The organism is Variovorax sp. PvP013 (genome assembly GCF_050435945.1).
GTDB lineage: Bacteria > Pseudomonadota > Gammaproteobacteria > Burkholderiales > Burkholderiaceae_C > Variovorax.
This window is the reverse complement of record NZ_JBNDLF010000011.1, coordinates 55,557-111,099: the sequence shown is the minus strand read 5'-3', so window position 1 is coordinate 111,099 and position 55,543 is coordinate 55,557. Positions and strand designations below refer to the sequence as shown.

Annotated in this window: 52 protein-coding genes (2 of these 52 only partly in view); 22 read left to right on the top strand and 30 right to left on the bottom strand. The window is 71.4% G+C overall.

Annotated features, from left to right (window positions below; translation table 11 throughout):
• From ABID77_RS20495 to ABID77_RS20485, 3 genes are all read left to right on the top strand, one after another.
• Positions 1-512, top strand: partial view of a Gfo/Idh/MocA family protein gene (locus tag ABID77_RS20495; protein ID WP_429599871.1) — the 3' end only. 541 nt of this gene lie to the left of the window's left edge; the window shows 512 of its 1,053 coding nt (coding positions 542-1,053); its start codon lies off the left edge, out of view; it ends in the stop codon at positions 510-512.
• A 76-nt stretch (positions 513-588) separates the two neighbouring features.
• Positions 589-2,058, top strand: a complete 1,470-nt coding sequence (gene trkA / locus ABID77_RS20490; RefSeq protein ID WP_429599868.1) for a Trk system potassium transporter TrkA — start codon at positions 589-591, stop codon at positions 2,056-2,058.
• Between the two features lie 4 nt (positions 2,059-2,062).
• Positions 2,063-3,529, top strand: a complete 1,467-nt coding sequence (locus ABID77_RS20485; protein ID WP_429599865.1) for a TrkH family potassium uptake protein — start codon at positions 2,063-2,065, stop codon at positions 3,527-3,529.
• A gap of 13 nt (positions 3,530-3,542) precedes the next feature.
• Here ABID77_RS20485 and ABID77_RS20480 read toward each other — a convergent pair whose 3' ends face one another.
• The 5 genes from ABID77_RS20480 to ABID77_RS20460 form a co-directional block, all read right to left on the bottom strand.
• Positions 3,543-4,286: an ABC transporter substrate-binding protein gene (locus ABID77_RS20480; protein WP_429599863.1), complete on the bottom strand. Its 744-nt coding sequence runs from the start codon at positions 4,284-4,286 to the stop codon at positions 3,543-3,545.
• Complete coding sequence (locus ABID77_RS20475; RefSeq protein ID WP_429599861.1) at positions 4,283-5,089, bottom strand: MBL fold metallo-hydrolase; 807 nt, start codon at positions 5,087-5,089, stop codon at positions 4,283-4,285. Before ABID77_RS20475 ends, ABID77_RS20480 begins: the two co-directional genes overlap by 4 nt.
• 3 nt (positions 5,090-5,092) lie before the next feature.
• Complete coding sequence (locus ABID77_RS20470) at positions 5,093-6,064, bottom strand: Bug family tripartite tricarboxylate transporter substrate binding protein (RefSeq protein WP_429599858.1); 972 nt, start codon at positions 6,062-6,064, stop codon at positions 5,093-5,095.
• 35 nt (positions 6,065-6,099) lie between these two features.
• Entirely contained in the window at positions 6,100-7,161 is a 1,062-nt protein-coding gene (locus ABID77_RS20465; RefSeq protein ID WP_429599855.1) for an Ldh family oxidoreductase, read from the bottom strand.
• Positions 7,162-7,236: 75 nt separating this feature from the next.
• Positions 7,237-8,193, bottom strand: coding sequence for a Bug family tripartite tricarboxylate transporter substrate binding protein (locus tag ABID77_RS20460; RefSeq protein ID WP_429599931.1), 957 nt, complete (start codon positions 8,191-8,193; stop codon positions 7,237-7,239).
• A gap of 172 nt (positions 8,194-8,365) precedes the next feature.
• Here ABID77_RS20460 and ABID77_RS20455 point away from each other — a divergent pair, with 172 nt between their 5' ends.
• The gene (locus tag ABID77_RS20455) at positions 8,366-9,271 is read left to right on the top strand and encodes a LysR family transcriptional regulator (RefSeq protein ID WP_429599853.1); all 906 of its coding nucleotides are present in this window, start codon (positions 8,366-8,368) and stop codon (positions 9,269-9,271) included.
• Between the two features lie 30 nt (positions 9,272-9,301).
• Here the strand turns inward: ABID77_RS20455 and ABID77_RS20450 are convergent, their stop codons facing one another.
• The gene (locus ABID77_RS20450; RefSeq protein ID WP_429599851.1) at positions 9,302-11,317 is read right to left on the bottom strand and encodes an acyl CoA:acetate/3-ketoacid CoA transferase; all 2,016 of its coding nucleotides are present in this window, start codon (positions 11,315-11,317) and stop codon (positions 9,302-9,304) included.
• A gap of 180 nt (positions 11,318-11,497) precedes the next feature.
• On the opposite strand from ABID77_RS20450, the gene ilvB reads away from it, so the two are divergent.
• The 8 genes from ilvB to ABID77_RS20410 all read left to right on the top strand — a co-directional run bounded on the left by ilvB (position 11,498) and on the right by ABID77_RS20410 (position 20,897).
• Complete coding sequence (gene ilvB, locus ABID77_RS20445; protein WP_429599848.1) at positions 11,498-13,315, top strand: biosynthetic-type acetolactate synthase large subunit; 1,818 nt, start codon at positions 11,498-11,500, stop codon at positions 13,313-13,315.
• A 146-nt stretch (positions 13,316-13,461) separates the two neighbouring features.
• A complete protein-coding gene (locus ABID77_RS20440; RefSeq protein ID WP_429599846.1) occupies positions 13,462-14,334 on the top strand; it encodes an amidohydrolase family protein in 873 nt (290 codons plus the stop codon).
• 164 nt (positions 14,335-14,498) lie between these two features.
• A complete protein-coding gene (locus ABID77_RS20435; protein WP_429599843.1) occupies positions 14,499-15,419 on the top strand; it encodes a dihydrodipicolinate synthase family protein in 921 nt (306 codons plus the stop codon).
• Between the two features lie 114 nt (positions 15,420-15,533).
• On the top strand, positions 15,534-16,862 hold the full coding sequence (locus ABID77_RS20430; RefSeq protein ID WP_429599840.1) for an ABC transporter substrate-binding protein: 1,329 nt from the start codon (positions 15,534-15,536) through the stop codon (positions 16,860-16,862).
• Positions 16,863-16,884: 22 nt separating this feature from the next.
• Positions 16,885-17,856, top strand: a complete 972-nt coding sequence (locus ABID77_RS20425) for a carbohydrate ABC transporter permease (RefSeq protein ID WP_429599838.1) — start codon at positions 16,885-16,887, stop codon at positions 17,854-17,856.
• 4 nt (positions 17,857-17,860) lie between these two features.
• Complete coding sequence (locus ABID77_RS20420; protein ID WP_429599837.1) at positions 17,861-18,751, top strand: carbohydrate ABC transporter permease; 891 nt, start codon at positions 17,861-17,863, stop codon at positions 18,749-18,751.
• A 23-nt stretch (positions 18,752-18,774) separates the two neighbouring features.
• Positions 18,775-19,893, top strand: a complete 1,119-nt coding sequence (locus ABID77_RS20415) for an ABC transporter ATP-binding protein (RefSeq protein ID WP_429599835.1) — start codon at positions 18,775-18,777, stop codon at positions 19,891-19,893.
• Positions 19,890-20,897: a Gfo/Idh/MocA family protein gene (locus ABID77_RS20410; protein WP_429599832.1), complete on the top strand. Its 1,008-nt coding sequence runs from the start codon at positions 19,890-19,892 to the stop codon at positions 20,895-20,897. The genes ABID77_RS20415 and ABID77_RS20410 overlap by 4 nt, the downstream gene beginning before the upstream one ends.
• A gap of 31 nt (positions 20,898-20,928) precedes the next feature.
• Here the strand turns inward: ABID77_RS20410 and ABID77_RS20405 are convergent, their stop codons facing one another.
• The 3 genes from ABID77_RS20405 to ABID77_RS20395 all read right to left on the bottom strand — a co-directional run bounded on the left by ABID77_RS20405 (position 20,929) and on the right by ABID77_RS20395 (position 24,352).
• Complete coding sequence (locus ABID77_RS20405; protein ID WP_429599829.1) at positions 20,929-22,125, bottom strand: acyl-CoA dehydrogenase family protein; 1,197 nt, start codon at positions 22,123-22,125, stop codon at positions 20,929-20,931.
• A gap of 319 nt (positions 22,126-22,444) precedes the next feature.
• Positions 22,445-22,666 (bottom strand): hypothetical protein, encoded by a 222-nt coding sequence (locus ABID77_RS20400; RefSeq protein WP_429599827.1) that lies wholly within the window; start codon positions 22,664-22,666, stop codon positions 22,445-22,447.
• A 120-nt stretch (positions 22,667-22,786) separates the two neighbouring features.
• Positions 22,787-24,352 carry an NYN domain-containing protein gene (locus ABID77_RS20395; RefSeq protein ID WP_429599824.1) on the bottom strand — a complete coding sequence of 522 codons (1,566 nt, stop codon included), beginning with the start codon at positions 24,350-24,352 and terminating at the stop codon, positions 22,787-22,789.
• Between the two features lie 165 nt (positions 24,353-24,517).
• Between ABID77_RS20395 and ABID77_RS20390 the strand changes: the two genes are divergently transcribed.
• Positions 24,518-24,859, top strand: a complete 342-nt coding sequence (locus ABID77_RS20390) for a hypothetical protein (protein ID WP_429599821.1) — start codon at positions 24,518-24,520, stop codon at positions 24,857-24,859.
• A gap of 735 nt (positions 24,860-25,594) precedes the next feature.
• On the opposite strand, the gene ABID77_RS20385 is transcribed toward ABID77_RS20390, so the two are convergent.
• The 5 genes from ABID77_RS20385 to ABID77_RS20365 all read right to left on the bottom strand — a co-directional run bounded on the left by ABID77_RS20385 (position 25,595) and on the right by ABID77_RS20365 (position 31,684).
• Entirely contained in the window at positions 25,595-26,389 is a 795-nt protein-coding gene (locus tag ABID77_RS20385) for an SDR family oxidoreductase (protein WP_429599819.1), read from the bottom strand.
• 90 nt (positions 26,390-26,479) lie between these two features.
• The gene (locus ABID77_RS20380) at positions 26,480-27,682 is read right to left on the bottom strand and encodes an SMP-30/gluconolactonase/LRE family protein (RefSeq protein ID WP_429599817.1); all 1,203 of its coding nucleotides are present in this window, start codon (positions 27,680-27,682) and stop codon (positions 26,480-26,482) included.
• Positions 27,683-27,757: 75 nt separating this feature from the next.
• Positions 27,758-28,789: an SMP-30/gluconolactonase/LRE family protein gene (locus ABID77_RS20375; protein ID WP_429599814.1), complete on the bottom strand. Its 1,032-nt coding sequence runs from the start codon at positions 28,787-28,789 to the stop codon at positions 27,758-27,760.
• A gap of 4 nt (positions 28,790-28,793) precedes the next feature.
• On the bottom strand, positions 28,794-30,338 hold the full coding sequence (locus tag ABID77_RS20370) for a GMC family oxidoreductase (protein WP_429599811.1): 1,545 nt from the start codon (positions 30,336-30,338) through the stop codon (positions 28,794-28,796).
• A complete protein-coding gene (locus ABID77_RS20365; protein ID WP_429599808.1) occupies positions 30,335-31,684 on the bottom strand; it encodes an alpha/beta fold hydrolase in 1,350 nt (449 codons plus the stop codon). The genes ABID77_RS20370 and ABID77_RS20365 overlap by 4 nt, the downstream gene beginning before the upstream one ends.
• 192 nt (positions 31,685-31,876) lie before the next feature.
• Here ABID77_RS20365 and ABID77_RS20360 point away from each other — a divergent pair, with 192 nt between their 5' ends.
• The gene (locus ABID77_RS20360) at positions 31,877-32,437 is read left to right on the top strand and encodes an ATP-dependent Clp protease proteolytic subunit (protein ID WP_429599806.1); all 561 of its coding nucleotides are present in this window, start codon (positions 31,877-31,879) and stop codon (positions 32,435-32,437) included.
• A 54-nt stretch (positions 32,438-32,491) separates the two neighbouring features.
• Here ABID77_RS20360 and ABID77_RS20355 read toward each other — a convergent pair whose 3' ends face one another.
• Entirely contained in the window at positions 32,492-33,574 is a 1,083-nt protein-coding gene (locus tag ABID77_RS20355; protein WP_429599804.1) for a catalase family protein, read from the bottom strand.
• A 10-nt stretch (positions 33,575-33,584) separates the two neighbouring features.
• Positions 33,585-34,694, bottom strand: coding sequence for a catalase family protein (locus ABID77_RS20350; RefSeq protein WP_429599802.1), 1,110 nt, complete (start codon positions 34,692-34,694; stop codon positions 33,585-33,587).
• Positions 34,695-34,851: 157 nt separating this feature from the next.
• On the opposite strand from ABID77_RS20350, the gene ABID77_RS20345 reads away from it, so the two are divergent.
• Entirely contained in the window at positions 34,852-35,445 is a 594-nt protein-coding gene (locus tag ABID77_RS20345; RefSeq protein WP_429599799.1) for a TetR/AcrR family transcriptional regulator, read from the top strand.
• A 36-nt stretch (positions 35,446-35,481) separates the two neighbouring features.
• Here the strand turns inward: ABID77_RS20345 and ABID77_RS20340 are convergent, their stop codons facing one another.
• The 8 genes from ABID77_RS20340 to ABID77_RS20305 all read right to left on the bottom strand — a co-directional run bounded on the left by ABID77_RS20340 (position 35,482) and on the right by ABID77_RS20305 (position 43,848).
• Positions 35,482-36,777: a M16 family metallopeptidase gene (locus tag ABID77_RS20340; RefSeq protein ID WP_429599797.1), complete on the bottom strand. Its 1,296-nt coding sequence runs from the start codon at positions 36,775-36,777 to the stop codon at positions 35,482-35,484.
• A 3-nt stretch (positions 36,778-36,780) separates the two neighbouring features.
• Positions 36,781-37,044, bottom strand: a complete 264-nt coding sequence (locus tag ABID77_RS20335) for a helix-turn-helix domain-containing protein (protein ID WP_429599795.1) — start codon at positions 37,042-37,044, stop codon at positions 36,781-36,783.
• Between the two features lie 31 nt (positions 37,045-37,075).
• A complete protein-coding gene (locus tag ABID77_RS20330; RefSeq protein WP_429599793.1) occupies positions 37,076-39,313 on the bottom strand; it encodes an S-layer homology domain-containing protein in 2,238 nt (745 codons plus the stop codon).
• A 68-nt stretch (positions 39,314-39,381) separates the two neighbouring features.
• Complete coding sequence (locus ABID77_RS20325) at positions 39,382-40,386, bottom strand: TRAP transporter substrate-binding protein (protein ID WP_429599791.1); 1,005 nt, start codon at positions 40,384-40,386, stop codon at positions 39,382-39,384.
• Between the two features lie 48 nt (positions 40,387-40,434).
• Positions 40,435-41,715: a TRAP transporter large permease gene (locus tag ABID77_RS20320; RefSeq protein ID WP_429599788.1), complete on the bottom strand. Its 1,281-nt coding sequence runs from the start codon at positions 41,713-41,715 to the stop codon at positions 40,435-40,437.
• Positions 41,712-42,317 carry a TRAP transporter small permease gene (locus ABID77_RS20315; RefSeq protein ID WP_429599928.1) on the bottom strand — a complete coding sequence of 202 codons (606 nt, stop codon included), beginning with the start codon at positions 42,315-42,317 and terminating at the stop codon, positions 41,712-41,714. The genes ABID77_RS20320 and ABID77_RS20315 overlap by 4 nt, the downstream gene beginning before the upstream one ends.
• 26 nt (positions 42,318-42,343) lie before the next feature.
• Positions 42,344-42,790, bottom strand: coding sequence for a type II 3-dehydroquinate dehydratase (locus tag ABID77_RS20310; RefSeq protein ID WP_429599925.1), 447 nt, complete (start codon positions 42,788-42,790; stop codon positions 42,344-42,346).
• A 41-nt stretch (positions 42,791-42,831) separates the two neighbouring features.
• Positions 42,832-43,848, bottom strand: a complete 1,017-nt coding sequence (locus ABID77_RS20305) for a TRAP transporter substrate-binding protein (protein ID WP_429599785.1) — start codon at positions 43,846-43,848, stop codon at positions 42,832-42,834.
• Between the two features lie 169 nt (positions 43,849-44,017).
• On the opposite strand from ABID77_RS20305, the gene ABID77_RS20300 reads away from it, so the two are divergent.
• Positions 44,018-44,806 (top strand): IclR family transcriptional regulator, encoded by a 789-nt coding sequence (locus ABID77_RS20300; protein ID WP_429599783.1) that lies wholly within the window; start codon positions 44,018-44,020, stop codon positions 44,804-44,806.
• Between the two features lie 128 nt (positions 44,807-44,934).
• Positions 44,935-45,555, top strand: coding sequence for a DUF4142 domain-containing protein (locus tag ABID77_RS20295; RefSeq protein ID WP_429599781.1), 621 nt, complete (start codon positions 44,935-44,937; stop codon positions 45,553-45,555).
• An 18-nt stretch (positions 45,556-45,573) separates the two neighbouring features.
• Here the strand turns inward: ABID77_RS20295 and ABID77_RS20290 are convergent, their stop codons facing one another.
• The 5 genes from ABID77_RS20290 to ABID77_RS20270 form a co-directional block, all read right to left on the bottom strand.
• The gene (locus ABID77_RS20290; RefSeq protein WP_429599778.1) at positions 45,574-46,530 is read right to left on the bottom strand and encodes a Bug family tripartite tricarboxylate transporter substrate binding protein; all 957 of its coding nucleotides are present in this window, start codon (positions 46,528-46,530) and stop codon (positions 45,574-45,576) included.
• Entirely contained in the window at positions 46,527-47,465 is a 939-nt protein-coding gene (locus ABID77_RS20285; RefSeq protein ID WP_429599775.1) for an amidohydrolase family protein, read from the bottom strand. The genes ABID77_RS20290 and ABID77_RS20285 overlap by 4 nt, the downstream gene beginning before the upstream one ends.
• A complete protein-coding gene (locus ABID77_RS20280; protein ID WP_429599773.1) occupies positions 47,462-48,691 on the bottom strand; it encodes a CoA transferase in 1,230 nt (409 codons plus the stop codon). The genes ABID77_RS20285 and ABID77_RS20280 overlap by 4 nt, the downstream gene beginning before the upstream one ends.
• Positions 48,692-48,712: 21 nt before the next feature.
• Positions 48,713-49,657: a tripartite tricarboxylate transporter substrate binding protein gene (locus ABID77_RS20275; protein ID WP_429599923.1), complete on the bottom strand. Its 945-nt coding sequence runs from the start codon at positions 49,655-49,657 to the stop codon at positions 48,713-48,715.
• Between the two features lie 108 nt (positions 49,658-49,765).
• Entirely contained in the window at positions 49,766-50,635 is an 870-nt protein-coding gene (locus ABID77_RS20270; RefSeq protein WP_429599771.1) for an HpcH/HpaI aldolase/citrate lyase family protein, read from the bottom strand.
• An 83-nt stretch (positions 50,636-50,718) separates the two neighbouring features.
• On the opposite strand from ABID77_RS20270, the gene ABID77_RS20265 reads away from it, so the two are divergent.
• The gene (locus ABID77_RS20265; RefSeq protein ID WP_429599768.1) at positions 50,719-51,612 is read left to right on the top strand and encodes a LysR family transcriptional regulator; all 894 of its coding nucleotides are present in this window, start codon (positions 50,719-50,721) and stop codon (positions 51,610-51,612) included.
• 36 nt (positions 51,613-51,648) lie between these two features.
• Here ABID77_RS20265 and ABID77_RS20260 read toward each other — a convergent pair whose 3' ends face one another.
• A complete protein-coding gene (locus tag ABID77_RS20260) occupies positions 51,649-52,584 on the bottom strand; it encodes a LysR family transcriptional regulator (protein ID WP_429599920.1) in 936 nt (311 codons plus the stop codon).
• A 123-nt stretch (positions 52,585-52,707) separates the two neighbouring features.
• Between ABID77_RS20260 and ABID77_RS20255 the strand changes: the two genes are divergently transcribed.
• The 4 genes in view from ABID77_RS20255 to ABID77_RS20240 are tightly spaced (at most 48 nt apart) and all read left to right on the top strand, a layout consistent with a single transcriptional unit that may run on beyond the window.
• Positions 52,708-53,649: a ketopantoate reductase family protein gene (locus ABID77_RS20255; protein ID WP_429599765.1), complete on the top strand. Its 942-nt coding sequence runs from the start codon at positions 52,708-52,710 to the stop codon at positions 53,647-53,649.
• Positions 53,646-54,038: a VOC family protein gene (locus ABID77_RS20250; protein ID WP_429599763.1), complete on the top strand. Its 393-nt coding sequence runs from the start codon at positions 53,646-53,648 to the stop codon at positions 54,036-54,038. The genes ABID77_RS20255 and ABID77_RS20250 overlap by 4 nt, the downstream gene beginning before the upstream one ends.
• A 48-nt stretch (positions 54,039-54,086) precedes the next feature.
• A complete protein-coding gene (locus ABID77_RS20245) occupies positions 54,087-54,539 on the top strand; it encodes a MaoC family dehydratase (protein WP_429599760.1) in 453 nt (150 codons plus the stop codon).
• A protein-coding gene (locus tag ABID77_RS20240) for a CaiB/BaiF CoA transferase family protein (protein WP_429599757.1) crosses the window boundary here: on the top strand, positions 54,536-55,543 show its 5' portion. Its footprint extends 237 nt past the window's final position; the window shows 1,008 of its 1,245 coding nt (coding positions 1-1,008); the start codon lies at positions 54,536-54,538; its stop codon lies off the right edge, out of view. The genes ABID77_RS20245 and ABID77_RS20240 overlap by 4 nt, the downstream gene beginning before the upstream one ends.

Here is a 55,543-nt window from a genome sequence, read left to right as displayed (position 1 = left end):
AGGTGCACAACCTGCGCATGCTGTGCGGCGAGATCGCCGGCGTCCAGGCCATCGCCTCGCACGCGGTGCGCGGCTTCCCGGTGGAGGACACGGTGGCGATCGGCCTGCGCTTCGCCAGCGGCGCGCTGGGCACCTTCATGCTCTCGGACACGGCGGCGAGCGCCCGCAGCTGGGAGCAGACCTCGCGCGAGAACGAAAGCTACGCGAGCTATCCGGACGAGGACTGCTACGTGCTCGCGGGCACGCACGGCTCGCTGTCCATCCCCACGATGCGCCTGAAGACCTACGCCCGCGACGCGGACCGCTCGTGGTGGAAGCCCTTCGAGACCGGCGTGGCCGACCTCGATCGCGGCGATCCGCTGGCGTTCCAGATCGAGCATTTCGGCCAGGTCGTACGCGGCGAGGCGCGGCCGGTCGTCGGCGCCCGCGACGGCCTGGAGAACCTGCGCGTCACCGAGGCCATCGCCGAGGCGGCGCGCACCGGCGGCACGGTCGACCTGGCGTCGGTCTGAGCGGGCCGGCGAACGCGGACCGTTTCGCGGCGGTCCGCGTTCCCGGGGCGTATAAGACCTGCCGGAGACCCGCCCCATGAAAATCATCATCCTCGGCGCCGGCCGCATCGGCGAGAGCGTGGCCGACACGCTCGTGTCCGAACGCAACGACATCACCGTCATCGACACCGACGCGGCGCGCCTGCAGCAGCTGGAGGAGCGGCTCGAACTGCGCGGCGTCGTGGGCAGCGGCATCGAACCCGACGTGCTGGCCGAAGCCGGCGCGCGCGACGCCGACATGCTCATCGCCTGCGCCGCGCAGGACGAGACCAACCTGGTGTGCTGCAAGGTCGCCCACCAGGTCTTCGGCATCCCGACGCGCATCGCGCGCGTGCGCTCCGGCGCCTACAAGGAGGACAGCCCGCTGCTGGGCCGGGACGGCTTCGCGGTCGACCGCGTGATCTGCCCGGAGGAATCGCTCACGCGCTATATCGGCAAGCTGGTCGAGTACCCCGAGGCGCTGCAGGTGCGCGAGTTCGCCGGCGGACTGGCCTGCCTGGTGTCGGTGCGCGCGGTGGCCGGGGCGCCGCTGGTGCGCCACAGCATCGCCGAGTTGCGCGAATGCGTGCCCGACGCCGACATGCGCATCGTCGCGATCTACCGCCGGCTGGACAACGAGCCCGACCGCTTCATCGTCTGCGACGGCGCCACGCTCATCGAGCCCGGCGACGAGGTCTTCGTGCTGTCGGCGCGCGAGTACCTGCCCTCGGTGCTGTCGGCCCTGCACCGCGACGACCGGGCCGAGCGGCGCGACGTCACCCGCATCATGATCGCGGGCGGCGGCCGGGTGGGGCAGCGGCTCGCGCGGCAGCTCGTCGAGACCGGGCGCAGGTACCAGATCAAGGTGCTGGAGCGCGACCACGCGCGCTGCGTGCGGCTGGCCTCCGAGCTGCCGGCCGGCGTGCTGGTGCTGCACGGCGACGGCACCGACGAGGACCTGCTGGAGGACGAGGACATCGAGCACGTCGACCTGTTTCTCTCCCTGACCAGCGACGACGAGGACAACATCATGGCCAGCCTGCTGGCCAAGCGCCTGGGCGCGACCCGCGTGCTGGCGCTGATCAACCGGCGCAGCTACGCGGAGCTGATGCACGGCACGCAGATCGACATCGCGCTGTCGCCGGCGCAGACCATGCTCGGCGAACTGCTGGCCTACGTGCGCCAGGGCGACGTGCAGGCCGTGCACAGCCTGCGCCGCGGCGTGGCCGAGGCGCTGGAGATCGTGGCGCGGGGCGACCGCCGCACCTCCCGCGTGGTCGGCCGGCGCATCTGCGACATCCCGCTGCCCAAGGGCGCGCAGTTCGGCCTGGTGATGCGCGGCCTGCCGGCGATCGGGGAGGGCACGCCGCCGGCGGGCGTGGCGCCGCCGCCGGCGCCGGCCCGGGTGCTCATCGCCCGGGGCGACACCGTCATCGAGAGCGACGACCACGTCGTCATCTTCGTGCCGCGCCGCGCCCAGGTGCGCGACGTGGAGAAGCTGTTCCGCGTCGGCGTCACCTTCTTCTGAGCCGATGGTCGATTTCCTGCCCGTCCTGCGCGTGCTCGGCGCGCTGCTGACCTTCTTCTCGCTGGGCCTGGCCGTGCCGTGGATCGTCTCCTGGGCGCACGCCGACGGCCTGCGCCACGTGTGGGCGGCCGCCGCCGCGATCACCCTCGCCTGCGGCGGCGCGCTGTGGCTGGGTCTGCGCGGCCACCGGCGCGAGCTGCAGCCGCGCCACGGCATCGTGCTGGCGTCCTTCGCCTGGGTGGCGATGCCGCTGTTCGCCGCGCTGCCGTTGATGGGGGCGCTCGAGGCCGCCGGCCGGCCGATCGGCTTCACCGACGCGTACTTCGAGGCGGTCTCCGGCCTCACCACCACGGGCGCGACGGTGCTCGTCGGGCTCGACACCCTGCCGGTGTCGATCAACGTCTGGCGCACCTTCCTGCAGTGGATCGGCGGCATGGGGATCCTGGTGCTGGCGGTGGCCATCCTGCCGCTGCTGGGCGTGGGCGGCAGCCAGCTCTTCAAGGCCGAGGTCGCCGGCCCGATCAAGGACAGCCGCCTCACGCCGCGCGTCAAGGAGACCGCCAAGGGACTCTGGGCCATCTACGCGACGTTCTCGATCGTCTGCTTCGCGGCCTACTGGGCCGGCGGCATGACGGCCATGGACGCGCTGATGCACATGTTCGCCACCGTCAGCCTGGGTGGCCTGTCCTCGCACGACACGAGCTTCGCGCACTTCGCCTCGCCCGTGCTCGAGGGCGTGGCGGTGCTGTTCATGCTGGCGGCGAGCTGCAACTTCGCGCTCTACTTCGTCGCCCTGCGCCGGGGCCACTGGCGCGGCTTCTGGCGCGACCCGGAACTGCGCGCCACGCTGGTCGCCCTGATCGGCGGCGGCCTGGTGGTGGCGGCGGTGCTGTGGGCCAAGGGCGTCTACGGCCCGCTCGACGCGCTGCGCTACGGCGTGTTCCACGCCATCTCGGTGGGCAGCACGACCGGGTTCGCCACGGTCGACTACCTCGCCTGGCCGGTGTTCGCGCCGCTGTTCATGCTGCTGCTCTCGGGCGTGGCGACCAGCGCCGGCTCGGCCGGCTGCGGCATCAAGATGGTGCGGGTGCTCATCCTCATGAAGCAGGCCGGGCGCGAGATGACGCGCCTGGTGCATCCGCGCGCGGTGCAGCCGGTGACGCTGGGCGCGGTGGTGGTCGACCACCGCGTGATCTTCTCGGTGCTGGCCTTCATGCTGGTCTACGGCGTGACGACGATCTCGCTGAGCATGCTGCTGGTGCTCAGCGACCTCGACCCGGTCACGGCCTTCAGCGCCGTGATCGCCAGCGTCAACTGCACCGGACCGGGACTCGGCACCGTCGGGCCGGCGGGCAACTTCAGCGGACTGACCGGCTTCCAGGTCTGGGTCTGCACCTTCGCGATGATCCTCGGACGGCTGGAGATGCTGAGCTTCATCGCGCTGCTGACGCCGTCGTTCTGGCGCAAGTGAGACGGCGGCGTGCTCAGGATGCGTCGGCGGCCGGCGCCACCGAGGCGCCTTCGATGCCGTGCCGGCGCAACGCGTCGGCGACGAAGCCGGAGGCCTTCATCGCCTCGACGAAATCGCCCAGCACCCGGGCAGCGGCCTCGCCGCGCGACTTCGGGCAACCCATGGCCTGGCGGATCACCATGAAGCGCCCTGGCAGCAGGCGCAGGCCGGGGTGGCGGGCGGCGTCGGCCTCCAGCTGCTGCTTCACGCCCGCGGCGACGTCGAGCGCCTGCTCCAGGAAGGTCGCGACCACCGTCGGCGAGGTCGGCGCGCGCACGATCTCGGCCTGCTTGAGCTCGCGCGTCAGGTACAGGTCGTAGGCGCTGCCCTTGCCGACCGTGACGCGCGTGCCGGCGCGGTCGACCTCGTCGTTGGCGCGCAGCGGCGAGGCCTCGCGCACGAGGTAGGCGCCCTCGATGTGGACGTAGCCGTCGGTGAAGGCGATCTGCGCGCCGCGCACCGGGTCGATGGCGAAGAAGCCGATGTCGGCGCGCTCGTCGGCCACCGCCTCGACGGACTTGCCGGCGGCGTCGAACACCACCAGCTCGAGCGCGACGCCCAGGCGCTCGGCGAAGGCGCGCGCCAGGTCGATCGACACGCCCACGGGCTGGCCGTCCGGCCCGCGGTTCGCGAGGATCGGATTGCCCAGGTTGATGGAGGCGCGCAAGGCGCCGGTGGGGGTGAGGGCGGCGGCGACGTCGCGCGGAAGTTCGCTCATGGCTGGGTGGTTCCCGATGGGGTGGAGAGGAGGTGGGTGAAGAGGCCGGACGCCGCCGGCGCGCAAAGGTCGATGTGCGTCTCGTCGCTCAGGTTCTCGCTGAACCAGGCGGCGATGGCGGCGCGGCGCTCGCCGACGTACTCGGGCCGGCCGGCGACGTCCAGCCGCATGCACAGGTCGTGGCCGGGTACCAGGATCGTGCCGGGCGTTGCGCGCCAGTGGCGCCAGATGAGGTCGAGCGAGGCCTCGCTCTGCCGGTGGTCGGCGCTGGCGTCGACGCGGCGACCGAGGAGTTCGGCGCGGTTCTTCGCGGCGTCGCCGGAGAACAGCAGGTGGATCGGGTTCGCCGTCATCAGGAAGATCAGGTGCCCTGGCGTGTGGCCTGGCGCGGCGACGGCGCGCAGCCCGGGCAGGAAGTCCTGCTCGGGGCCCAGGCGCTCGACCCGGGGATGGACGGCGAGTTCGCGCACATAGAGCTCGGGCAGCGGGTCGAAGCCCGGCGCCTGTGCCAGCGCCCAGTCCAGCTCCGTCGCGCCGATCCAGACCGTCGCGGCCGGGAACAGCGTGAAGTTCACCGCGTGGTCGTAGTGCGCGTGGGTCAGCACCACGTCGGTCACGTCCTGCGGCGCCACGCCGGCCGCGCGAAGTTGCTTGGCCAGCTCGCGCCGCACGCCGAAGGCGCCGACGTCGATCAGGATCACGCGGCCGAAGCCGCGCAGCAGCGTCACCGTGCTCCAGCCGAGGCCACCGTGGCACACGGCCTTGCCGGGAAAGCCCTGCACCAGCACGTCGATCCGGTACACGGCTCAGTCCACCTGGATGTGGGAGGCCTTAATCAGCCGGCCATAGGAGGCGGTCTCGGCCTGGATCAGCCGGCGGAATTCCGCCGGCGTCCCGCCGATCAGGTCGTAGCCGCCCTCGGTCGCCAGGCGGCGGATCACGTCGGGCGCCTGCAGCGCCTTGACGGCCTCGGCGCGCAGCCGCTCGACGATGGCCGCATCGGTCTTCGCCGGCACCAGGATGCCTTGGAACTGCGTGACGTTGAAATCGCGGTAGCCCAGCTCCGCCATGGTCGGCAGCTGCGGCAGCGACGCGGCGCGGCGCGGTCCGGTGACCGCGTAGCCGCGCAGCTTGCCGCTGGCGATCCGCGGCGCCGCCGTGACCACCGTGTCGAAGGTGAACGACAGTTGCCCGCCCAGCAGGTCGGCCAGCGCCAGCGAGGCGCCCTTGTACGGGACGTGCGTGAGCTTCGTGCCGGTCAGCCCGGCGAACAGTTCGCCCGCGAGGTGGCCGCCGCCGCCGACGCCGGTCGAGCCGTAGCTGATCCTGCCGGGGTCGGCCTTGGCGGCCGCGACGAGCTCGGGCACGCCGGTGATCGGCGAGTTCGCCGGCACCACCAGCGCGTACTGGTAGCTGGTGAGCTGCGTGACCGGGGCCAGGTCCTTCAACGGGTCGTAGGGCAGCTTGGCGTAGAGGGAGGGGTTGACCACGATCGGCCCGCTCGCCACCAGCAGCACGGTGTAGCCGTCCGGTGCCGCCTTGGCGACGGCGTCGGTGCCGATGTTGCCGTTGGCGCCGCCCCGGTTGTCGACGACGACCGGCACGCCCAGCCCCTCGGCCATCTTCTGGCCGACGATGCGCGCCGTGATGTCGGCCGCGCCGCCGGCCGCGTACGGCACGATCATGCGGATCGGCTTGTCGGGGTAGCCCGGCTGCGCCCGCGCCGGAGCGTGCAGGGTGGCGGCCGCGAGGATCAGGGCGAGCGCGAGTCTGTGCATGGTGCTGGTCTCCTTGGATTCGGCGTCCGCATCGCTCAGGCGGCGGCTTCGGCGCGTCGGCGCAGCAGCGCCAGGACGTCGGGCGTCACCTCGATGCCCTCGGCGCGCTGACGGCGCATGCGGCGAAGCTCGATCTCGCCCGGCACGATCACCGGCTTGCCTTCCTCGGCCGCCGGGCTGCCGTGCAGGATCCCGGCGAAGTCGCGCATGCGCCCGGCCAGCCAGGCGCCCGAGCCCAGGCGCTTCGCATCGATCAGGATGAAGAAGTGGCCCAGGTTCTGCGGCTCGTCCGGCGCATCGACCCACGACTTGACGTGGGTCAGGTAGGCGGCGTCGGACAGCACGCCGGCGAACAGGTCCACCAGCAGCGCCAGCCCGTAGCCCTTGTGGCCGCCGATGGGCTGCAGGAAGCCGTCGAGCGCGGCCTTGGGGTCGGTCGTCGCGCGGCCCTGCTTGTCGGTGCCCCAGGTGTCGGGGATCGATTCGCCGGCCTTGAGCGCGTTGCGGATCTTGGCGCGCGCCACCACGCTCATCGCCATGTCGAGCATGAAGTGCTCGCCGTCCGCGCCCGGCACGCCGAAGCCCAGCGGGCTGTTGCCCAGGCGCGCGTCGCTGCCGCCCCAGGGCGCGATGGTGGTGGTCGCGTTGCTGCCGATCATGCTGGCGAAGCCCTGCTCGGCCGCCAGGTAGCTGTAGGGCGAGATCGGCCCGAAGTGGTTGCTGCCGCGCACGAAGGCCGCGCCGATGCCGCATTCGCGCGCCACGTCCATCGCCGCGCGCAACCCATGCATGCCCACCAGCGGGCCGACGCCGTTGGCGCCGTCGACGGTGACCAGGGCCGGCGCCACGCGCTCGACGGCGATGGCGGGAGTCCTCGCGATGCCACTTACGTCGAGCCGCTCGCCGTAGGACTCGACGCGGCTCAGGCCGTGGGTGGAGAGGCCGAACAGGTCGGCCAGCACCAGGACGTCGACGACGTCCTTGGCATCGGCGGCGTTCAGGCCCAGGCCTTCGAAGGCGCTCTGGCCGAGGTCGCGGAGTTCGGCTTCGGAGAGGCGGGTGCGGGGGTCGGTGGCGTTGGCGGTGGCGGTGTTCATGGGGGTCCTGGAGGGCGGTCGGGTGGGAAAGAAGAGGAGGCGGAGGAGGTGGAGAGGGGCGGGCCGGGGGCGGGCTCAGTCGGCCGTCAGCCGGGCGGCGCGCACGACCGTGGCCCAGCGCGTCTGTTCGCCGGCGATGAAGGCCGCGAAGTCCTTCGGCCCCATGGGAGAGGCGGCGCTGGAGTCCTCCTCCAGCCGGCGCTGCACGGCGGGCGACGCCAGGGCCTTGCGCGCTTCCTCGTCGAGGCGCCGGACGACGGCCTCGGGCGTCTTCGCCGGCGCGAGCAGGCCGAACCACTGCGAACTCTCGAAGTCCGGATGGCCCAGCTCGGCGACCGTGGGCACGTCCGGGACGGCGGCCAGGCGCTGCGCCGAGCCGACCGCCAGGATCCTCACCTTGTTGGCCTTCACGTGCGGCAGGAAGCCCGGCAGCCCGGCCGACGCGGCGTCGATGTTGCCGGCCAGCAGGTCGGTCATCTGCGCGCCGGTGCCCTTGTAGGGCACGTGGGTCACGTCGATGCCCGCGGTGACCTTGAGCATCTCGAAGGCCAGGTGCCCGGCGCTGCCGTTGCCCGCCGAGCCATAGTTCAGCCGTCCGGGCTCGGCCTTCGCCAGCGCGACGAACTGGGGCAGGGTGGTCGCCTTCACCTTCGCGCCGACGGCGAAAACCATCGGCACGCGCGCCAGCAGCGTCACCGGCTGGAAGTCCTTGCGGACGTCGTAGGGCAGCCGGGCCATCATGGCCGGATTGACCGCCAGCGTCCCGACATGGCCGAGCACGATGGTGTAGCCGTCGGGCGCCGCGCGGGCGGCCTCCTGCATCGCGATCACGCCCTGGCCGCCGGCCTTGTTGTCGACGATGACGGCCTGTCCCAGGTCCTTGCCCATCTCGGCGGCGATCGCCCGCGCGATGACGTCGGAACTGCCGCCGGGACCGTAGGGGACGACGAGCCGGATGGGGCGCACGGGCTGCCATGCCTGGGCGGCGGCGAGGTGCGGTGCGGCCAGCGCGACACAAGTTGCGAACGCCATGAAGGCGCGGCGACGGGCGCGCTCCGGCTGGCGGAAAAGGGGTGTGTTCAATGGAAAGTCTCCGAGCGTTGTCTGACCCGAGGAATGATCGGCAGGCGCTTTGACGGTGTAAAGTGCAAAGATCCGTTCAATTCTTGCGCTAGACGCTGCAATAGACAGGCGCCGATTTCCCATGAATTTCGACCTCGCCGACCTGCGCGCCTTCCTTTCCGTCGCCGACCTCGGCAGCTTCCGCGCCGCCTCGGATGTGCTGCATCTGTCGCAGTCGGCGCTATCCCGCCGCGTCGACAAGCTGGAGGACGCGCTCGGGGTGCAGCTCTTCACGCGCACCACGCGCAAGGTGGAACTCACGACCGTCGGCCGCGCCTTCGTGCATCGGGCGCGCAACGTCTTCGACGAACTCGACAGCGCCCTGCTGGGCATCGCCGACGTGGCCGAGCGCCTCTCGGGCGAGGTCACGCTGGCCTGCGTACCCTCGGCGGTCGGGTACTTCCTGCCGTCGGTGTTCGAGGAGTACCACCGGCTCTACCCCGGGATCCGGGTACGGTTGCACGACGAGTCGTCCAGCGACGTGCTGCTGGCGGTCACGCGTGGCGAGGCGGATTTCGGCGTCACCTACATCGGCACGCAGGAGGCGGACATCGACTTCCTGCCGCTCATCGAGGAGGCGTTCGTGCTGGCGTGTCCGTCGGGCCATCCACTGGCCCGGCGCGAGACCGTGCGCTGGGCCGACCTCGGCGAGCACTCCTACATCGCGCTCGCGCAGGGCAGCGGCAACCGCTTCCTCATCGATCAGGCGCTGGCGCGCTCGACCTCCCGGCCGCGCTGGTTCTGCGAGGTCAACCACGTCCCGGCGCTGGTCAGCCTCGTGACGGCCGGACTCGGCGTGGGCGTGGTCCCGCGCATGGCGCTGCCGCCGGACGGCCACGCCGGGATGACGGCCGTCGCGCTGGTCGAGCCCACGGTGAGCCGGACGCTGGGCCTGATCGTGCGTCGCGGCAAGCCCCTGGCCACCGCCGCACGGCTCCTCCACGACATGCTGGTCGTACGCAAAGGGGAGATCGCGAAGCCCGGCTAGGACCGATCGGACCGAAACCGCCGTGGACCGCTACGGCAGACGGCCGTCCCGCGCCGCCGGCTCCAGCACCTCCGGCGACAGCCCGTGCCGCCCCAGCACGGCGCCGAGCCGGGCGCGCAGGAAGGCCTGGGTGGCATAGCGCGTGGTGGAGGAGTGGCAGCGATCGGCCACGTCCTTGACCATGCGCCAGTAGGCGTCCTCCAGGTCGGGCAGCACCCGGAAGTCGCTGTAGTCGACCACCGCCGGCACCTTGTGGCCGACCGCCTCGACCTGCTGCACGATGCGCTCGGCGATCGCCGCCACGTCATCCGGCGTGCGCACGCTGAACCCCGCGAGGTTGACGAACAGCGTGCCCTGGGCGGGGTCGTAGCGGATGCGCTCGCGCAGCGGCAGGCTCAGCATGCGCTCGCGCAGGCCCATCGGCGCGTCCTCGAAGATGCGCGCGTCCATGAGGCGTGGCGGGCGCGGCATGAGCGGGCGGAAGCCCATCAGGGCCAGCACGTCGCGCTCCAGGTCGATGCCCGGCGCGATCTCGACCAGTTCCAGGCCCTGCGCGCCGAGCCGGAAGACGCAGCGCTCGGTCACGTAGAGCACGGGCTGCCGCCGCTCCCGCGCATAGCCGCCGCCGAAGGTGCGGTGCTCGACGGCGGCGACGAACTTCGGCGTGCCGGGCAGCGCGGCGTCGACGACCAGCCGGGCGTGGCGCACCACGGCCTCGACGCCGCCGGCGCCGAAGGTGCCCACGAACACCACCTGCTTGGCGTTCTGGCTGATGTTGATGAAGCCGCCCGCGCCGGCGAGCCGGTTGCCGAACCGGCTGACGTTCACGTTGCCCTCGGCGTCGGCCTGCGCCATGCCCAGGAAGGCGATGTCGAGGCCGCCGCCGTCGTAGAAGTCGAACTGGTAGGGCTGGTCGATCACGGCCTGGGTGTTGACCGCCGCGCCGAAGTCCAGGCCCGAGGCCGGCACGCCGCCGATGACGCCGGGCTCGGCCGTCATCGTCAGCAGGTCGACGAAGCCCTCCTCGTCGACGACGTGGGCGATCCCCTCGGGCATGCCGATCCCGAGGTTGACGACGCTGCGCGCCCGCAGCTCGAGCGCGGCGCGCCGCGCGATCACCTTGCGCGCGGTCAATGCCAGGGGCTCGGCCGCCCCGGCGCGCACGCGGATCTCGCCGCTGTAGGCCGGGCTGTAGGGCGTGGCGAAGGTCTGCCAGTGGTGCTCCGGGCGGGCCTGCACGACGCAGTCCACCAGCAGGCCGGGCACCTTGACCTGGCGCGGCGCGAGCGAGCCGCGCTCGGCGATGCGCTCGACCTGGGCGATGACGATGCCGCCGCTGTTGTGCGCCGCCATGGCGATCGACAGCGCCTCCAGCGTCAGCGCCTCGCGCTCCATCGTGAGGTTGCCGTCGGGGTCGGCCGTGGTGGCGCGGACGACGGCCACGTGGACCGGGAAGGTGCGGTAGAGCAGCACCTCCTCGCCGGCGACGGTGATCAGCTCGACCAGGTCCTCGGTCGTGCGCGCGTTCATCTTGCCGCCGCCCAGGCGCGGGTCGACGAAGGTGCCCAGGCCGACCCGGCTGAGGTGCCCCGGCCGGTGGCCGGCGATGTCGCGGAACAGGCAGGAGATCACGCCCTGGGGCAGGTTGTAGGCCTCGATCTCGCCGGCGATGGCCATGCGCCCGAGCTTGGGCACCAGGCCCCAGTGGCCGCCGATCACCCGGCGCACCAGGCCCGCGTGGGCCAGATGGTTGAGGCCCTTGTCGCGGCCGTCGCCCTGGCCGCCGGCGTAGACCAGCGTCAGATCGCCCAGGCGTGGCGCGCCGTCGTCCACCGCGCCGGCCAGGAAGCGCCGCTCGATGGCGATGGCGATCTCCTCGGCGAAGCCGATGCCCACGAAGCCCGAGGTCGCCACGGTGTCGCCGGGACGGATCAGCCGCACCGCCTGCTCGGCGGTGACGATCTTGCCGTCGACGTCGGGGATGAAGGGCTTGGTGCGGGAGGAAGGGGGCTGGAAGGAGGAGGGAGAAGAGGAGGCGGAGGTCATGGGAGTCGGTCTCGTCGATGCGCGGTCCGGCCGCCGTTCATGCTAGCCGAGCGGAATCGGGTCGACCGGCCGACGATCCTTCGGGACTTTCTCAATCTTGTCGAATGATATTCGTCGAAGAAGCGATAGAGGATGAAAAAAAGAAGCCTGTTCGGCGCGAACCCCGGAAGAATCGAGGGCATGGAACTGCTTTCGACCGAACATCCCTCGCCGGCCACGGGCCATCCCGCCGCCGTGCCGCCGCACGGGCCGCACCGCCTCGCCAACGGCGCCGTCGCCCTGCTCGACACGCTGATCGAATGCGGCGTCGACACGATCTTCGGCTATCCAGGCGGCGCGGCACTGCCGCTCTACGACGCGCTGCACGGCGAGCCGAGGCTGCGCCACGTGCTGGTGCGCCACGAGCAGGCGGCGGTGCACGCGGCCGAGGGCTACGCGCGCACCACCGGCCGGGTCGGCGTCGTGCTGGTCACCTCGGGGCCGGGAGTGGGCAACACCATCAGCGGGCTGCTCGACGCGATCAGCGACTCGATCCCCGTGCTGTGCATCAGCGGGCAGGTCGCCACCGGCGTGATCGGCACCCAGGCGTTCCAGGAGAGCGATGCGCTGGGCATGTCGCGCCCGGTCACCAAGTGGAACCACCAGGCCCGGGTGGCCGACGAGATCCCGTCGGTGGTGCGCCGCGCGCTGGAGATCGCCGCGAGCGGGCGCCCGGGGCCGGTGCTGATCGACGTGCCCAAGGACGTGCAGCTCATGACGCTGGGCACGGCGGCCCCGGTCCCGGCCCGGCCGCAGCGGCGGTCGCGCGCCGGCGGCGGCGCCCTGCCGACCGGCAGCCTGCAGCGCGCCGCCGACCTGATGTCGACCGCGCGCCGGCCGATCGTCTACGGCGGCGGCGGGCTGGTGAACTCGGGCGCGGCCGCCTGCGAGGCCTTCACGCGGCTGGTGCATCGGCTCGACGCGCCCTGCACCCTGACCCTGATGGGGCTGGGCGCATTCCCCGCGTCGGACCCGCGCTTCCTGGGCATGCTGGGCATGCACGGCGCGCTGGAGGCCAACCTGGCGATGCACGAGGCCGACCTGGTGATCTGCATCGGCGCGCGCTTCGACGACCGCGTGACCGGCAAGCTCGACGAGTTCTGCCCCCACGCCCGCAAGATCCACGTCGACATCGATCCGGGCAGCATCAACCGCACCGTGCGGGTCGACGTGCCCATCGTCGGCGACTGCGGCGCGGTGCTCGACGCGCTGCTGGCCCTGTCGCCGCTGCGCGACCTGCCGGCGGCGCGACTGGCGCCGTGGTGGGCGCGGATCGGACGCTGGCGCGCCGAACGCTGCTTCGACTTCGCCCCGCGCGCCGACGTGATCCTGCCGCAGCAGCTGATGCGCCGCCTGCAGGCGACGGTCGAGGGGCGCGACGCCATCGTCTCCACCGACGTCGGCCAGCACCAGATGTGGGCCGCGCAACACGTGCGCTTCGAGCGGCCGGGCCGCTGGCTGACCTCGGGCGGGGCCGGCACCATGGGCTACGGCTTGCCGGCGGCCATCGGCGCGCAGGTTGCGCACCCCGACGCGCTGGTGGTGTGCGTGAGCGGCGACGCCTCGGTGCTGATGAACATCCAGGAACTCTCCACCGCCGTGCAGCACCGCACGCCGGTCAAGCTGGTGCTGTCGAACAACGGCTACATGGGCATGGTGCGCCAGTGGCAGGAGCTCAACCACGGCAACCGCCTGAGCCACAGCTGGAACGAGGCGCTGCCGGACTTCGTGGCCCTGGCGAAGGCCTTCGGCTGGGGCGCGCGGCGCGTGGCCGACCCGGCCGAGCTCGACGCGGCGCTGGCCGAGTGCCTGGCCCACGAGGGGCCGTTCTTCCTCGACGTGCAGGTGGCCGCGCAGGAGAACTGCTTTCCGATGATGCCCTCGGGCCACGGGCACCACCGCGTGATGCTGGGCAAGGACCGGTGGTACGAGGACACGCAGGAAGACACCGGCGGATAGACGGTGCCGCGACCGCGCCGGCGGACCGCAAATCTTTTAGGGTCTGTCCATGCGCGGGGCGCTTCGACGCCGCGTCGCAACGGGTCACACTGGCGGCGACGAAAGGCAGCGGCCGGAGGGCGTCCGCCGGTCCTGGGAGACACGACATGAACGAACCATCTTCGGGCGCCGTCCGGTGGTCCGCAGGCACGCGACCGCCGGTCGCGCGCGTTCCCGCCGACGCCTGCGATTGCCATCACCACATCTACGACGCGCGCCATCCGTTCGACCGCGCGGCCACGCTGCGACCGGGCGACGCGTCGATCGCCGACTACCGCGCCCTGCAGCGGCGCATCGGCACGACGCGCAACGTCGTCGTGCAGCCGTCGAGCTATGGCACCGACAACCGCCTGCTGCTCGAATCGCTCGGCCACTTCGGCGCCCGCGCGCGGGGCATCGCCGTCGTCGACACCGGGGTGAGCGACGCGCGGCTGCACGCGCTGCACGCGGGAGGCGTCCGCGGCATCCGGTTCAACCTGGCTCCGCCGGGCGTCACCACGCTGGCCATGGTCGCGCCGCTGGCGGCACGGATCGCGCCGCTGGGATGGCACGTGCAGGTCAACGCGCCCGCGGACGTCCTGCTCGACGCGCGCGCGCTCTGGGCGGGACTCCCGGTTCCCGTGGTGTTCGACCACCTGGCGCGCGTGCCCCAGCCGGAGGCGACACGGCATCCGACCTTCCTGATGGTTCGCGAACTGCTCCGGCTGGACCGGGCCTACGTCAAGCTGTCCGGCTTCTACAACGAGTCGATCGTCGGCGCGCCCGGCTATGCCGATGCCGTGGAGGAAGCCGCCGCCTACGCCCGCGCGGCGCCCCGGCGCGTGCTCTGGGGCAGCGACTGGCCGCATCCGACGGAGCAGCCCGACCGGCTCCCCGACGATGCCGCCCTGCTGGACGCCTTCGCCGACGCGGTGCCGGACGAGGCCCTGCGGCGGCGGATCCTGGTCGACAACCCGGCCGGCCTCTACGGCTTCCCCTGACGCGGCCGGTGCCGCCGCCGCGGCGAGGGGAGTCAAAAATTATTGTTCTCTGACGGTGTGGCCGTCGCTTCTTCCGGCGCGACCGGACTTCGAGAATCGAGCGACGGGATCGACGTCCTCCGTCGACGACGGCACGCGATTCCCTCTTCAGGAGACACCCACCCATGACCACCCGGCTGCGCGGCGCACTGGCACCCGTGCTGACACCCTTCGACGACCGCCTGGAGCCCGACGTCGGACGCTTCGTCGCGCACTGCCGGTGGCTCGTCGACAACGACGCGGGTCTGGCCATCTTCGGCACCAACTCCGAAGCCGCGTCGATCGCCGTCGCCGAGCGGAAGTCGCTGACCGAGGCGCTGGTGGAAGCGGGCATCCCGGCGGCCAAGATGATGCCGGGGACGGGCGCCTGCGCATTGCCCGACGCGGTCGAGCTCTCGCGCCATGCGTCGGGCCTCGGCGTCGCGGGGCTGCTGATGCTGCCGCCGTTCTTCTTCAAGGGCGTCTCCGACGACGGCGTGTTCGCGTACTACGCCGAGGTCATCGAGCGGGTCGGCTCGGGCTGCGCGCCGATCTACCTCTATCACATCCCCCAGTTCACCCACGTGCCGATCACGCTGGGTCTCATCGAGCGGCTGCGCAAGCGCTATCCGGACGTCGTCGCCGGCGCCAAGGACTCCTCGGGCGACTGGGCCAACACCCGGGCCATGATCGACCACTTCGCCGCCGACGGTTTCGACGTGTTCCCCGCCAGCGAGTCCTTGCTGTCGATGGCGATGCCCCTGGGCGCCGCCGGCTGCATCAGCGCCACCGTGAACATGAATCCCGCCGGCATCCATCGCGTCTGCGCGGGATGGGACGGCGCCGACGCCCCCGACCTCCAGGCCCGGGCCGACGCGGTGCGCCAGGTGTTCCAGGGCCCGCACATGATTCCCGCGATGAAGCACGCGGTGGCGGTCCGTTCCGGCGACGCGCGATGGCGCAACGTGCGGCCGCCGCTGGTCGCGCTGGCGCCGTCGATGGGCGAGGCGATCGACGCCCGGCTGCGGGCCATCGACTTCGACATGCCGGGCTACCCGCGTCATTGAATCCAGGGCTGCAGCGACGGCGGCGGGGCCAGCGCTCGCGGCGACCCGCGTTCCGTCCCCGACGCCCGGCCTTCGGGCCCGAATCCGCATCCATGCAACAACGAGGAGACACACATGACGTCCTTTTCCCGTTCCGCCGCCGGATCGACGCCTCGCGTCGGCCGCCCGGGCGCGCTGGCCCTCGCCGTGGCCGGTGCCGTCCTCGCGGCGCTCGGCGCGCCCGCCCTCGCGCAGCAGCAGACGATCACCATGTGGAGCCACTGGCCCGACGAGGTCTCCAAGCGCACCTTCATCGAGGAGCGCGTGAAGCAGTTCGAGGCCGCCACGCCGCAGTGCAAGGTCAACCTGCAGTTCGTCCAGAAGGCCGATCTCTACACCTCGGTGAAGACCTCGGTGCGCACCGGCCAGGCGCCCGACATCTTCTGGCTGGAGCCCGACGAGATCGCCTTCGCCAAGAGCGGCTACCTGGAGCCGCTGGACAAGTACATCGATCTGGCCAACCTCGAGGACTGGGCCAAGCGTGCCTGGACCTGGAACGGCAAGGTCTACGCCATGCCCCAGGAGGCCTACTCGGTCGAGCTCTACTACAACCGCGACCTGATGAAGAAGATCGGCGTGACGCCGCCCGCGACCATGCAGATGACGCAGGCCCAGTTCACCGACATGGTCAGGCGCTCGGTGGCCGCCGGCATCACGCCCACGGCCACGGGCGTGGGCGACCGGCCCTATCCGGGCGCGTACTTCCTGCAGGAGGTGCTGCTGCGCAAGCTGGGGACCGAGGACTACGAGAAGCTGCTCACCGGAAAGCTGGCGTTCCAGGACCCGCGTGTCGTCGAGGCCATGACCTGGGTCAAGCAGCTGGTGGATGCCGGCATGTTCCCCAGGAGCATGGCGACCATGAAGCTCGGCGAGTCGCACTACTACTTCCACACCAATCCCGGGGCGCTGACGTTCCCGATCGCGAGCTGGTACACGGGGCGGGCCTTCGTCGCGCCGGAGAAGGGCGGGCAGCCCAAGGACTTCGCGCTCGGCCTGATGAAGTATCCGGCCATGGACGGCAGCAAGTGCCCCGAATGCAAGACCCTGGCGGTGGGCGGCAGCTACGTGATGTACGCGCGCGGCAAGAACAAGGAATGCGCCGGCCGGATGCTCGCGTCCCTGGCGACCGTGGAGAACGGCAACAGGTGGATGGAGAGCGTGCTGCTGCAGACGGGGGTGCGCACCGATCCGTCCCGCATCACCAGCATCTACGCGCCGTACTTCAAGGAACTGCAGGAGCGCTCGGTCGGCGCCAAATACTTCATCGGCACGCCGCTGCACTACATGAGCGGCAAATGCGGCGACACCTTCGCGCAGGTGCTCAACCGGGCCTTTCCCGGCGGGCTGATGAGCGTCGCCGACGCGGCGACGCAGATGGACGCGGCATGCAAGGCCTCGGGCTGAAGCGCCGCACGCGGAGATCGACATGAGCGATCGTGCTCCCGGGACTCCCGGCGTCGCCGCGGCGCTGCGCCGCACGCTGGCGACCTGGCTCGCCGCGCCGGAGGCCGATTCCCGGCGCGCCTCGCTGCCGACGGTGATGCTGTTCCTCGCGCCGGCGCTGATCGTCTACGCAGCGCTGACGGCCTATCCGGTGGCGCGCACCTTCTACAACAGCTTCTTCAACGTGGCCGACCTGGCTTCCGCGGAGTTCGTCGGCTGGGCCCACTACGCCGAGGTGTTCAAGGACCGCACGTTCTGGGCGGCGGTGCGCAACACCGCCATCTGGTCGGTCGTCGGCCCGATCCTCGACGTGGTGGTCGGGCTGCTGCTGGCGCTGTGCCTGTACGCCGGCGTGCCGTTCTCGCGCTTCCTGCGGATCGCGTGGTTCACGCCCGTGCTGCTGTCCTACGTGGTGGTCGGGATCATGTGGGTCTGGATCTACAACTACGACTGGGGCGTCGTCAACGCCCTGCTGCGCGGGCTGGGGCTCGGGCACTGGGCCCAGGCCTGGCTGGGCGATCCGCGCTTCGCGCTGGGCTCGCTGATCGTCACCCATGCCTGGAAATGGGCCGGCTTCAACATGGTGGTGTGCCTGGCCGCGCTGCACTCGCTGCCCTCCGAGGTCCTGGAGGCGGCCGAACTCGACAACTGCGGCTGGTGGCACAAGCTCGTCGACATCATCGTGCCGATGCTCTGGCCGACGCTGCTGAACCTCTACATCCTCGCCTTCATCGGCAAGATGAAGGTCTTCGACCTGGTCTGGATCATGACCGAGGGCGGGCCGGTATGGTCGACCGAGACGGTGTCGACCTACGTCTACAAGCGGGCCTTCAACTGGAACACCTTCGACCTCGGCTACCCGTCGGCGATCGCCGTCGTGTGGTTCTTCGTGGTGGTGGGGTTCGTGGTCCTCTTCAACCTCCTGTTCCGTCGCCGCGAGCGCATGGAGTACTGATCCCATGACTTCGAACGCCTCCACGCTCGACGCGCCCGTCGGGGTCGAGCACCGCGACTCGGTGGCCGCGACGCTGTCGCGCATGCTGCGCAACGGCGGACTCATGGCCGCCGTGGTGCTCTACACGCTCTACTCGGCGCTGCCCTTCGTCTGGATCGGCACGATGTCGGTGCGCACGACCGCCGAGATCAGCGCGCGGCACTTCGCCTGGCCCGAGACCTTCCATTGGGAGAAGTTCCGCATCGCCTGGGTGGATTCGAACTTCGCCCAGTACTTCTGGAACAGCACGCTCGTCGTCGTCTCGGCGGTCGCCATCGTCACGCTGCTGGGCGCGGCGGCCGCGCACTGCCTGGCGCGCTACAACTTCCGCGGCAACCGGCTGGTCTACTTCGTCCTGTTCAGCTCGATCGTCTTTCCGCCGCAGATCATCCTGATCTCGCTGTTCCAGGTGCTGGTGGAGTACGACCTCTACAACTCCCGGCTCGGCCTGACGATCGTGTACGTGAGCCTGCAGCTGCCGCTGACGGTCTACCTGCTCGAAGGCTTCTTCGCGCGCATCCCCCAGGACCTGTTCGACGCCGCCAAGATGGACGGCTACTCGGACTTCGAGATCTTCTGGCGCATCGTGCTGCCGGTGGGCATGCCGGCGATCGCGACCACCATCATTCTGAACTTCATCCAGCTGTGGAACGAGTTCCTGTTCGCGGTGGTGCTGCTGAGCGACCAGGGCGCGCGCACGCTGCCCATCGGCATCCGGGCCTACATGGGCGACTATTTCCAGGACATCGGCATGATCGCCACCGGCATGATGATCGCCGTCATTCCGGTCGTGGTGCTCTACGCCTTCTTCTCCGAAAAGCTCATCCAGGGCATGACGGCGGGCGCCGTCAAGTAACCACCAACGACCGGAAGACCACCGTGGCAGCAGTCCATCTCGAGAACATCGTCAAGCGCTACAGGGACACCGCGCAGCCCGCCGTCGACGACGTGTCGCTGTCCGTTCAGGACGGCGAGTTCATGGTCCTGCTCGGCCCCTCGGGCTGCGGGAAGTCGACCACGCTGCGCATGATCGCGGGGTTGGAGGCGATCAGCGACGGCTCCCTGGTCATCGACACCCGCAAGGTCAACGAGGTGCCCGCCAAGGACCGCGACATCGCCATGGTGTTCCAGTCCTATGCGCTCTATCCGCACATGACCGTGGCCGAGAACCTGTCCTTCGGCCTGCGGCGCCGCAAGGTCGACGCCGATCGGATCGCCGCCCGGGTGAAGTCGGCCGCGGACATCCTGGGCCTGAACGAGCTGCTCGCGCGCAAGCCCGCGGCGCTCTCGGGCGGCCAGCGGCAGCGGGTGGCGCTGGGCCGCGCGATCGTGCGCGAGCCCAAGGTCTTCCTGTTCGACGAACCGCTGTCGAACCTCGACGCGGCGCTGCGGGTGAACACGCGCAACGAGCTGGTGCGCCTGCACCACCGGCTGGGCGCGACCATGATCTACGTCACGCACGACCAGGTCGAGGCCATGACCATGGGCCAGCGGATCTGCGTCATGAACAAGGGTCGCATCGCCCAGGTCGGCAAGCCGCTGGACGTCTACCGCCGGCCGGCCGATGCGTTCGTCGCGCGCTTCCTCGGCAACCCGCCGATGAACATCCTCGAGGCGCGGATCGCGCCGGGAGCGTCGCCCGCGATGGCCCTGCTCGGCGGCAGCGCGTTGCCGCTCGGGCGCTGGGCGCCCGCCGCGCTGCCGGCCTCGGGCGATCTGCTCGTCGGCGTGCGGCCCGAGGAACTCCGGCTGCACGAACACCGCACGGACGGCCGCACGCTGCGCGGCATCGTCTCGGCCGTCGAGCCGCTGGGCGCGGAGACCCTGCTCATGGTCGCCCTGGAGGAGGGCGCCGGCGATGTCATGGTGCGGCTGCACCGCGACGTCGACGCCGCCATCGGCGATCGCGTGGGCCTGAGCGTTCCCGACCACGCGCTCTACCTGTTCGACGCCGCCACCGAGAAGGCGATTCCGGCGACGGACGCCGGCACGCCATGACGCAGCGCCTGCGCATCGGTCTGGTCGGCGCGGGCTGGGTCACGGCGCATCACCTGGCCGGCTGGCGATCCCTGGCGGACCGTGCCACCGTCGTGGCGATCGCCGACCCCGATCCGGCCAAGGCCCACGCGCGGGCGCGGGAGTTCGGCATCGAGCGGGTGTTCGCCGATGCACGGGACATGTTCGACGCGATGCCGCTCGATGCCGTCGACGTGGCGGCGCCGCGCGAGTTCCACGCCGACATCGTGCGCGCGGCGGCACGGCGCGGCCTGGCCGTGCTGTGCCAGAAGCCCCTGGCGCCCACGCTCGACGAGGCGCGGGCGCTGGCCGACGAGGTGGCGCCCCGCTGCCGGCTCATGGTCCACGAGAACTGGCGCTTCCGTCCGTACTACCGCGACCTCGCCGCCTGGCTGGCCGAGGGCCGCATCGGCGACGTGGTGCAGGCGAGCCTGACGCTGCTGACCTCCGGACTGTTGCCGGACGAGGCGGGTCGGCTGCCCGCGCTCGAGCGCCAGCCTTTCGTCGCCGGCCTGGATCGCGCGCTGGTGATGGAGATCCTGATCCACCACGTCGACACGCTCCGCTTCCTGCTGGGCGAACTGACGCTGGTGCACGCGCGCCTCGGGCGCGGCAGCGCCGCGATGCGGGGAGAGGACCGTGCCTTCATGTCCTTCGAGACCGCCTCGCACGCCCCGGTGTCGCTGCTGGCCAACCTGTCGGTCCACGGCCGTCCGCCGGCCCAGGCCGACCGGCTCACCCTGATCGGCACGCGGGGGACGATCGAACTCGCCGAGGACACGTTGAGCTGCGTGGGTGCGTACCCCGACGAGCGGCGCTACGACATGCCCGCGTGCTACCTCGCCTCCTACGCGGCGACGATCGCGCATTTCGTCGACGCGCTGGCGCACGGCCACCCCTTCGAGACCGAACCCGCCGACAACCTGCGGACCCTGGCGCTGGTCGAGGCGGTGTACCGGCGGGGCGGGACCGAGGACCCCCGCTGACCGCCGACACGCGGGCGCCGGCGATCGGCCCTCAGGCCGGGCGCACGCCGCCGAGCGCTTCGCGCTTGATCTTCTTGGCCAGCGACCATTTGTGGACCTCGGTCGGGCCGTCGTAGATGCGAAAGGCGCGCACCTCGCGGAACACCTGTTCGACGATGGTGTCGCCCGAGACCCCGGCACCGCCCATGACCTGCACGCAGCGGTCGGCGACGCGGTAGAGGGCCTCGGAGACCGCCACCTTGGCCATGGAGCTCTCGGCGGTGCCCTGCGAGCCGCCGTCGAGCACGCCGGCACACCAGTCGATCATCAGCGCGGCCTGCTGCAGGTCGATCAGGTTGTCGGCCAGCATGAAGCCGACGCCCTCGTGGTCGATCAGCGGCTTGCCGAAGGCCTTGCGGTCGACGGCATAGGCGGTGGCGATCTCGTGCGCGCGCACGGTCGAGCCGAACCAGCGCATGCAGTGCGACAGCCGCGCCGGCGACAGCCGCACCTGCGCGTAGCGGAAGCCCGCGTGAAGCTCGCCCAGCACCTGGTCGTCCGATACCCGCAGGTCGTCGATGGCGATCAAGGCGTGGCCGCCGGGCATCGAGCTGTCGATGGTGTCGAGCACGCGCTCGATGCGGATGGCGGGGTGGGGCAGGTCGACGAGGAACATGGTCGCCTTGACCGGCTCGCCGTCCTCGCTGGTGCGGGCCATGACGATGCCGACCTCGGCGCCGTCCGCGCCGGTGATGAAGGCCTTGCGGCCGTCGATGCGCCAGCCGTCGCCCGCGCGCACGGCCTGGGTCCGCAGCATCGACGGGTCGGAGCCCGCGCCGCCCTCGGCCGCCGGTTCGGTCATGAAGAAGGCCGAGCGGGCATGGCCGCTCACCAGCTTGTGCAGGAAGCGCTCCCGCTGCGCCGGCGTGGCCGCCTGACCGAGCAGGAACATGTTGCCCTCGTCCGGCGCCATGGTGTTCACCGCCACCGGACCGAGCGGCGACAGGCCCGAGCGCTTGAGCACGGCGGCGGTCTCCAGCTGCGTCATGTGGCTGCCGTCGGGCAGGATGTGCGGCGTCATCAGCCCGGCGTCGCGGGCCTTGGCACGCATCTCGGCGACCAGTTCGGCCGAGGGGCCGTGGGCGCCGGCGCGCGGGTCGCGCTCGTAGGGCGCGATCACGTCGCGCACGAAGGCCTCGACGCGCTCGGCCACGAAGCGGCTGCGTTCGGTGGGGCAGGGGGTGAACATGGGGGCGGTCCTTTGACGTGGAGACGACGATCTTCCGATGGTTGTCCGATCGTTCCTGTCGCATCGGTGGCTTCGGACGACACGGTGATGGGCGCGGGCACCGTCGGTCGATTGCTGCTAACGCCATCGCGATCGAGTCCATGTGTCATGCCGAGAATGACATCCGCAACAAATAAAATCCCTGAATCCCTGAATCCCTGAATCCCTGAATCCCTGAATCCCTGAATCCCTGAATCCCTGAATCCCTGAATCCCTGAATCCCTGAATCCCTGAATCCTCGATCGCTATCCCGTTAGGGGATTTAGCGCGTCGGGCGGATTCACTGTCCGGCGTCGTTCTGGCGGTGGTCCGGCTTCACGGCGGTCGCATCGTCCTCGGCCTTGTCTTCGGCGTCCTTCAATCGATCGTCCGATCCTCGACCGGCTTCGGCCATGCGATCCTTCAGGCGCTGCGGATCCTGCTCGCCGATGTCGGCTTCGTCGCCGGACACCGTCGCGGGTTCGTTGACGCGCTGGCCCTGGTCTGTGGAAGAGCGATTCATGATGTGCTTCTTTCGAGTGGAGGTGCGACGATTTTTCCCAGCCGGATGGCACGCGGCTGTAGGACTCGCAGGCGGGCGGGCGCCGGCCGACACGGCGATCGACACCGGCCGACATCCCCATCACGCATCCAGTCCCAACCATCCGACCAGACGATGCCTGGTCTCCTCGTCGGGCGGCGCCATCGTCTCGCGCTCCCAGGCCGAGAGGATGACGCCCAAGGCGGCGGCCAGCAGGTCGGCCTCGTCCACATAGGGCCGGTTCGCGTCCAGGCCGCCGAAGATCAACGCCTGGAGCACGGCCGCGGCGCGGCGCGGCGACGTCCTCGCGCCCCGGGTCGACATCGCCTCGACGACCGCCCGGCTCACGCTGGCGATCTCGAAGCGGTCGGTCGTGCCCATGAAGGGCCGCGCCGCGGCGAGCAGGCCGACCAGCTCCGCGCCACGGAGTTCGGGCAGCTCGGCCGCGCGGAGCATGCCCGCGACCAGCCGGTCGCCCACCATGCCCAGGGGCGCCTCGTGGCGCGCCGGGTCGTAAAGCACGGCCGTCTTGCCGTTTTCCAGCACCGTGCGCTGCAGCGCGCCCAGGTCCAGCCGCGCAAGGAACGCCGCCAGGCTCGGCGCGCCCGCCCACCCCCCCAGGAGTTCGGGCAGCTGCCGGCGCAGCACCTGGGCGACGGTCGCCAGATGCACCGGCTCCGATGCGCCTTCGACCAGGCGCCTGACGATCTGGCCGGCCCGCTCGTCCAAGGGCTCCACGGCAACCTCCGCCGCCGCGCCGGCGGTGGCAACGGCGCGCCGCTCGTGCAGGGCGACACCGGCGACGGCCTCCGGATCCATGACCGTCGCGGCGCTCCCCGGCCGCTCCGCGCCGCGCTGCGAATCGACCGCCACGTCCTGTTGGAAATCGAACATCACGCCCGGCACGGTGAGTTGCCGCATCAGGCCGGCGAACGATCCCGTGCCGTCCCAGCGGCTCTCGCGCAGCCCGGCGATGCGGCGCTGGAGCGCCTGGGCCAGGAAGGGAAGGGGCACCGGGGCGGTCGCCTGCATCACAATGCGGTGGACCTCGTCGCTGCATTGCCGGCGCAGGTCGTCGCCCGGCCGGCCGGCGCCGGCGGCGCCGCCGTCCAGCCCGAGCGACAGGTCGTCCTCGTCCTCCGGCGAAGCGATCTCCAGCGCGTCGTGCAAGAAGGTCTGGAGGTCGATGACCCGGTCGGCCGAGGCCTTGTAAGACTCCGACATCGCGCCGGCGGCGAACACCACCGTGCGCCGGTCGTGACGCCGCAGCCGGCGCAGCAGCGGCGAGAAGTCGGCGTCGGCCGAGAAGACGATGAACTCGTCGAAGCGCGTGGCGTCCAGCAATGCGTCCATGGTGTCGAGCACCAGGTGGATGTCGGTCGAGGTCTTGCCGGTGGCCGTCATGGGCGGGCAGTCGACGATCTCGAAACCCGCCTCCTGGAACGCCCGGCGATAGGTCTGGTACATGACCGGGTTGAGGTAGCAGCGCCGCACCAGCACCCGTCGCGGATCGGTCGTCGCGCCGGGCGACGTCCCGGAATCCAGTCCGTCGGTCAGCCATTGCAGCCAGCGCAGCGGCTGGCGGGAGAAGCGCTCCGCCGCCTCGGCGCTGAGGCGGCGCAGGCCGGAGTACACATTGTCGAAGTCGACGAACAGGGCAATCTTCATGGAAACGGGGGATCTCGGTCGTGGCGGATGCGGGTATCGCGAGCGTCGATTCTCGACGCGCCATGCGCGGTGCGCCTCTGTACCGGCGGTGGGAATTTGGTTAAGGTTTGCGCCCCTGTGGTCCGTGCGACCCGACACCGACGGCTCGTTTGAAGGACAGCCCGCATGAGTCACATTCTTCGTGCCTGGACTTTCTGGATCCATGCCGACATCCAGGAGGAGTGCCGCAGCGACATGGAACGCATGGTGTTCGGCCGCATGCGACAGGCGCCCGGCAACCTGCGGGTCAACGCCCTGTTCAACGACGCGGGCGACGGCACGGTCGAGGTGGTCGTGCTGTCGCTTTGGGAATCGATGGCGCACGTCCGGGCCTTCGTGGGTCCGCTCTACCTGCAGCCGGTCATTCCGCCCGCCTTCCTGGGCAAGGTCTTCGACCGCGAACCCCAGGTCCATCATTACGCGGTCACGGACCTTCCGTCGTCGCTGAAGGACTGGATCGTCGCGTGACCTGACCGCCGAGCGGCTGTCGGCGGTTCTTCGCCACCGCCCCGGCTCGCGGCGCGGTGGCCGCCGCGCCCTCGATGGCGCACGCGGCCGCCGAAGCCGGCGGCCGGCTGACCCTCGGCGACGCGGGTCGCGGACCGGGCCGCTTCCATCCTTCGGTCGTCAAGGACGTCGGCCTCCCGACCGACCTCGGCCGTGACGACCGGGGCGGGGCCCGGTGGAACTTCCACAACTGCATCACGCCGGTGTCCCGGTCCTGCAGCCGCAACGCCTTCGATACCGCGCTTTCCGTTCGCACCCGCGCCGGACGACCCGTCATCGAGACCCGCACCACCGACCGCAACGGCAACGCGCGGCCGGCCAGCGTGCCCTTCAACAAGCGCGGCCACGACTTCCTCGCCATCCCGAAGTTCATGGTGCGCGTGATCCGACGGAGCGCTCCTGTCGATCGCCAAGGCATCCGCCCTCGGGGACGGCTCCGAACGTGGCGAGCGAAGGCCGCCCACGTGGCTGGTGGACGGTTCCTGCGCGTCGTGGACATGACGGACCGATTCGATGAGGCGGCCCTACCCCCTGAAAGTCATACAACACAACTTATGTTAACAATCGGGACGATCTCGGTCCGACGCAGGCGCGTGACGACGTCGAACGTCCTCCAGTGCATGCCCGGTGTAGCGCGAATCCCTTTCGGTCTTCTGGCCGACGGTCCGCCCGCGCCACCCCGGGACCGGACGGATCTCACACCACCGTCGGGGTCGCCGCGCCGTCCATCGACAGGACCGCGCCGGAGACGTAGCCGGCCCGGGGCGAGCAGAGGAACACCGCCGCATCGGCGATCTCCTCCGGGCTGGCCGGGCGGCCCAGCGGCAGGCGCTCGCTGGTCCGCGCCAGCACCTGCTCCTTGGTGGCTCCCGTCCTGCCGGCCTCGGCGGCCAGCCCCTCGTCCATGCGATCGGTGCGCGTGATGCCCGGATTGATGACGTTGACCCTCACGCCCTGGCGACCGTAGGCCGCTGCCAGGCCCACGCTCGCGAGCATCAGGGCCGCGTTGGCGGCACCGCCGGCAAGGTGCGTCGGCGTGGCCATCTTCCCGCCCATGCCGACGATGTTGAGGATCGCGCCCTGTCCGCGCGCGGCCATGGCCTTGACGACGGGGTCGATCACGTGGATGTAGGTGAAGTACTTGGCGTCCATGCCGTCGTGCCAGTGCCGGGGCGTCAGCTCGTCCGGCGCGGTGCGTCGGGCGGCGCCCGCCGAGTTGACCAGGATGTCGATGGGTCCGAGGGCCTGCTGCGCCCGCGCCACCGCATCGGCCGCGGCGTCGGCCTGCGTCAGGTCGGCCGCGATCCCGTGCACGCGGGATGCCGGGAAGGCGTCCGCCAGTGCCTGGCGCGCGGTTTCCAGTCGCCCGGCGTCGCGGGCGATCAGCGTGACGCTCGCGCCTTCGCCGAGGAACGCCCGCGCGCAGGCCAGCCCGATCCCCTTGCTGCCGCCGGTGACGAGCACGTGCTTCGACTTGAGTTGCAGATCCATGGTCGGCGAGTTTCGTGTGAAGGATGAAGGAAGGCGACGGCGGGCGCCGGGCCATCCGGCGCCCTTCGTCGCTCGTGCGGCCGTCGGGGATCAGCCCACGGCCGCCGGCCCCGCGTCGATGCGCAGCCGGAACAGATCGTAGGGCGGCTTCTGCTGGTCGTCACCGCCCCGGTACTCGGCCCGGCGCTGCACCTGCGCAGCGTTGACGTACAGCCAGCCGTCGGCCGCGAGGTGGAAGGTGTCGGGCCACAGCAGGCGTGGATCGCTTGCCAGGACCTCGATGCGGCCGTCGGGATGGCGGCGCGCGATCGCGGCGGCTTCCTGAAGCGTCAGGTACACGCGGTCGCGGTCGTCGCAGGCCAGGCCGCCGGTCATGCCCTTCTCGCCCAGGTCCCTGACGGTGGCGGCCACCGCGGCGTCGCTCGGCGCGTCGAGCAAGGCCGCCGTGTCGACGCCGTAGAGGCGCCGCCCGATCAGCGGCGCGTAGTAGAGCGTGCGGCCGTCGTGGCTCAGCGCGATGCCGTTGGCGCCACCCTGCACCGGCTGGCGGTTGCCGGCGGCGTCGACCTTCTCCACCGGCCGGCCCTCGACGATCTTGAGCACGCCCTTGACCGAGGCCGTGCTGCCGTGCCCGGCGAGGCGCCGCACCGCGCGGCCGCTGGCGAGGTCGACGGCGACGATCGCGCCCTGGCCGTCCTGGCCCTGGTCGGTGACGTAGGCCACCTCGCGTCCGCTGCCGCCGGCGCGCACGCGCAGGTCGTTGAGCGAGGAGGTCGGCACCACCGCGCCGGCGAGCGGCACCACGCGCAGCACCCGGTTCGTCGCGATGTCGATGCACACCAGCTTGGCGGCGCCCGTCATCGGCGGGCCCGAACCGCCCGCGAGGCCGGCGTCGAGCAGCCACAGCCGGCCGGCCGCGTCGAACACGCCGTTGGGCACGTGCACCAGCGTTGCCTGCGGGCGCGCCGGGTCCGGCCGGTTGGTGGCCGCGTCGGGGTACGGCGTCACCCGCCCGTCGGCATCCACCTCGCCGACCGTGTAGGGCACCTTGGCGTCGAAGCGCGGCATGAAGACGAACAGCCTGCCGCCGGGCGAGAACGCGATGCCGGTCGGCGTGGACGGGCATTGCATGCGGCGCACCAGCTCCAGCGCGCTCCGGTCCGAGTTCGTCGGGATCGAGGTCGAAGGCGCCGACGACGTCAGCGGTCCGGCGCCGGCACAACCCGCCGCGAGCGCGGCACCGAGGGTGCTGGCCAGCACGTGCCGGCGCGGGATGGGAGACGAGGGATTCATGGTGTCGTGAAAGGTCGTGATCGGAGGGAGGAAGGCATCGGAAGGCGTCCGGGACGAGGTCGCGCCGGCGGCCCGCTAGGGATTCCGCGCCCAGGCCGCGCCGCGGACGCGCATCGGCAGCGCGAGGACGTTCGCGCCGTTGCAGATGAACAGCGTCCGGCCGTCGGCGCCGCCGAACGCCAGGTTGCCGCACACGGAGGCCGTGCGGATGGCGCCCAGCGCTTCGCCCGCCGCCGACCAGATGCGGATGCCGTCGGCGGTGGCCGCGTGGACGCAGCCCGTCTCGTCGGTCTTCAGGCCGTCGGGCACGCCGGTGCCCAGGCGGGCGAAGACGCGTTCGCGCCGCAGCTGGCCGTCGTCCGCCACGTCGAAGGCGCGGATCTCCCGGCCGCCGCCGTCGGGGTCGAGCGCCGCGCCCGCCTCCGACACGTACAGCGTCCTGAAGTCCGGCGAGAAGGCGATGCCGTTGGGCTGGTCGAAACTGTCGCTCGCCACCGTCAGGCGGCCGTCGGCGCCGAGCCGGAAGACATTGCGCGCGCGCTGCTCGGGCTCGGCCTGCAGGCCCTCGTCGGGCTGCGTGATGCCGAAGACCGGGTCGGTGAACCAGATGGCGCCGTCGGCCGACACCGCCACGTCGTTGGGGGAGTTCAGGCGCCGTCCCTCGTGGCGATCGGCCAGCACGGTCCACCGGCCGCCGGCCTCGCGCCGCACCAGGGCGCGGCCGCGGTGCTCGCACGACAACAGCCGGCCCTGGCGGTCGAGCGCGTTGCCGTTGCCGTTGTTCGACGGGTCGCGCAGCACCTCGGCGGACCGGTCGGCGCGCAGGCACATCAGGCAGTCGGCGCGCACGTCGCTGAACACCAGTCCGCCATCGGCGGGCGACCAGACTGGCCCCTCGCACCAGCGGCCGGAGACGTACACGGTGCGTGCCACCGCCGCCGGATCGACCAGGCCGGCCAGCGCCCGGCCCTCGGACTGGACGACGACGGCCGAGGTCGCGGCCCGCGCCGGCCCCGCCAGCGCCGCCAGTCCCCAGGCCGTCGCGGTCGCCATCGCGCCACGGCGGGTGACGCCGTCCGGGTGCGGGGAGGGGTCGCGTCGGATCATCGATTCAGCCTTCCAGGAAACGGTCCGCCGTGCGCAGCGACAGCGCCATGATCGTCAGGGCCGGGTTGGCCACGAGCGCGCTCGGGAACACCGAGTTGTCGCAGATCCACAGGTTGTCGATGTCGAAGCTGCGGCCGTCGGAATCGACCACGGCGGTCTCGCGGTCGGTGCCCATGCGGCAGGTGCCGATGGTGTGCGCGGTGCGCGGCAGCACCATCGTCTCGGTGGCGCCGGCGGCCTCGACGATGCGGCGCATCGTCCGCGTCGCGTGCCGGTCGATGGCCTCCTCGTTGGCCCCGGGGCCGAAGCTGACGACCGCCTTGGGCATGCCGAAGGCGTCGAGTTCGTCCGAGAGCACCAGCCGGTTGCCCTCGGACGGCAGGCATTCGGCGTTGATGCCGACGCCGGCCATGAAGCGGTAGCCGTCGACCGCGTCCACCAGCGCCCGGCCCCACAGTCCGGCGCCCCGGGTCATCGTGGTCGCCAGCGTGGCGGGCATCACGCCCAGGCTCTGGATCAGGTAGCCGCCCGCGAAATCGGCGTCGGCGGGGCGCAGGGTGTCCTCGGTCAGCAGCGACGACGGATAGCCCCGGTGCCCGCGCATCTCGGTGTCGAAGCGACCCCAGACCTGCGTCGCGCCGTGGGCCATGAAGTTGCGCCCAACCTGCCCGCTGCCGTTGGCCAGGCCGGTGTGGAGCAGCAGCCGCGGCGTCTCGACGCCGCCGGCGCAGACGAACAGCGCCGCGCAGCGCTGCCGGCGGTCCACGCCGTGCTGCCGGTAGACGACGCCGGTGATCCGGCCGGCGGCGTCGCGCTCGATCCCGTGGACCCGGCAGCCGGGGCGGATCTCGGCGCCGTGCGCCACCGCCGATGGCAGGTAGGTCGTGTCCATGCTGGCCTTGGACGCGTTGCGGCAGCCCTGGTGGCACGAGCCGCAGTTCACGCAGGCCTGGCGCAGGCCGCCGCCCTCCTGCCGCCAGTCGCGCGAGACCAGCGCCGCCGGCGCGTCCGCGGTCCGGATGCCGAGCGCGGCGCAGCCGCGCGCCATCATGTCCGCCGAGGCGTTGCGCTTCGCGGGCGGCAGCGGGTAGCGGCGCTCGGGGTCCCAGGGATAGCCGGACGGCCCGGACACGCCGATGAAGCGTTCGACCCGTTCGATGTAGCCGACGAGTTCGGCGTGGTCGATCGGCCAGTCGTGGCCCACGCCCGCCAGCGTGCGCAGCTTCAGGTCGCGCGGATCAGGGCGCGGCGTGAAGGCGCCCCAGTGCAGGGTCGATCCGCCTACGCCGGTGCCGCTGTTGTTGGGGCCGAAGGCGGTCGGGGTGGCACCGCCGCTCAGGCGTTCCTCCATCCAGTTAATGTCGGTGCCCTCGGCCTCGTCGGGCGTGTGCTCGCCCGGCTCCCAGTTGCGTCCGGCCTCCAGGGCCACGACCCGCAGGCCGCGCGCGGCCAGTGCCGCCAGCAGCGGCGCCCCGCCGGCACCCGTGCCGATCACCACGGCATCGACGGCCTCGCCCTCGTCGTGGCGTCGCATGACATCGAGCTTCATCGCGCCACCTCCATCAGCGGTTCCCACGCCTCGCGCTCGCCGGCGCCGAGCCGCTCGAAGCCCTGCTTGCGCGTGCCGTCGCCGCCGTTGGCGAAACCGTCGAAGCCGATGCGGGCCAGGGTCGCGGGATGCGCCAGCCAGAGGCGAACCAGGTCGGCGCGCAGGTCCTCGAACCAGTGTTCCATCTGCGACGCGGACAGTGCCGCGCGCTCGAATCCGCCTTCGGCGATCCGGGTCAAGGTGGCCTGCTGCTCGTCCTCGGCGAGGTCGCCGAATCCAGCCAGGCCGTCGAGCGCCATGGCGTGGGCCTCGCGGTCCGGCGGCAGGTCGGCGAAGCGCCAGCCGTCGCCCTTGCCCGCCGCGAGTTGCGCGTCGATGCGGGCCGCCAGGTCGATCGCGGGGCCGGTCTGCGGCACCACCTGGTCGGCCACGGCGCGCAAGGTCCGCAACTGCGTCGGCGACAGCACCTCGGGTGGGCGATCGGCCGCGTCCGCCAGCGCCCGCGTCGCCAGCGCGGCGCGCGTCCTGCGGCTCACGCGGTCGGAGGCGATCAGGCGTGCGAACGCGCCGGGCACCGCCGGCCCGGTGCCGGCCGTCCCGTGCCAGAAGCGCGCGATCCGGTCGGCCACCTCGCGCGGGCGCTCCAGCGGCAGCAGGTGCCCCGCGCCCTCCTCCACCGCCACGACGGCGCGCGGATAGACGGTCGCGTTCGTCGCGCGCTGGCCCGCTTCGCCCAGGTCGCCATCGGCACCACCGGCGACGATCAGCGCCGGCAGGTCGAGCGTGCCGACCTCACCCGACCAGTCCTCCCGGCTGCCGCGTTCGAGCCAAGCCAGCCAGGCCTCCGGGGACGCGCGCCGGAGGTCGTCGAGGGCGAGGCGATCGGCATCGGGGGACAGCGCCCGGCCGACGTTGCCGTCGACGAAGGCCCTGGCCGCAGCGGCGTCGAGCGGCCCGTGCGCCGCCCAGCCGATCATCTCGCGGCGCCGGTCCTCGTCCATCGGCTCGGGCGACGGCGGCGACCCGGCGAGCAGCACGACCCCGGCGAGTCCGAACAGGCCGGGATCGCCGGCCAAGGCGCGCGCGGCGACGATCGAGGCGATCTTGCCGCCCATGCTGTGACCGACGAGCAGCCAGCGTGACGCGCCCCGCGTCCGCACGATGGCCGCGACGTGGTCGGCCATGCCGACGACGCTCAGGTCCGTCGCGTCCCGCGCGTCGCCGAAGCCCGGCAGGTCGATCGCGACCGTCTCGAAGTCGGCGCCCAGCGCGGCGGCGACGCCGCTCCAGGCGCGCGCGCTGCCGCCGAGCGCATGGAGCATGAATAGCACGGGACGATCATTCATCGATGGAGTTCATTCGTTGGTGGACACGGGACGACCGGCACATCCGGCCGCTCGTGTAAGAGTCATGATCGATGCCGCCGTTCACGACCGGAAAGGGACGGTTCGGCCTTCCTGCGGTAGGTCGAATGCCTTGTCGAGGGCCCCATTTAGACTCGACCGCTTGTCGAATCCCCTCCATCCGCACACGCCGTCATGATCTCCAATCAACTTCTCAAGCGCCCCACCATCCGACTCCATGGCAAGGTCGACGACGCCATGCTCGACAGATTCATGGAGCAGATGGCCGCGGCCGTCGACGGTGGCGATCCCATCCTTCTCGAACTGACGACCACCGGCGGCGACGCGGAGATCGGACGGCGCATCGCGACGGACGTGATGCTGGCGCGCGACCGGCTCGGCCTCGACCTCGTCTTCCTGGGCAAGTCGGTGGTGTACTCGGCCGGCGTCTCCATCATGTCCGGCTTCCCCCCGAAGGACCGTTTCCTGACGAAGGACTGCATGCTCCTCGTGCACGAGCGCCGCCTGAACAAGACCCTCGAACTCAAGGGCGCGATGCGCGGCATGGAGGCACTCGTGAAGGACACGCTGTCGGAGATCGAAAGCGCCCTGCAGATGGAGCGCACGGCCTTCGACTACCTCGTCGCCGGAACGGAGGTCACGCTGGAGGCGCTGATGGAACGGATCAACCGGTCCGACTGGTACATCTCCGACAAGGAAGCGCTGAAGATGAAGCTGATCGCCGGCATCGTCTGATGCCGGGACCGCTCGAAGGAGCGGACGCCGCTGGGCGGGCGGCTCCCGCCGCCCTCAGGCCGGGATGTGCTCGATGCCCGAGGGCGTCGCCGGCGCGATGCCGTTGCGCCGGTGCCGAAAGGCCGACAGCGCCGCGTACACCTTCAGACGCGCCCGCATCACCGAGCCCAGGGGCCGGTGCGCGGCCAGCGAGTGCGCCGGCCGGAAGGTCATGACGTCGTCGAAGTAGCGGGCCCGGGCCGCGCTGTGCGCCTCCTGGGGCGCCAGGCGCAGCGTGGCGACGGTGCGATAGGGACTTTCCTGCGCCGACCATTCGACCGCCGCGTCCTCGATGGGCTGGGTGGCGGCGTCGGTCCACAGCTGAGCGCGCAGTTCGAAGACCGCTTCGTGACGCCGCATGAATTCCACCACCGCCGTGCGGAAGGCGTTCGGGTCGGTCCGCGTGTCGACGGTGATGTCCGCCAGCGCCTGGAGCTGGGGCGATACCGGGAATGCGCCCAGCTTGGCCACGTGGTCGCCATAGCGGATCGGCGCCTGGCTGTGGTACGGCTCGGACAGGGGATGGCTGAACGGATGACCGAAGAAGTCGGCCTTCGCGCTCTCGGTGCCGACGGCCTTGAGCACCTTGTTGAGGTTGCGCGCCACGGAGGACACGGCGCTCTTGACCCCCTCGGGCAGCGGCGTCGCGCTCTCGATCTGTCTGGCGTCGCGCAGGAAGCCTTTGGCGGTCCCCGACGGAAAGGTCGTTCCGGTGGCCAGCACGAAGTCCTGGGTGTCGTCGGCGTGGCCGGGCAGCTTCTCGCCACGGACGCCGAAGACCTTGATGGCCATGCCGCGATGGGTCGACACCCGGTCGTCGAGCGTCTCGCCCGGGCCCTGGGCCAGCCGCACGGCGACGTCGTGGGTCCCCGGCGCGGCGAACAGGCCCTGGGCCAGCTCGGGCGGCAGACCGGCGGCCACCGTCAGCGTGCCCACCAGGAGACCCGTGCTCTTGGCGTGCGAGGCACGCACCGCGTGGCCCTCGCGATCGGCCACGATGCGGCTCTCGTGCGTCATGGCTTCGACGATGCCGTCGATGGCGTCGTCCTCGTCCGCATCGGGCGTCTCGATGTCGGCGCTGTAGCGCAGGTAGGTCATCGGATCGTCCTCACAGCGGAAAGGCCGACAGATCGGTCGGTTCGACCACCGGCGTCCCGTTGCGCTCGGCGCGGAAGCGGGCGGACTGCTCGTAGGCGGCCCTGCGCGCGCGCATCACGTTGCCCAGCGGCTGGTGCGCCGCGAGGCCGCGCCAGGGACTGAAGAACATGCCGTCCTCGGAGACCTTCCGGATGGCCTCGTTCCACCCCGCCTGTGGCTCGGCCGAGATGCGGGCCACGGCGACGTAGGGGCTCTGGTCCTCCGGCCACGGCACCGAGGCGTCCTCGACGGGCATGCTGTCGAGATCGGTGCACAGCTGCACGCGCAGCTCCCATTCCATGCGGTGGCCGCGCGCGAAGTTCACCAGTTCCTCGCGCAGGCCGTCGGGGCGGTCGTCCAGGTCGACCTCCTCGCCGGCCAGCGCCGCGAGTTCCGCCGACACCGGCACGACCGCGAACTTGGCGACGTAGCGCCCGTACCGCAGCGCCGCGCCGGAATAGAAGGAGGCGCCGAGCACGTGGGTCATCGGGTGGCCGCCCATCGAGATCAGGGTCGAGCTCTGCCCGCCGAAGGCCTCGACGACGCGCTCGGCCACCCGCAGCGTCGCCGACAGCGCCTTCTTCGCGCCTTCGGCGACATCGGTGGTGGCGGCCAGGGGCTTGAGGTTGGCGAGGAACTTCTTCGCCGTCGGCGCGCTGAAGGCGGGGCTGTCGGCGAAGACGAAGTTCTGCGTGACGTCCGCCTCCGAGCCCGGCAGGCGCTCGCCCGGGACGCCGAAGACCTTGAGCGCGAGACCGCGCGGCACCGACACCTTGTCGTCGAGCACGTCGCCCGGGTTGGTCGAGAAGCGCATGAGGACGTCGTACGCGCCGGGCTGCGCGAACAGGCCCTGCGCCAGCGTCTCGGGCAGGCCGCTCAGCACGCTCAGGCGTGCCCGCAGCACGCCGTGCGCCTTGGCGTGGACGCTGCGGCGCGCGTGCCCGCTGTCCTCGAAGGTCTTCTCGCGGATCTTCGACAGCGTCCGGTCGAGGTCGGCGAAGACCTCCTGCTCCTCCGGCTCGATCCGCTCGACGGCGGGGGTGTAGGGAATGGGCGGGGAACTGGCGGCGGGGTGGTTCATGACGGCGTCCTTTCGTGGGGGTCCGATCTGGCGGACATCTTGAACCATACGGTCCAGAATTCGTTTGGCTGTAGGCGCACAGCGCGGCCGATGCAGGAGACGCGGCAACCGGAGCCGCACCGGCGCGCGCCGCCCGAGGCGTCTGCTAAGGTGACCCATGGCAGCGAAAAGTGTGGGTCGGCCCCGAAGCTTCGACGAGGACGTCGCGCTCAGGCACGCCACCGCGCTGTTCTGGGAAAAGGGCTACGCGGCGACCTCGCTCGACGACCTGCTGGCGGCCATGGGCATCGCGCGCTCCAGCTTCTATTCGACCTTCGGCTCCAAGCAGAAGGTCCTGTGGGCGGCCCTCGCGCTCTATACCGACGAGCTCGTCGGGCGCATGCGGGCGGCGGCGGCGGCCGAGCCCACGCCCCGGCGGGCGCTGGCGGCAGTGCTGGCCATCGCCGGCTGCAGCGTGCGGCCGTCGCAGGGCTGCCTCTTCGTCAACATCGCCACGGAGCTGGCGCCGACCGACGCGGAGGTGCGGCGCATCGCCCAGGACTACCTGGGCGAGGTCGACCGCCTGTTCACGTCCCTGTTGCGCGGATGCGGCTTCGCCGCCCGGCGTGCGTCGAGCGGCAGCGCCGCCCTGATGGCGCTGACCACCGGCGCGGTGACCCTGCGCAAGGCGGGTGCCCCGGAGGCGCGGGTGCGCGCCATGCTGGATGTCGCCGCCCGGATGCTGGATCGGGAGACGGACCGCGAGGAGTGAGGTCCGACGCGGCCGCAGGCGGACTCGATCCCCTCGTCAGCCGGCCAGCACCGCCGCCAGCCGCCGCGCCGTCTTCGCGCTGGCGCCCTTGCCGGTGATCGCCAGAGCCGGCGGATGCGCCAGCATGCGCTCGAAGACCGACCGCACCTCGTCCGCGCCGATGTCCTCGATCATCGCGATCGCCTCGTCCGTCGGCGTCACGCCGCCGCTGGCGAACAGCTCCTCGACGGCCTGCTCCATCGTGGCGTAGGTGCGCTCGCCGGTGCGCACGCGGGCGACGGTCAACTGGTTCTTGGCCCGCTCCAGGTGCACCGGATCGACGGGCGCGGCGGCGTGCGCGCGCAGCAGTTCGCCGGTGGCCGCCACCAGCGCGTCGAGCTTGTCGGGCGTGGTGACGGCATGGACCATGAAGTTGGCCCAGACGTCGCCGCCGTCCATCATGGCGTGGGTCGTGTAGGCCAGTCCCAGCCGCTCGCGGACCGTGTCGACCAGGGGCGAGGACATGCCCTCGCCGAAGACGTGCGCCGCCAGCGAGGCCGCCAGGCGCCAGCGCCGCTGCGGCATCTCGTCCGGCCGCGCGGGCGCGAGCGGATAGGCCACGTTCAGGAACACCTGCGACACCTGCGTGAAGCGCTGCGCCAGGGCATCGCCGACGTACGCCGCCGGCACCGGCGCCGCAGGGCGCGGCGCGGACGCGTCGGCCGACGCCGGCATCGCGGCGAAGAGCTCGCCGGCGAGCGCCAGCCATCCCTCGACGTCGAAGTTGCCGGCCGCCACCACGATCGTCTTCTCCGCCACGTGGTGGGACCGCACGTGGCGCACCAGGTCGTCCCGGGTGAAGCCCTCGATGTTCTCGACGGTGCCGATCACCGGCCGGCCCATCGGGTCGTCGCCCCAGAGCGCGCGGTCGAGCAGGTCGCTGGCGCTGTCCTGCGGGTCCTCCTCGTACTCGATCGCCTCCTGGCGGATCACGTCGAGTTCGCGCCGCAGTTCGGCCTCGGGGAAGGTGCTGTTCAGGACGATGTCGGCGGTCATGCGCAGCAGCTGCTGCGCGTGCCGGCCCAGGCCGGTCATGAAGTAGCCGGTCATGTCCTTGCCGGTGAAGGCGTTGACGTCCGCGCCCAGCCGCTCCGCGTCCAGGTTGATGGCCTGCACCGAGCGCGTGGCGGTGCCCTTGAACGCCATGTGTTCCAGGACGTGGCCGATGCCGTTGGACGCCGCCGTCTCGTCGCGCGAGCCCACGCGCAGGAACACGCCCACGCTGGCGCTCTGCACGTGGGGCATGGGGATGGCGAGCAGCCGGACCCCGTTGGCGAGGGTGTGGAGGACCATGGCTCAGCGCCCTTCCCGGCGCTGCGGCCGGATGTCGATGCCGATGCCGTAGTGCGCGAGCAGGCCCAGCACGTGCCCGATGGCCACGCCGGGCTCGCCCGTCTCGATGCGGCCGATGGTCTGGACGTGCACGCCCAGGCGCGCGGCCGCTGCGGCCTGGCCCTCGCCGGCCTCCGTGCGGGCCCGCTTCGCCGCCGCCCCCAGTTCCTGGATCGCTGTCAGGGCGTCGCCGCCGATGTCCGTCGAGATTCGCTTGCCTTGAGCCATGGGCGCATTGTCGCCGCGCCCGGGCCGGCGTTCAGACCGCGACGACGCTGAACGCGTAGACGCTCGTCGCCGTGCCGTCGGGCGACACGACCTCGATCGTGAAGCGGCTGCCGGCCGCCACCGCGACCGTCGCCGACGCCCCCTGCGCGACGGCCGCGCCGTCGACCCGGAGGGCACTGGCCTTGCCCGACATCGCGAAGGGCTGCACGGCGATGCGGCCGGTGGCGCGCGGCACGTTCACGGTGTAGGCGTAGGTCCAGGGATCGAACTTGCCGGGCAGCCGGTTGGGCACGCCGTTGGCCGGCGCCGCCCAGTGGACGTCCACGCCCACCAGCGCGCCGCCGTCGATCTCGACGTTGGCGAGCTGCGAATATTTGCGGTGGCCGTCGGCGGCGTTGTAGTTGACCGTGGCGCCGCACGGGAAGGCCGTGGTCGGCTGCGTCAGGTAGTCGACCGGATTGGCGTACTTGCCGATCGGGCCGATCGCCATCCAGTTCTTGTCGCGCCACATGTCGCCCACGATGCTCATGCGGTCGCCGCCCTTGGTGCCGCCGCGGATGGACGGTCTGGCGACGGCGTTGCCCTCGTCGATGAGCTGCTGGAAGCACTGGACGAAGTTGTTCACGCACTCGATGCCCACCGAGGTCTCCTGGTGGGCGTTGGTCACCTCCACGATCTGGCCGCTGGTGCTGCTGCGCCGGTAGTTGACGATGAGCTGGCGCGTGAGCGAGAGGAACAGGTCGACCTTCACGCTCTGGTACTGCGTGGTGTCGGCGGTGTGCGGGCGGTTGCAGCCCCACATGTCGGAGCCGAAGACCCAGCCGGTCTGGTTGACGATGAAGGTGGCGGTGCCGTTGGTGTGGCCGGGCTGGATCCAGGCCGTGCCCTGCACGTTGCCCAGGTCGAGCACTTGGCCGTCGTCGATCGCCACGGCGGCGCGACCGGCGGCCTGGAAGTCGGCACGGGTCGAGGCGATGAACGCCGCCTTCTCGATCGCCGAGGCGTACAGCGTGACCCCGGCCGAGGTGAAGTTGTAGATCTGCTCGGCGTGGTCGGGATGGTTGTGGCCGACCAGCACGTCGTAGGGCTTGGTGGCGAGGGTGTCGATGAAGGCCTTGAGGTTGGCCTTCTGGTAGCCGTACTCGCCGGCGTCGAAGACCAGGCCGCGCGCACTGCCCTCGATGTAGAAGACGAAGGCCTGGAAGTACTCGGCCGGGTTGTTGATCTTCCAGACCGTCGGCGCCGTGGCGCTGCCCGCGTGCATCAGCTTGGCCTGGAAGGCGCCGACGGCCGGGCGCACGATGTTCCAAGTGAACTCGCGCACGGCGCTGGTGGCCAAGCCGTTCTTCGTCGCCACGGCCTTCAGGCGGTAGAAGCGCGCGTCGGTGGTCGAGGTCAGCGGATTGACGAACTGCAGCACGCCGTCGGCCGTGAAGTCGTAGACCGCGCCCGCCGTCAGCGGGTCGGCCGGCTCGCTGCCGTCGAAGGTGACGGTGTAGCGGATGACCGCGCCGTCGGTCGGCGTGGAGATGCGCACGTAGCGGCGCGGCGCCGTGGTGCCGGCCTTGCACATCACCTGCGGCGGCGACACCTGGCGCGACGTGATGGCCGCCAGGATCGCCTTGGCCTCGTCGACCGAGAGCGTGCCGGCCGCATCGAAGGTCGTGCCGCTCGCGCCCTTCATGTAGCCCGCCGCGACCATCGCGGCCACGCTGGCGCGCCGGGCGGCGGCGATGCCGGCGGCGTCGGTGAAACCGGCCAGCGCGTCGGTGGCGGCGGCCGGGATCTTGAAGGCCTTGACGTAGACGTCGGCCGCGTCCTCCCGGCTTACCGCGCGCGTGGGCTGGAACGGACCGCCCGCGCCGGAAACGATCGACTCCTCCAGCGCGGTCTCGATCTGCTTGGCGTAGGGCGTCTCGCCGAACTTCACGTCCGAGAAGGTCGGCTGCGCGGCCTTGTACTGGTCGTTGTACTCGGACGAATGCACCCAGTCGAAGTGATCCGAGACCGTGGCGACGAACTCGCCGCGCGTCAGGGGCTTGGCGCCGGGCGACGTCGGCGTGGGGGTCGGCGCGGGCGCGGGCGTGGCGACATCGCGGTCGTCGCTGCCGCCGCAGCCCGACAGGGCCGCGCCGGCGCCGAGCGTGGCGGACAGGCCCAGCAGCCGGGCGAACAGGCGGCGCGAGATGCGTCCGGTCAGCGGGGCGTCGGGGTCGAGGGCGCGCAGGTCGTCGGCGGCCTGCGCGCGCGGAAAGGTCGGGTGCGTCATGGGATGTCTCCGGGATTCTTCGGGAATGCGCGCGGGTGCGCGGCGCGGGATCGGCGGCCGGCGGCGGCCTACTTGCGCACCTTGGCGATCTCGGCCTTGAGTTCGTTGATGGTCTCGGCGCCGACGTTGGCGGCGAACTTGTCGAACACCGGCTGGGTCTTGGCGCGCAGCTTGGCGACCTCCTGCGGCGGCAGTTCGGTGACGGTCATGCCGGCGGTCTTGAGTGCCGCCAGCGCCTTGTCGGCCTCGCCGCGCGAGACGGTGCGCTGGAAGCGCGTCGCCTCGGCGGCGGCCTCCTCGACGAGCTTGCGCTCCTCGGCGCTCATGCCGTCCCAGGTCTTCTTGGCGACGAGGAGCGCCTGCGGGTTGTAGATGTGGCGGGTCTGCGTGAGGTGCTTCTGCACCTCGGCGAACTTCGACGCCAGGATGGTCGTGTTGGGGTTCTCCTGCCCGTCGACGGCCTTCTGGTCGAGCGCCGAATACAGCTCGGGGAACGGCATCGGCGTCGCGTTGGCGCCCAGCGCGTTGAACAGGTCGATGTAGATCGGCGACTGGATCACGCGGATCTTCAGCCCGGCGATGTCGTCGGCTTTGGCGATCGGGCGCTTGCTGTTGGTCAGGTTGCGGAAGCCCAGGTCCCAGTAGCCCAGGCCGTGCAGGTTCTTCTCCTCCAGCCGGGCCATCAGCCGGCGGCCGAACGGGCCGTCGGTGACGGCGTCGGCCTCCTGCGCGCTGTCGAACAGGAACGGCAGGTCGTAGGCGGCGAACTCCCTGACCTGCGCGGTCAGGATGCCGGCGTTGAGCACCGTGAGGTCGAGCGTGCCGCCCTGCAGCGCCGACACGGTCTGCAGGTCGCCGCCCAGGCTGCCGCCCGGGAACAGCTTGACGGTGATCTTCTTCCCCGAACGCTCCGACACGAGGTCGGCGAACTTCTGCGCGCCCTGCGCCTGCGGGTGCCCGGTCTGGTTCTGGAAGGCGAACTTGAGCGTGCGCTCCTTGACCTGGGCCCCGGCGCCCGAGGCGGCCAGCGCGCAGAAAGTCACGGCGGCGAGGGCTGCGGACAGTTTTTTCATGAAGTCGTCTCCTGGGAGTTTTTTGGGGGGAAGGGAGCCAGGTCCTGCTCAGCCGGTGAACAGCTTCGCCGGCCAGGTCACGAGCCACGGGAACAGCACCATCAGGAACATGACGGCGAACTCGGCGATCATGAAAGGCACGACGCCGCGCGTGACGTCGTCCATCGACATCTTGCCCACGCCCGCCACCACGTTGAGCACCGTGCCCACCGGCGGCGTGACCAGTCCAATCGAGTTGTTGATGATGAACATGACGCCGAAGTACACCGGGTCGATGCCCGCGGCGTTGACCACCGGCATCAGCACCGGCGTCAGGATCAGGATGGTGGGCGTCATGTCCATGGCGGTGCCCACGACCATCACCAGCAGCATGATCGCGAACATCAGCAGCAGCTTGTTGTCCATGAACGGCCGCAGCAGCTCGATGACCTTCGAGGGCAGGTCCGCCACCGTGATGAGCCAGGCGCTGACCATGGCCGCGGCGATCAGGAACATCACGATGGCGCTGGTCTTGGCGGCGCCGACGAAGACGCCGCGGAGGTCGCGCCAGCCCAGTTCGCGGTAGACGACGGTCGACACGAACAGCGCGTAGACCGCCGCCACCACCGCCGCCTCGGTCGGCGTGAAGATGCCCATGCGCAGGCCCACCAGGATGATCAGCGGCAGCATCAGCGCCCACAGCGCATCGCGGAAGGCCCGGGCGATCTCGGCGCCGGACTTGCGCGGCGGCGGCGCGATCCTCTCGCGCCGCACCAGCCAGGCCCAGGTGAACCACAGCGCCGCGCCGATCAGCAGGCCCGGCACGATCGCCGCGAGGAACAGCTTGGAGATCGACACGTTGGCCGCCACGCCGAAGATCACCAGCCCGATGCTCGGCGGGATCACCGGTCCGATGACGCCGGTCGCGGCGATCAGGCCGCCGGCGCGCGCCTTGTCGTGGCCGGCCTTGACCATCATCGGCAGCAGCAGCGCGGTCAGCGCCGCCGCGTCGGCCACGGCCGAGCCCGACAGCGCCGACAGCAGGCACCCCGCCATGATGGTCACGTAGCCCAGCCCGCCCTTGACGTGGCCGACCAGCGCCAGCGCGAAGTCGACGATGCGCCTGGACAGGCCACCCACGTTCATGATCTCGCCGGCGAGCATGAAGAAGGGCACGGCCAGCAGCGGGAAGCTGTCGGCGCCACCGATCAGGTTCTGCGCCAGGATCTGGGCGTCGAACAGGTCGAGATGCCACATCAGCGCCACGCCGCTGGCCAGCAGCGAGAAGGCGATGGGGATGCCCAGCGCCATCGACGCCAGCAGCGCGCCGACGAAGACGAGAATCGTCATGGGAGTTTCCTCGGCGCGTCGGCGCGGGATTCGGGGGATGCCGAGGCCTCGATGGCTCCGACCGGATGCTCGCCCAGGATCTGCCGCAGCTGCACGGCCTCCTCGGACTCCTGCACCATCACCAAATCGGCGTCGGCGATGCGGCCGGTGAGCAGGCGGAACAGGTCGAGCAGCAGGATGATCGCGGCCATGACGGCAAAGACGATGGCCGACGCGTAGACGATCGCCATCGAGGCGCCGGTGGTCGGCGCGGTGACGTCCCAGTTGATCCGGGCCTGCGCCAGGCTGCCCTGGAACAGCAGCCCCACGATGCCGAGCATGACGAGGTGGCCGATCGCCAGGCAGATCTTCTTGCCCGCCGGCGGCAGCTTCTGGACCACCATGTCGACGCCGAGGTGGCCGTGCTCGCGCAGCGCCACGATCGCGCCCAGGAAGGTCATCCAGATGAACAGCCAGCGCGAGACCTCCTCGGAGACCGTGATGCCGGAATTGAAGCCGTAGCGCAGCACGACGTTGCCGAACACCAGCACCACCATCACCGCCAGCATGGCGGCGATGACGCCTTCGAGCACGCGGCAGACGCGATCGATCCAGCGACCCAGGGCCATGGGAGCGTCCGGGGTCCGGTTCAGCGCGGCGCCGCTTCGCGCAGCGTCTCGACCAGCGCGCGCAGCGCCGCCAGGTACGACTGCGGACCGAAGCCCTGCACCGTGGCCTTCACGGCCGGCGAGATGATCGAGTGCGCGCGCCAGGCCTCGCGCGCGGCGATGTTGGACATGTGCACCTCGATCGAGGGGAACGGCATCGCCTTGATGGCGTCGTGCAGCGGCACGCCGTGCTGCGTGAGTCCGGCCGGGTTCACCAGCGCGCCCTGCGCGATGTCGATGTGCGCGTGCAGGAAGTCGATCAGGGCGCCCTCGTGGTTCGACTGCAGCGTCAGCAGTTCGACCTGGAGTTCGGCGGCCAGACGCGCCAGGCGCGCGTCGATCTCGGCCAGGGTGGTGGTGCCGTAGATGTGCGGCTCGCGGCGGCCGAACAGGTTCAGGTTGGGGCCGTGCAGGACGAGGATCTTCATGGCAGGCCCGGTGGTGGCGACAGTGGCGGCTGGGGCGGCGTTCATTTGCGGATCCGTGCCAGCTCGGCGTCGTAGAGCTTGACGATGGCCGGGTCGTAGCTGGCGGCGAAGCGCTCGGTCACCGGCTTGGCGATCTGCCGCATGCGGGCCTGCTCGGCCGGCGCGACCTGGTTGACCTGCAGCCCCTTGGCCTGCAGGTCGCCGACGGATTTCTGCGCCGCGGCGCGGCTGACCTGCCGCTGGTAGCCGCGCGCCTCGTCGGCGGCCTCGCGCATCATCTTCTGCTCGGGCGGCGTCAGGCCGTCCCAGAACTTCTTGCTCACCAGCACGATGTTGGCGGCGTAGACGTGGTTGGTCGCGCTCAGGAACTTCTGCACCTCGAAGAACTTGTTCGACAGGATCACCGAGTACGGGTTCTCCTGGCCGTCGACCGCCTTGGCCTCCAGCGCGCCGTAGAGTTCGGCGAAGGGCATCGGCACCGGGTTGGCCTTGAAGGCCTTGAAGGTCTCCAGGAACACCGGATTGGGAATGACGCGGATCTTCAGGCCCTCGAAATCCTCCGCCTTCATGATGGGTCGCTTGCTGTTGGTGACGTTGCGGAAGCCCAGGTCCCAGTAGCCCAGCGCGACCAGCCCCTTCTCCGGCAGCCGGGCGATCAGCGCCTGGCCGAGCGGCCCGTCGAGCAAGGCGTCGGCCTGCTCGAAGGTGCCGACGGCGAACGGGAAGTCGACCAGGCCGAACTCCTTGACGATGCCCGCCAGCGAGGTCGTCGCCGGCGCCGACATCTGCTGTACGCCGCCCTGCAACGCCGACTGCTGCTGCATCTCGTTGCCCAGCTGCGAGGCCGGGAACTCCTGCACCTTCATCCTGCCGCCGCTCTTGGCCGCCAGCAGCTCGGCGAAGCGCTTGACGCCGAAGCTCACCGGGTGGTCGGCATTGTTGAGGTGGCCGAAGCGGATCACGCGCTCGGGCGTGGACTGGGCCAGCGCGCGGACGCCGGAAAGGCCGATCAGCAAGGCTAGTCCCGCGGCCGCCAGCGTCTTCAGAGGGGTTCTCACATCGCGTCTCCGGTGGATCGACCCCGCACGCCCGTCGCGCGTCATCGACCGGCGAAGCTTAACGATCGACTGGAAAGAGTTTCCATGGTGGAAACCCTTTGCACCGACGCATTACAGTCATGACAGCATTCCCACGACCCGACCGGGATCACCCAAAGGACCGACCGCGATGAGCTCCATCCTCGAACGCAGCTTCAGTATCCTGGAACACCTGGCGCTGCACCCCGAAGGCCGGCCGCTGTCGGCGCTGGCCTCGGAGCTGGCGATGCCGCTGAGCGCCACGCACCGGCTGCTGACCGAACTGACCCGCTGCGGCTACGTGCGCCAGCAGCAGAGCCAGGGCGACTACACCTTGACCATCAAGCTCGTCTCGATCGGGCTGGGCTTCCTGAGCGCCAGCGGCATCGTCGACATCGCGCAGCCCCTGCTCGACCGGCTGGCGACGGCGTCGGGCGAACTGGTGCGGCTGGCGGTGGTCGACGGCGACGCCCTCACCTTCGTCGCCAAGGCCCAGGGCGCCACGCGCGGCCTGCGCTACGACCCGGACATGGGCCTGTCGGTCAACCTGTCGTGCAGCGCCGCCGGGCACGCCTGGCTCTCGACGATGAGCGACGAGGCCGCCCTGCGGCGCATCGCCGGCCAGGGCTTCGGCCGGCCCGAGGACTACGGACCGCGCGCGCCGACGACCGTCAAGGACCTGCTGGCCTTCCTGGACGCCGCGCGCGAACGGGGCTTCAGCATGATCACCGAGGTCTTCTCGCCCGGCATGAGCGCCATGGCCGCGCCGATCCGCAGCGGCGCCACCGGCGCGGTCGTCGGCGTGGTCACCATCGCCGGTCCGCTGGTGCGCCTGACCGAGGCCCGGATGATCGAGCTCGGCCCCGCGCTGATCGAGGCCACCGACGATCTCGCCCGGGCCAGCGGGGCCTCGGCGCTGTTCAGGCGGGCGACGCGGTAGGGCGTCGCTCGCGGGCGCCGGCAGCCGACGCGCCAGCCGATGCACTGCCACGATCTGCCGTCCCTCTCCGACAGCCGGCGCGCGGCATCCGCCCAGCCTCGTGGTCTTTCCACCGAGGTCCTTCGATCATGAACTTCCCTTTCCATCGTCCTTCCCGCGTCGCTTCCACCCTCGGCGTCGTGCTCCTTCCGGTCGCCCTGGCATTCGCCTCGGGCGCGATGGCGCAGACCGCCGGCGCCGCCGCCCCGGCCGCGCCGGCCGTCTCGGCGCCCGGTGCGACGACCGGCACGCCCGCCCCCATGGCCGGCAAGACCGCCCGCGCCGACGCTGCGCTGCTGCGCGACATCGCCCACGCCAACCTGGCGGAGATCGCCACCGGCCAGCTGGCCGCCGAGAAGGCGACCGATCCCAAGGTCAAGGAATTCGCCCGGACCATGGTCGACGACCACACCAAGGCGCTCGGCGACGTCACGCAGCTGGCCCAGGCCAAGGACGTCAAGCTGCCCACCGAGCCCGACGTCAAGCACAAGGCCGCCATGGCCAAGCTCAAGCTGATGAGCGGCGCGTCCTTCGACAGGAGCTACGTGAAGACGGCCGGCGTCGCCGACCACGTCGCCACCGAGAAGCTGCTCAAGAAGACGCAGACCGGCGCCCGCGACGGCGAGGTGAAGGCCCTGGCCGACAAGATGCTGCCCGTGGTGCAGCAGCACCTGGTGCACGCGCGCGAACTCGACGGCATGAAGAAGTGATGGAACGGGTCGACGTCGTCAGTCGACCTGGATGCCGCGTGCCTTGACCAGCGCCTCGACGCGCACGGTCTCGTCGCGCACGAACTTCGAGAACGACGCGGGCGCGGTGCCGGCGGGCACCAGCCCGAGCTGCAGCAGCTTGGCGTCGACCTGGGGATCCTTCACGGCCGCCTGGACCGCCTCGGCCAGTTTCCGCACCACGTCCGGCGGCGTCCCCCGGGGCAGGAACACGCCGTTCCACTCGACCACGTCGTAGCCCTTGAGTCCCGATTCGGCCAGGGTGGGCACGTCGGGCAGGCTCGACACGCGCCGGCTCGAACTGACCGCCAGTGCGCGCAGCTTGCCCGACCTGACGTACCCGAGCGTCGACACCACGTTGCCGAAATAGGCCGAGACCTGCCGGCCCATCACGTCGGTCAGCGCCGGCGCGCCGCCCTTGTAGGGCACGTGCGTCATGGCGATCCGGGCCTGTTCGTTGAGCGCCTCGCCCGCCAGATGGGAACCCGTGCCGCCCCCGGCGGACGCGAAATTCAGCGCGCCGGGATTCCGGCGGGCGAAGTCCAGGAACTCGGCCACGGTGCGGTACGGCGCATCGGGCGGCACGACCAGGATCTGCGGCGCCGTGGCGACCAGGGACACCGGGATGAAGTCCCGGGCCGCGTCGAAGGGGAGCTTGCGCAGCGACGGATTGACGGAGAAGGCCGAGGCGTCGTAGAGCACCGTATAGCCGTCGGCCGGTGCCTTGGCCACGGCGTCGGCGCCGATGACGCCACCGGCGCCGGGCTTGTTGTCGATGACGATCGGCTGGCCCAGCGTCGCGCTCATGTGCTGCGCCACGATGCGCGCGGTGTTGTCGGCGCCGCCGCCGGCGGCGTAGGGCACCACCAGGCGGATGGGCTTCTCCGGCCACGCGGCCCAGCCGAGCAGGGGCGCGCACAGGACCAGGACGGCGAGGGAGCGAAGACTTCTTTTCATGGGCGGTCCCGGAGGTCGGTGTCGGTGTCGGATTCGGTCCTGGATTCGGATTCGGGTCGCGCGGGGAAGCCGTAGAGCACGGCCGGGTTGTCGACCAGCACGCGCCGGCGCGCCGCCTCGTCGGGCACCCAGCGCGCGAGCAGGTCGAACAGCGCGGCGTCGTCGGGCTTGGCGTGCGCTTCTTCGGTCGGATGCGGCCAGTCGCTGCCCCACACGGTGCGTCGCGGCGCGAGCCGGGCCCAGCCGCCGGCCACCGCGTCCGTGTCGACGTACCCGCCCGCCGCGCCCGACGCCGAATCGAGGTAGGCGCCGGAGAGCTTGATCCAGGCGCGGCCGTCGTCCAGCAGCGCGCGGACCACGCCGAAGGCGGGATGCGCCCGCCCCTCGGGCAGCGGCAGGCGCGCCAGGTGATCGAAGACGACGGTGCCGGGCAGCCGGCCGAGCAGGGCGGCGTGCTCGACGATCTGGTCGGCGTTCCAGTGCAGCTGCACGTGCCAGCCGAGATCGTGCACGCGGTTCGCGAGCGGCTCGACGCTGTCGAAACCGGTGGCCGCGTGGGTCGGCGTGTACAGGGTGAAGCGGATGCCGCGGATGCCGCCGGCGTCCAGCCGCGCCAGCGCCGCGTCGCTCACGTCGGGCCGCAGCACCGCGATGCCGCGCGTGACCTCGCGTCCGAGCGCCGCGATCGCGTCCAGCGTCACGTCGTTGTCGGTGCCGTGGACCCGCGGCTGCACGACCACCGTGCGCCGCGTGCCGATGCGGCGCTGCAGTCCGCGGTAGTCCCCGGCGGTGGCGTGGTCGAGCAGCGCCGCCCCGCCGACCCGGGGGAAGCGCCGGTCGTAGACGTGCATGTGCGCGTCGCACGCGTCCGGCGGCGCCGCGGTGGCGGGCCCGGTGGTGCCGCTGCTGTGGGGCACCGTCCGCGGCGCGGTCATCGCGGCGCCGTGTCGCCGCCGTCGTCGGCCGCCGCGGCGGGTGCGACGGCTGCCGTGGCCCCGGTCACCAGCGCCGTGTGCTGTCCGAGCGTCGGGGCGGCGAAGGGGTCCGGCCCGGGTGTGCGGTCGAACGCGATCGGACGGGTGAAGCCGCGGTAGCTGCCCAGCGTCGGATGGGCGAAGGTCGCCACCATGTCCTCGGCCATCACCTGCTCGTGGTCGAACATGTCCTCCACGGTGCGGGCCGCCGCGCAGGGCACGGCCTCGCCGAAGATCGCCTCCCATTCGAGCGCGCTGCGCGCGGCCAGCGCGGCGCGCAGCCGGGGCACGATCTCGTCGACGTGCAGGGCGCGCTTGCGCACGCTGTCGTAGCGCTCGTCCTCGGCCAGCTCGCCCAGGCCGACGCGCTCGCACAGGGCCCGCCAGAAGTGCGGCGTGTTGGCGGAGATGTAGATGTGACCGTCCCGGGTCGGATGGATGCCGGTGATGCCGCCGGAGCGCATGTCGCGCCCCACGTCCCGGGGTTCGCCCTCGGCCCAGACCATGCGGGCCGACTGCATCGTCAGCGCCGCGCGCAGCAGCGAGACGCCGACGAACTGGCCCCGGCCGCTGCGCTCGCGCTCGTACAGGGCCGACGCCACGCCCGCGGCCACCAGCGCGGCGGCGTGGTAGTCGACGATGGAGCCGTACAGGATCTCGGGCGGTCCGCCGCGCCGGCCCTGCAGCGCGCACATGCCGGTCATCGTCTGCAGCACCTGGTCGTAGCCGGCCTTGTCCTTCAGCGGGCCGGCCTCGCCGTAGCCCGTGACGCTGCAGTAGATCAGGCGCGGGTTGACCGCCCGCAGCTGCTCGTAGGCGATGCCCAGACGCGGCGGCACGCTGGGCCGGAAGTTGTGCACCAGCACGTCCGCCGTGCGCACCAGCGCCATCAGCGCGGCGTGGTCGTCCGGCCGCTTCAGGTCCAGCACCACGCCCAGCTTGCTGCGGTTGACGCCGACGAAGGCGCGGCTCTCGGCCTCCAGTGTCGAGGGGTACTTGCGCAGGTTGTCGCCGGCCGGCGGCTCGATCTTGACGACCTCCGCGCCCTGGTCGGCCAGCAGCGAGCAGCCGTACGGCCCGGCGATGTAGGCGCTGAGGTCCAGCACGCGCAGGCCGCTGAGCGGCCCGGCCGGGCCGGTGCGTCCGGGCAGGGAGGGCGCGTCCCGGTCGGTGGGGATGTTCGTCATGGTCGGCTCCGGCTTCGTTCTTCAGTCGGCGGTGATGTTCTGCTGCTTCGCCAGCTTCTTCCAGCGTTCGATGTCCTCGGCGATCACGGCGCCGAACTGCGCCGGCGTCAGCGGCGTGGCGATGGCGCCTTCCTTCAGGAAGTTGGCCGCCAGCTCGGGCTTGGCCAGCGCCGCGTTGACCGCGCCGTTGAGCCTGCCCACGACCTGCGGCGGCGTGCCGGCGGGCGCGAGCAGGCCCCACCAGAGTTCGAACTCGTAGCCCGGCACGGCGCTGGCCATGGGGGTCAGCTCGGGCGCGACCGGGCTGGGCTTGAGGCTGGTGATGCCGACGGCGCGCAGCTTGCCGCTGCGCACCATCGGCAGCAGCGACGGGCCGCTGGAGATCAGCAGCTGCGTCTGGTTGCCCACCAGGTCGGTCACGGCCGGCCCCATGCCCTTGTACGGGATGTGCGTGATCTGCAGGTCGCCGACCCGCGCCTTGAGCAGCTCGGTGCCGAACTGGTTGACGCTCCCCGTCCCCGACGAGGCGTAGTTGTACTGGCCGGGCCGGGCCTTGATGGCCGCGACGAGCTCGGCCGGCGTCCTGGCTGGAAAGTCGTTGTTGACCGCGACGATGAACGGTCCCTTGGCGAACATCGCCACCGGCGCGAGGCCGTTGACCGGGTCGAACGGCAGCTTCGACTGGATCGCCGCGTTGGTGGTCATGCTCGAGGAGACGGCCACCAGCGTGTAGCCGTCGGGCGCGGCCTTGGCCACCTGGCCGGTGCCGGTGTTGCCGCTGGCGCCGGGCCGGTTGTCGATGATCACCGGCTGCCCGAGCTGATCGCCCAGCTCCTTGGCGACCTGGCGCGCGAAGGTGTCGTTCGATCCGCCGGCCGGATAGGGCACGACGATGGTGATCGCCCTGGACGGGTACGCGGCCTGCGCCAGCGCCGCGCCGGCCGACAGCGCGCCGCACGCGGCCATCAGGGCGACCGCCGAGGCGCGCCGCAGGAAGGTCGGGGAAGGGGTGTTCATGGATGTCGTCTCCTGGTTCTCGTGTGGAAGGGTGCGGATGCAGGGGCGCGGCGACGCTCAGTCCGGCAGCAGGCCGAGGCCGCGGGCGCTGGCCACGATGGCGCGGGCGCGGACCACGAAGGGGATGTCGATCATCCTGCCGTCGACCACGTAGGCGCCCACGCCGCGCGCGTCGGCGTCGCGGGTGGCCTCGACCACCTTCAGAGCGTGGGCGATCTCGGCATCGGTCGGCCGGAAGACCGCGTTGGCGATCGCCACCTGGCTCGGATGGATGCAGGTCTTGCCCAGGAAGCCCAGGTCGCGCGCGAGCCCGGCCTCGGCCCGGAAGCCCTCGGTGTCGCGGATGTCCGCGAAGGCGCTGTCGTAGGCGTAGACGCCGGCCTCGCCGGCGGCCATGCGCACCGCGAACATGGCCTGCCGGATGGCCGACGGTTCGCGCCGCGCGATGCCCAGCGGCTCGAACAGGTCGCCCAGTCCCAGCTGCAGGCCGACGACGCGGGGATGGGCCTTCGCCAGCTCGGCCGCGGCGCGCAGCGCGCCCGGGGTCTCGATGTTGAGCAGCAGGCCGATCGGCGCCGCGACGCCGTGTTCCCGCTCCGCCCGTTCGATCGCGGCGACGGCGGCGCGCACGTGGGCGGCGCTCTCCGGCTTGGGCAGGTTGAGCACCCGCACGCCCGGCCGCGCGACGGCGCGCACGTCGGCTTCGAAGTGCGGCGTGTCCATGGCGTTGACGCGCACGATGATCGTCTTGCCGCTCGCGGCGACGCCGCCCTGGCGCAGGAAGTCGCCCAGGACGCCCCGCGCCTCGTCCTTGCGCGATTCGGAGACGGCGTCCTCCAGGTCGAAGGAGATGCCGTCCGCGGCGCTGGCGAGCGCCTTGGCGAACAGTTCGGGGCGCGAGCCCGGGACGAAGAGTTTGCTTTTCATGGGCGGCAGTATCGGCCGGCCCTGAAGCTGGATTCGCATACGCTTTCTATGTTCAGATGACAGGAAATGTGAATTGCGAACCCATGGAAACCGCCTACCTGCACAGCTTCCTCCTGGTCGTCGAATCGGGCTCGATGTCGGAGGCGGCGCGCCGGCTGAACCTGACGCCCGCCGCCGTCGCCCAGCAGGTCCGGGCCCTGGAGCGCGAGCTGGGCGCGGGCCTGCTCGCGCGCGCCGGCCGCACGGTGCAGCCCACCGCCGCCGGCCACCTGCTGGTCCAGCGCGGCCGGGCGCTGCTGCGCGAGGTGGGCGACATCAAGACCCTGCTGGGCAGCGACCCGGCCGGCGGCGAGCTGCTCGTGGGCACCATCAACACCGCCCTGCACAGCCTGCTGCCGGACATCCTGGCGCGCTTCGTCCGCACCCGCGCGGGCGTCAAGATCTTCCTGCAGTCGGGCACCACCGCCGCGCTCTACAAGGCCGTCCAGCAGGGCGAGCTCGACGCCGCCGTCTGCCTGTATCCGCCCTTCGCGCTCGCCAAGACCTTCGACTGGACCCTGCTGCGCGAGGAGCCCCTGGTGCTGCTGGCGCCGCGCCGCCAGGCCCGGCGCGATCCGCACGCGCTGCTGCGGACCTCGCCGCTGATCCGCTACGACCGCAGCCTCGGCGGCGGCAGGCAGGCCGACCGCTACCTGCGCGCGGCCGGCATCGTGCCCGAGGAGCGCCTGGAGCTGAGTTCGCTGCTGGCCATCGCGATGATGGTGGATCGCGGCCTGGGCGTCTCGCTGGTGCCCGACATCGCCTCGCCCCTGCTCGAGGGCCAGCGCGTGGCCAAGATCGCCCTGCCGCTGCCGTCCGAGCCGCGCCGCTTCGGCATCCTGTGGCTGCGCGCGTCGGCCCGGCTGGCGCTGATCCGCGACTTCGTGGCGAGCGCCGAGGCGGTCGTCGCGGCGCGGTCGGCGGCGCCGGCGACCTGATCCCCGGTCACGCGACCGGCGCACGGCGCCGGGGCGTCACGCCGCGTCAGGACGACGCCCCGGTCCCTGCTCGAACAGACCGACGCACAGCCCCCGCAGCCACCGGTTCCCGGGCTCCTGGTGATAGCGCGCGTGCCAGTGCTGCTTGACCGTGAAGGGCGGTACCGGCACCGGGCAGTCGAAGACGCCCAGGCCGCTGCCGCGGGCCAGGGTCTCGCCGATCTGCCGCGGCAGGGTGGCGACCAGGTCGGTGGTCGAGACGATGGCGGCCAGCCCCAGGAAACCCGGCAGTTCCAGCAGCACGCGGCGCGTCACGCGGTGCCGCGCCAGTGCCGCGTCGAGCAGCTGCACGCCGGTGCCGCCGACAATCCCGACGTGCGCCTCGGCCTTGTAGGTCGCCAGGTCCAGCGCGTCCGCCGCCCGGATGCGCGGGTGCGCCGGGTTGACGATGCAGACCCAGTCCTGCGGATAGAGCACCTGCTGGTAGAAGCCCGACTCCAGCCACGGCACCAGCCCGATCGCCAGGTCCGCCTGCCCCGAGCGCAGCGACGCGGCCGTCCGCTCGTCGATGCGCGCGGCCTCCAGCCGCACGCCCGGCGCCGCCGCGCGCACGTGCGCCAGCAGCCGTGGCAGCAGCGTGACGTGGCTCGCGTCGGTCATGCAGATGCAGAAGCGCCGCGTCGCCGTCGACGGGTCGAAGACCGGTTCCGGCTCGGACAGCCGGCGCAGCGCTGCCAGCGCCTCGCGCGCCGGGCCGATCAGCGCGTCGGCGCGCGGCGTGGCCTGCATGCCTTCGGGCGTGCGGACGAACAGTTCGTCGCCCAGCTGCCGGCGCAGGCGGCCGAGCCAGTTGCTCACCGTGGGCTGGCTCTGGCCGAGCTGCTCGGCCGTGCGCGTGACGCTGTGCGTGGCGTGCAGCAGGTCGAACAGCCGCAGCTGCCTGACGCTCAGCAGCCGGGCGCCGCCTTCCATGTCGTCGTCGTCGGGATCGGAGGTGTCCATGTCGAAATCGAATGTAGACCATTCGGCCCATGTCATGGTCGAAATGAGCGTCGAACCCTATCGTCGTGCCATCCACCAAGGAGACACGACGACATGAAGATCCATTTCCTGGGCGCCGGCGCCCTCGGATGCGCCATCGGCGGCACGCTGGCCGCCGCCGGCTCCGAGGTCACGCTGATCGACCCCTTCCAGGCCCACGTCGACGCCATCGCGCGCGATGGCCTGCACCTGCGCGGCGGGCCGGACGAGCCCGAGCGCACCGTCCGGGTCGCCGCCGCCACCGGCGTCGACGGGCTGCCACCGGCCGATCTGGTGATCGTGCTGGTCAAGTCCTTCCACACGCGCTCGGCCATCGAGGGCGCGCGCTCGATCGTCGGGCCCGAGACGGCCGTGATGTCGCTGCAGAACGGCCTGGGCCACGAGGAGATCCTGGCCGAGGTCGTGGGCCGCGAACGCGTGCTCGCCGGCAAGACCTACGTCGGCGGCGTGCTGCTGGGGCCGGGCCGGATCATCGCCGGCACGCGCGGCAAGCGCACCGTCATCGGCGAGCTCGACGGCACCGTCAGCGAGCGCGCGAAGGCCATCGCCGCCGAGTTCGAGCGCGCCGCCCTGCCCTGCGAGGTCAGCGGCGACATCCTGGGCGTGATGTGGGACAAGCTCCTGATCAACGTCTCGACCGGCGCCTTGAGCGGCATCACCGGCCAGACCTACGGCAGCCTCTACGCCGTGCCCGAGATCGAGGCCACCGCCGTCGCCGCCGTGGCCGAGGCGATGGCCGTGGCGCGAGCCGCCGGCGTGACCCTGTCGATCCGCGAACCGCGCGAGGCCTGGCTCATGGCCGCCGAGGGCCTGCCGGCCGCGTTCAGGACCTCGATGCTGCAGAGCCTGGAGAAGGGCGCGGCCACGGAGATCGACTACATCAACGGCGCGGTGGTGCGCGCCGGCCAGAAGCACGGCGTGCCCACGCCGGTCAACCAGACGCTGGTGGCCGCCATCAAGGGCATCGAGCGCCGCATGGAGGAAAGCACGAAATGAGCACCGCCCATCCCCCCAAGGCCTACCTGGAGCACGTCGCCATCTGGGTCAGGGACATCCACTGGCACATCCGCTTCTTCCACGACGTCTGCGGCATGACGATGCGCGAGGTCCAGGGCACGGTCGAGGAGCCGGTCCAGTACTGGACGCTCGGCGGCCTGCAGTTCATGGCCAAGCCCGACCACGACGCGCCCGAGGGCCGTCTCGGCCACCTCGGCGTGATGTGCGAGGACCTCGAAGCCGCCCTGAGCGCGGCGCGGGCCTTCGGCGTCACGGAGATGCCGCAGGGCCGCAACTGGCTGCGCCTGCCCGACGGCCTGGCCGTCGAGTTCATCCAGGCCGCACCGGGCTCGGTGGCCCGGGCCCTGGCCGTCCAGCCACGCGGCTGAGCCGGATCCCTCCTCCCTCCCCCCAACAAGAGACAGACAGGACATCTGATGACGATCGAAGACAAATACTGGGACGACGCCGTCGTCGGCGCGGCCTGCACCAGCCCCGGCTACGAAGTGACCGAGGCCCGCGTCATGGCCTACGCCGACCTCACCGGCGACCACACGCCGGTCCACACCGACGAGGCCTACGCCCGCACCACGCCCTTCGGCACCCGCGTGGCGCACGGTCTGTTCGGCCTGTCGATCGCCGACGGCCTGAAGACGAACAGCGACATGCGCTTCATGCCGGGCATGTCGCTCGGCTGGGAATGGCGCTTCGTCGGCCCGATCAAGCTGGGCGACACGGTGCGCGTGCGCTTCCACGTCGCGAGCAAGCGCGAGTCGAAGAGCCGCCCGGGCTGGGGCATCCTGGTGCTGCCGTCGGAGCTGATCAACCAGCGCGACGAGGTGGTGCAGCAGGGCGAGCACCGCGTGATGGTGCCGAGGCGGCCGGCATGAGCGCGCGACCACCCACCGCGCAGCCGCCGCAGGCCCTGCCCCTGGCCGGCATCCGCGTCGTCGACTACAGCCATTTCCTCGCCGGCCCCTACGTCGGGCGCTGCCTGGCGGCGCTGGGCGCCGAGGTCGTCAAGGTCGAGCGGCCCGGCACCGGCGACGCCGGACGCCAGCACGCTTGGTTCGTCGGCGAGCACAGCGGCTACTTCCTGCAGCAGAACATGGGTAAGAAGGGCCTGTGCGTCGACACCAAGGACCCGCGCGGCAACGCGCTGATGCAGAAGCTGGTCGACAGCGCGGACGTCTTCATCGAGAACTACCGCCCCGGCGCGCTGAAGAAGCTCGGCCTGGGCTACGAGGACCTGGCCACGCGCAACCCGGGCCTGGTGTACTGCTCGATCTCGGCCTACGGCCACACCGGGCCGGACGCGCACCGCGCCGGCTTCGGCCTCATCGCCGAGGCCAAGAGCGGGATCATGCAGATGGTGGGCAACCCGGGCGAGGCGCCGCCATTGCTGCGCATCTCGCTGGGCGACATGTACACCGGCATCCACGCGGTGGCCGCCATCAACGCCGCCCTGCTCGGACGCGTGACGTCCGGCAGGGGCCAGCACATCGACATGGCGCTCTACGACACGCTGGTCTCCATGCACGAGTACGCGGTCCAGTGCTACACGCTCTCCGGCGGCCAGGAAGTGCCGGTGCAGACCGGCCACGACATGCCCAACTCGACGCTCTACGGCGTCTTCCGCGCCCAGGACGGCGACCTCGTCGTCGCCGCGCAGGTCGACGACGCCTGGAAGCGCTTCGCGGCGCTGGTCGAGGCGCACGGCGGGCCGGTGGGCTTCGGCGCCGACGCGCGCTACCACACCTCGGCCGGCCGCAACGCGAACCGGCTGGAGATCCTGCCGGTGGTGCGCGAGTGGGTGGCCGCGCGGCCGGTGGCCGAGGTGCTGCGCCTGCTCGACGCCATCGACGTGCCCTGCGCCAAGGTGCAGCGCATCGAC

Excerpts from the sequence above, each read along its gene's own strand:
- trkA (WP_429599868.1), top strand. The coding sequence starts at position 589 with ATGAAAATCATCATCCTCGGCGCCGGCCGCATCGGCGAGAGCGTGGCC.
- ABID77_RS20485 (WP_429599865.1), top strand. The coding sequence starts at position 2,063 with ATGGTCGATTTCCTGCCCGTCCTGCGCGTGCTCGGCGCGCTGCTGACC.
- ABID77_RS20480 (WP_429599863.1), bottom strand. The coding sequence starts at position 4,286 with ATGAGCGAACTTCCGCGCGACGTCGCCGCCGCCCTCACCCCCACCGGC.
- ABID77_RS20470 (WP_429599858.1), bottom strand. The coding sequence starts at position 6,064 with ATGCACAGACTCGCGCTCGCCCTGATCCTCGCGGCCGCCACCCTGCAC.
- ABID77_RS20465 (WP_429599855.1), bottom strand. The coding sequence starts at position 7,161 with ATGAACACCGCCACCGCCAACGCCACCGACCCCCGCACCCGCCTCTCC.
- ABID77_RS20460 (WP_429599931.1), bottom strand. The coding sequence starts at position 8,193 with ATGGCGTTCGCAACTTGTGTCGCGCTGGCCGCACCGCACCTCGCCGCC.
- ABID77_RS20455 (WP_429599853.1), top strand. The coding sequence starts at position 8,366 with ATGAATTTCGACCTCGCCGACCTGCGCGCCTTCCTTTCCGTCGCCGAC.
- ABID77_RS20450 (WP_429599851.1), bottom strand. The coding sequence starts at position 11,317 with ATGACCTCCGCCTCCTCTTCTCCCTCCTCCTTCCAGCCCCCTTCCTCC.
- ilvB (WP_429599848.1), top strand. The coding sequence starts at position 11,498 with ATGGAACTGCTTTCGACCGAACATCCCTCGCCGGCCACGGGCCATCCC.
- ABID77_RS20440 (WP_429599846.1), top strand. The coding sequence starts at position 13,462 with ATGAACGAACCATCTTCGGGCGCCGTCCGGTGGTCCGCAGGCACGCGA.
- ABID77_RS20435 (WP_429599843.1), top strand. The coding sequence starts at position 14,499 with ATGACCACCCGGCTGCGCGGCGCACTGGCACCCGTGCTGACACCCTTC.
- ABID77_RS20430 (WP_429599840.1), top strand. The coding sequence starts at position 15,534 with ATGACGTCCTTTTCCCGTTCCGCCGCCGGATCGACGCCTCGCGTCGGC.
- ABID77_RS20425 (WP_429599838.1), top strand. The coding sequence starts at position 16,885 with ATGAGCGATCGTGCTCCCGGGACTCCCGGCGTCGCCGCGGCGCTGCGC.
- ABID77_RS20420 (WP_429599837.1), top strand. The coding sequence starts at position 17,861 with ATGACTTCGAACGCCTCCACGCTCGACGCGCCCGTCGGGGTCGAGCAC.
- ABID77_RS20410 (WP_429599832.1), top strand. The coding sequence starts at position 19,890 with ATGACGCAGCGCCTGCGCATCGGTCTGGTCGGCGCGGGCTGGGTCACG.
- ABID77_RS20405 (WP_429599829.1), bottom strand. The coding sequence starts at position 22,125 with ATGTTCACCCCCTGCCCCACCGAACGCAGCCGCTTCGTGGCCGAGCGC.
- ABID77_RS20400 (WP_429599827.1), bottom strand. The coding sequence starts at position 22,666 with ATGAATCGCTCTTCCACAGACCAGGGCCAGCGCGTCAACGAACCCGCG.
- ABID77_RS20395 (WP_429599824.1), bottom strand. The coding sequence starts at position 24,352 with ATGAAGATTGCCCTGTTCGTCGACTTCGACAATGTGTACTCCGGCCTG.
- ABID77_RS20390 (WP_429599821.1), top strand. The coding sequence starts at position 24,518 with ATGAGTCACATTCTTCGTGCCTGGACTTTCTGGATCCATGCCGACATC.
- ABID77_RS20385 (WP_429599819.1), bottom strand. The coding sequence starts at position 26,389 with ATGGATCTGCAACTCAAGTCGAAGCACGTGCTCGTCACCGGCGGCAGC.
- ABID77_RS20380 (WP_429599817.1), bottom strand. The coding sequence starts at position 27,682 with ATGAATCCCTCGTCTCCCATCCCGCGCCGGCACGTGCTGGCCAGCACC.
- ABID77_RS20375 (WP_429599814.1), bottom strand. The coding sequence starts at position 28,789 with ATGATCCGACGCGACCCCTCCCCGCACCCGGACGGCGTCACCCGCCGT.
- ABID77_RS20370 (WP_429599811.1), bottom strand. The coding sequence starts at position 30,338 with ATGAAGCTCGATGTCATGCGACGCCACGACGAGGGCGAGGCCGTCGAT.
- ABID77_RS20365 (WP_429599808.1), bottom strand. The coding sequence starts at position 31,684 with ATGAATGATCGTCCCGTGCTATTCATGCTCCATGCGCTCGGCGGCAGC.
- ABID77_RS20360 (WP_429599806.1), top strand. The coding sequence starts at position 31,877 with ATGATCTCCAATCAACTTCTCAAGCGCCCCACCATCCGACTCCATGGC.
- ABID77_RS20355 (WP_429599804.1), bottom strand. The coding sequence starts at position 33,574 with ATGACCTACCTGCGCTACAGCGCCGACATCGAGACGCCCGATGCGGAC.
- ABID77_RS20350 (WP_429599802.1), bottom strand. The coding sequence starts at position 34,694 with ATGAACCACCCCGCCGCCAGTTCCCCGCCCATTCCCTACACCCCCGCC.
- ABID77_RS20345 (WP_429599799.1), top strand. The coding sequence starts at position 34,852 with ATGGCAGCGAAAAGTGTGGGTCGGCCCCGAAGCTTCGACGAGGACGTC.
- ABID77_RS20340 (WP_429599797.1), bottom strand. The coding sequence starts at position 36,777 with ATGGTCCTCCACACCCTCGCCAACGGGGTCCGGCTGCTCGCCATCCCC.
- ABID77_RS20335 (WP_429599795.1), bottom strand. The coding sequence starts at position 37,044 with ATGGCTCAAGGCAAGCGAATCTCGACGGACATCGGCGGCGACGCCCTG.
- ABID77_RS20330 (WP_429599793.1), bottom strand. The coding sequence starts at position 39,313 with ATGACGCACCCGACCTTTCCGCGCGCGCAGGCCGCCGACGACCTGCGC.
- ABID77_RS20325 (WP_429599791.1), bottom strand. The coding sequence starts at position 40,386 with ATGAAAAAACTGTCCGCAGCCCTCGCCGCCGTGACTTTCTGCGCGCTG.
- ABID77_RS20320 (WP_429599788.1), bottom strand. The coding sequence starts at position 41,715 with ATGACGATTCTCGTCTTCGTCGGCGCGCTGCTGGCGTCGATGGCGCTG.
- ABID77_RS20310 (WP_429599925.1), bottom strand. The coding sequence starts at position 42,790 with ATGAAGATCCTCGTCCTGCACGGCCCCAACCTGAACCTGTTCGGCCGC.
- ABID77_RS20300 (WP_429599783.1), top strand. The coding sequence starts at position 44,018 with ATGAGCTCCATCCTCGAACGCAGCTTCAGTATCCTGGAACACCTGGCG.
- ABID77_RS20295 (WP_429599781.1), top strand. The coding sequence starts at position 44,935 with ATGAACTTCCCTTTCCATCGTCCTTCCCGCGTCGCTTCCACCCTCGGC.
- ABID77_RS20290 (WP_429599778.1), bottom strand. The coding sequence starts at position 46,530 with ATGAAAAGAAGTCTTCGCTCCCTCGCCGTCCTGGTCCTGTGCGCGCCC.
- ABID77_RS20285 (WP_429599775.1), bottom strand. The coding sequence starts at position 47,465 with ATGACCGCGCCGCGGACGGTGCCCCACAGCAGCGGCACCACCGGGCCC.
- ABID77_RS20280 (WP_429599773.1), bottom strand. The coding sequence starts at position 48,691 with ATGACGAACATCCCCACCGACCGGGACGCGCCCTCCCTGCCCGGACGC.
- ABID77_RS20275 (WP_429599923.1), bottom strand. The coding sequence starts at position 49,657 with ATGGCCGCGTGCGGCGCGCTGTCGGCCGGCGCGGCGCTGGCGCAGGCC.
- ABID77_RS20270 (WP_429599771.1), bottom strand. The coding sequence starts at position 50,635 with ATGAAAAGCAAACTCTTCGTCCCGGGCTCGCGCCCCGAACTGTTCGCC.
- ABID77_RS20265 (WP_429599768.1), top strand. The coding sequence starts at position 50,719 with ATGGAAACCGCCTACCTGCACAGCTTCCTCCTGGTCGTCGAATCGGGC.
- ABID77_RS20260 (WP_429599920.1), bottom strand. The coding sequence starts at position 52,584 with ATGGAAGGCGGCGCCCGGCTGCTGAGCGTCAGGCAGCTGCGGCTGTTC.
- ABID77_RS20255 (WP_429599765.1), top strand. The coding sequence starts at position 52,708 with ATGAAGATCCATTTCCTGGGCGCCGGCGCCCTCGGATGCGCCATCGGC.
- ABID77_RS20250 (WP_429599763.1), top strand. The coding sequence starts at position 53,646 with ATGAGCACCGCCCATCCCCCCAAGGCCTACCTGGAGCACGTCGCCATC.
- ABID77_RS20245 (WP_429599760.1), top strand. The coding sequence starts at position 54,087 with ATGACGATCGAAGACAAATACTGGGACGACGCCGTCGTCGGCGCGGCC.